General features: G+C 60.1%; 55 protein-coding genes and 1 other RNA gene (2 of these 56 cut by a window edge). 21 read left to right on the plus strand and 35 right to left on the minus strand.

Annotation, left to right across the window (positions count from 1 at the left end):
- From FMN63_RS05350 to FMN63_RS05360, 3 genes are all read right to left on the minus strand, one after another.
- Positions 1–1,032, minus strand: partial view of a hypothetical protein gene (locus FMN63_RS05350; protein WP_148582915.1) — the 5' portion only. The gene continues 708 nt to the left of window position 1, outside the view; 1,032 of the gene's 1,740 nt are visible here — the first part of the coding sequence; it begins with the start codon at positions 1,030–1,032; the stop codon falls past the left edge of the window.
- Between the two features lie 266 nt (positions 1,033–1,298).
- Positions 1,299–2,591 carry an adenylosuccinate synthase gene (locus FMN63_RS05355; RefSeq protein ID WP_148582916.1) on the minus strand — a complete coding sequence of 431 codons (1,293 nt, stop codon included), beginning with the start codon at positions 2,589–2,591 and terminating at the stop codon, positions 1,299–1,301.
- A 263-nt stretch (positions 2,592–2,854) separates the two neighbouring features.
- Entirely contained in the window at positions 2,855–4,123 is a 1,269-nt protein-coding gene (locus FMN63_RS05360) for an MFS transporter (protein ID WP_148582917.1), read from the minus strand.
- Positions 4,124–4,463: 340 nt separating this feature from the next.
- Here FMN63_RS05360 and FMN63_RS05365 point away from each other — a divergent pair, with 340 nt between their 5' ends.
- The gene (locus FMN63_RS05365) at positions 4,464–5,339 is read left to right on the plus strand and encodes a DMT family transporter (protein ID WP_148582918.1); all 876 of its coding nucleotides are present in this window, start codon (positions 4,464–4,466) and stop codon (positions 5,337–5,339) included.
- Positions 5,340–5,491: 152 nt separating this feature from the next.
- Here FMN63_RS05365 and serA read toward each other — a convergent pair whose 3' ends face one another.
- From serA to ruvC, 18 genes are all read right to left on the minus strand, one after another.
- Complete coding sequence (gene serA, locus FMN63_RS05370; RefSeq protein WP_148582919.1) at positions 5,492–7,078, minus strand: phosphoglycerate dehydrogenase; 1,587 nt, start codon at positions 7,076–7,078, stop codon at positions 5,492–5,494.
- 79 nt (positions 7,079–7,157) lie between these two features.
- Positions 7,158–8,336: a phosphoserine transaminase gene (locus FMN63_RS05375; RefSeq protein ID WP_148582920.1), complete on the minus strand. Its 1,179-nt coding sequence runs from the start codon at positions 8,334–8,336 to the stop codon at positions 7,158–7,160.
- A 162-nt stretch (positions 8,337–8,498) separates the two neighbouring features.
- The gene (locus FMN63_RS05380) at positions 8,499–9,320 is read right to left on the minus strand and encodes an outer membrane protein (RefSeq protein WP_148582921.1); all 822 of its coding nucleotides are present in this window, start codon (positions 9,318–9,320) and stop codon (positions 8,499–8,501) included.
- A 432-nt stretch (positions 9,321–9,752) separates the two neighbouring features.
- Positions 9,753–11,096: a phosphoglucosamine mutase gene (glmM, locus tag FMN63_RS05385; RefSeq protein ID WP_148582922.1), complete on the minus strand. Its 1,344-nt coding sequence runs from the start codon at positions 11,094–11,096 to the stop codon at positions 9,753–9,755.
- 184 nt (positions 11,097–11,280) lie between these two features.
- Positions 11,281–13,200 (minus strand): ATP-dependent zinc metalloprotease FtsH, encoded by a 1,920-nt coding sequence (gene ftsH, locus FMN63_RS05390; RefSeq protein ID WP_148582923.1) that lies wholly within the window; start codon positions 13,198–13,200, stop codon positions 11,281–11,283.
- Positions 13,201–13,369: 169 nt separating this feature from the next.
- Positions 13,370–14,755: a tRNA lysidine(34) synthetase TilS gene (gene tilS, locus FMN63_RS05395; RefSeq protein WP_148582924.1), complete on the minus strand. Its 1,386-nt coding sequence runs from the start codon at positions 14,753–14,755 to the stop codon at positions 13,370–13,372.
- Positions 14,727–15,674 carry a tol-pal system protein YbgF gene (gene ybgF / locus FMN63_RS05400; RefSeq protein WP_148582925.1) on the minus strand — a complete coding sequence of 316 codons (948 nt, stop codon included), beginning with the start codon at positions 15,672–15,674 and terminating at the stop codon, positions 14,727–14,729. Before ybgF ends, tilS begins: the two co-directional genes overlap by 29 nt.
- Before the next feature lie 244 nt (positions 15,675–15,918).
- On the minus strand, positions 15,919–16,404 hold the full coding sequence (pal, locus tag FMN63_RS05405; protein ID WP_148582926.1) for a peptidoglycan-associated lipoprotein Pal: 486 nt from the start codon (positions 16,402–16,404) through the stop codon (positions 15,919–15,921).
- Positions 16,405–16,555: 151 nt separating this feature from the next.
- On the minus strand, positions 16,556–17,905 hold the full coding sequence (gene tolB, locus FMN63_RS05410) for a Tol-Pal system beta propeller repeat protein TolB (protein ID WP_148582927.1): 1,350 nt from the start codon (positions 17,903–17,905) through the stop codon (positions 16,556–16,558).
- A 45-nt stretch (positions 17,906–17,950) separates the two neighbouring features.
- On the minus strand, positions 17,951–18,928 hold the full coding sequence (gene tolA / locus FMN63_RS05415; protein WP_148582928.1) for a cell envelope integrity protein TolA: 978 nt from the start codon (positions 18,926–18,928) through the stop codon (positions 17,951–17,953).
- 6 nt (positions 18,929–18,934) lie between these two features.
- Positions 18,935–19,387 (minus strand): protein TolR, encoded by a 453-nt coding sequence (tolR, locus tag FMN63_RS05420; RefSeq protein ID WP_148582929.1) that lies wholly within the window; start codon positions 19,385–19,387, stop codon positions 18,935–18,937.
- Positions 19,388–19,390: 3 nt separating this feature from the next.
- On the minus strand, positions 19,391–20,095 hold the full coding sequence (gene tolQ / locus FMN63_RS05425) for a protein TolQ (RefSeq protein WP_148582930.1): 705 nt from the start codon (positions 20,093–20,095) through the stop codon (positions 19,391–19,393).
- A gap of 276 nt (positions 20,096–20,371) precedes the next feature.
- Positions 20,372–20,839, minus strand: coding sequence for a tol-pal system-associated acyl-CoA thioesterase (gene ybgC / locus FMN63_RS05430; RefSeq protein ID WP_148582931.1), 468 nt, complete (start codon positions 20,837–20,839; stop codon positions 20,372–20,374).
- A 79-nt stretch (positions 20,840–20,918) separates the two neighbouring features.
- A complete protein-coding gene (locus FMN63_RS05435) occupies positions 20,919–22,973 on the minus strand; it encodes a methyl-accepting chemotaxis protein (RefSeq protein WP_209000951.1) in 2,055 nt (684 codons plus the stop codon).
- A 170-nt stretch (positions 22,974–23,143) separates the two neighbouring features.
- Positions 23,144–24,184, minus strand: coding sequence for a Holliday junction branch migration DNA helicase RuvB (ruvB, locus tag FMN63_RS05440; RefSeq protein ID WP_148582932.1), 1,041 nt, complete (start codon positions 24,182–24,184; stop codon positions 23,144–23,146).
- Entirely contained in the window at positions 24,174–24,419 is a 246-nt protein-coding gene (locus FMN63_RS05445; RefSeq protein ID WP_148582933.1) for an endonuclease, read from the minus strand. The genes ruvB and FMN63_RS05445 overlap by 11 nt, the downstream gene beginning before the upstream one ends.
- Positions 24,416–25,033 carry a Holliday junction branch migration protein RuvA gene (gene ruvA, locus FMN63_RS05450; protein ID WP_148582934.1) on the minus strand — a complete coding sequence of 206 codons (618 nt, stop codon included), beginning with the start codon at positions 25,031–25,033 and terminating at the stop codon, positions 24,416–24,418. Before ruvA ends, FMN63_RS05445 begins: the two co-directional genes overlap by 4 nt.
- Positions 25,030–25,545: a crossover junction endodeoxyribonuclease RuvC gene (gene ruvC, locus FMN63_RS05455; RefSeq protein ID WP_148582935.1), complete on the minus strand. Its 516-nt coding sequence runs from the start codon at positions 25,543–25,545 to the stop codon at positions 25,030–25,032. The genes ruvA and ruvC overlap by 4 nt, the downstream gene beginning before the upstream one ends.
- 188 nt (positions 25,546–25,733) lie before the next feature.
- Between ruvC and FMN63_RS05460 the strand changes: the two genes are divergently transcribed.
- On the plus strand, positions 25,734–26,495 hold the full coding sequence (locus FMN63_RS05460; RefSeq protein ID WP_148582936.1) for a sulfite exporter TauE/SafE family protein: 762 nt from the start codon (positions 25,734–25,736) through the stop codon (positions 26,493–26,495).
- Positions 26,496–26,700: 205 nt separating this feature from the next.
- Here FMN63_RS05460 and FMN63_RS05465 read toward each other — a convergent pair whose 3' ends face one another.
- From FMN63_RS05465 to FMN63_RS05495, 7 genes are all read right to left on the minus strand, one after another.
- A complete protein-coding gene (locus FMN63_RS05465) occupies positions 26,701–27,012 on the minus strand; it encodes a MazG-like family protein (RefSeq protein ID WP_148582937.1) in 312 nt (103 codons plus the stop codon).
- 273 nt (positions 27,013–27,285) lie between these two features.
- The gene (locus tag FMN63_RS05470) at positions 27,286–28,032 is read right to left on the minus strand and encodes a YebC/PmpR family DNA-binding transcriptional regulator (RefSeq protein WP_148582938.1); all 747 of its coding nucleotides are present in this window, start codon (positions 28,030–28,032) and stop codon (positions 27,286–27,288) included.
- Positions 28,033–28,131: 99 nt separating this feature from the next.
- Complete coding sequence (locus FMN63_RS05475; RefSeq protein WP_148582939.1) at positions 28,132–28,962, minus strand: TIGR00282 family metallophosphoesterase; 831 nt, start codon at positions 28,960–28,962, stop codon at positions 28,132–28,134.
- A 43-nt stretch (positions 28,963–29,005) separates the two neighbouring features.
- The gene (locus FMN63_RS05480; protein WP_148582940.1) at positions 29,006–29,584 is read right to left on the minus strand and encodes a 5-formyltetrahydrofolate cyclo-ligase; all 579 of its coding nucleotides are present in this window, start codon (positions 29,582–29,584) and stop codon (positions 29,006–29,008) included.
- Positions 29,585–29,627: 43 nt separating this feature from the next.
- A non-coding RNA gene (ssrS, locus tag FMN63_RS05485) (6S RNA) lies at positions 29,628–29,782 on the minus strand.
- Between the two features lie 130 nt (positions 29,783–29,912).
- On the minus strand, positions 29,913–30,293 hold the full coding sequence (locus tag FMN63_RS05490) for a cell division protein ZapA (RefSeq protein WP_148582941.1): 381 nt from the start codon (positions 30,291–30,293) through the stop codon (positions 29,913–29,915).
- A 6-nt stretch (positions 30,294–30,299) separates the two neighbouring features.
- Entirely contained in the window at positions 30,300–30,578 is a 279-nt protein-coding gene (locus FMN63_RS05495) for a DUF4164 domain-containing protein (protein ID WP_162854994.1), read from the minus strand.
- A 454-nt stretch (positions 30,579–31,032) separates the two neighbouring features.
- On the opposite strand from FMN63_RS05495, the gene tkt reads away from it, so the two are divergent.
- From tkt to FMN63_RS05570, 16 genes are all read left to right on the plus strand, one after another.
- Complete coding sequence (gene tkt / locus FMN63_RS05500; protein ID WP_148582943.1) at positions 31,033–33,021, plus strand: transketolase; 1,989 nt, start codon at positions 31,033–31,035, stop codon at positions 33,019–33,021.
- A 144-nt stretch (positions 33,022–33,165) separates the two neighbouring features.
- Positions 33,166–34,176, plus strand: a complete 1,011-nt coding sequence (gap, locus tag FMN63_RS05505) for a type I glyceraldehyde-3-phosphate dehydrogenase (protein WP_148582944.1) — start codon at positions 33,166–33,168, stop codon at positions 34,174–34,176.
- Between the two features lie 167 nt (positions 34,177–34,343).
- Complete coding sequence (locus FMN63_RS05510) at positions 34,344–34,541, plus strand: hypothetical protein (RefSeq protein ID WP_148582945.1); 198 nt, start codon at positions 34,344–34,346, stop codon at positions 34,539–34,541.
- Between the two features lie 12 nt (positions 34,542–34,553).
- Positions 34,554–34,727 carry a hypothetical protein gene (locus FMN63_RS29365; protein ID WP_153297093.1) on the plus strand — a complete coding sequence of 58 codons (174 nt, stop codon included), beginning with the start codon at positions 34,554–34,556 and terminating at the stop codon, positions 34,725–34,727.
- Between the two features lie 41 nt (positions 34,728–34,768).
- Positions 34,769–35,392 carry a LysE family translocator gene (locus FMN63_RS05515; protein WP_148582946.1) on the plus strand — a complete coding sequence of 208 codons (624 nt, stop codon included), beginning with the start codon at positions 34,769–34,771 and terminating at the stop codon, positions 35,390–35,392.
- 28 nt (positions 35,393–35,420) lie between these two features.
- The gene (locus FMN63_RS05520; RefSeq protein WP_148582947.1) at positions 35,421–36,614 is read left to right on the plus strand and encodes a phosphoglycerate kinase; all 1,194 of its coding nucleotides are present in this window, start codon (positions 35,421–35,423) and stop codon (positions 36,612–36,614) included.
- Positions 36,615–36,639: 25 nt separating this feature from the next.
- On the plus strand, positions 36,640–37,008 hold the full coding sequence (locus tag FMN63_RS05525) for a VOC family protein (RefSeq protein WP_148582948.1): 369 nt from the start codon (positions 36,640–36,642) through the stop codon (positions 37,006–37,008).
- Positions 37,009–37,243: 235 nt separating this feature from the next.
- Positions 37,244–38,311: a class II fructose-bisphosphate aldolase gene (gene fba / locus FMN63_RS05530; RefSeq protein WP_148582949.1), complete on the plus strand. Its 1,068-nt coding sequence runs from the start codon at positions 37,244–37,246 to the stop codon at positions 38,309–38,311.
- 116 nt (positions 38,312–38,427) lie between these two features.
- On the plus strand, positions 38,428–39,069 hold the full coding sequence (locus tag FMN63_RS05535) for a thiamine phosphate synthase (RefSeq protein ID WP_148582950.1): 642 nt from the start codon (positions 38,428–38,430) through the stop codon (positions 39,067–39,069).
- Between the two features lie 14 nt (positions 39,070–39,083).
- Positions 39,084–40,268: a tetratricopeptide repeat protein gene (locus FMN63_RS05540; protein ID WP_148582951.1), complete on the plus strand. Its 1,185-nt coding sequence runs from the start codon at positions 39,084–39,086 to the stop codon at positions 40,266–40,268.
- A 246-nt stretch (positions 40,269–40,514) separates the two neighbouring features.
- Positions 40,515–41,078, plus strand: coding sequence for an elongation factor P (efp, locus tag FMN63_RS05545; protein WP_148582952.1), 564 nt, complete (start codon positions 40,515–40,517; stop codon positions 41,076–41,078).
- Between the two features lie 73 nt (positions 41,079–41,151).
- A complete protein-coding gene (locus FMN63_RS05550; protein ID WP_148582953.1) occupies positions 41,152–41,958 on the plus strand; it encodes an inositol monophosphatase family protein in 807 nt (268 codons plus the stop codon).
- Between the two features lie 282 nt (positions 41,959–42,240).
- Positions 42,241–43,230 carry a flagellar motor protein MotA gene (locus FMN63_RS05555; RefSeq protein WP_148582954.1) on the plus strand — a complete coding sequence of 330 codons (990 nt, stop codon included), beginning with the start codon at positions 42,241–42,243 and terminating at the stop codon, positions 43,228–43,230.
- Between the two features lie 3 nt (positions 43,231–43,233).
- A complete protein-coding gene (locus FMN63_RS05560) occupies positions 43,234–44,274 on the plus strand; it encodes a peptidoglycan -binding protein (protein ID WP_148582955.1) in 1,041 nt (346 codons plus the stop codon).
- A gap of 102 nt (positions 44,275–44,376) precedes the next feature.
- On the plus strand, positions 44,377–45,066 hold the full coding sequence (locus tag FMN63_RS05565; RefSeq protein ID WP_148582956.1) for a M50 family metallopeptidase: 690 nt from the start codon (positions 44,377–44,379) through the stop codon (positions 45,064–45,066).
- Between the two features lie 72 nt (positions 45,067–45,138).
- The gene (locus FMN63_RS05570) at positions 45,139–45,387 is read left to right on the plus strand and encodes a DUF1272 domain-containing protein (RefSeq protein WP_148582957.1); all 249 of its coding nucleotides are present in this window, start codon (positions 45,139–45,141) and stop codon (positions 45,385–45,387) included.
- 10 nt (positions 45,388–45,397) lie between these two features.
- On the opposite strand, the gene FMN63_RS05575 is transcribed toward FMN63_RS05570, so the two are convergent.
- The 4 genes from FMN63_RS05575 to FMN63_RS05590 form a co-directional block, all read right to left on the minus strand.
- Positions 45,398–47,191: a TRAP transporter permease gene (locus FMN63_RS05575; RefSeq protein WP_286192546.1), complete on the minus strand. Its 1,794-nt coding sequence runs from the start codon at positions 47,189–47,191 to the stop codon at positions 45,398–45,400.
- A 233-nt stretch (positions 47,192–47,424) separates the two neighbouring features.
- On the minus strand, positions 47,425–48,381 hold the full coding sequence (locus tag FMN63_RS05580) for a TAXI family TRAP transporter solute-binding subunit (protein WP_148582958.1): 957 nt from the start codon (positions 48,379–48,381) through the stop codon (positions 47,425–47,427).
- Positions 48,382–48,587: 206 nt separating this feature from the next.
- Positions 48,588–49,355, minus strand: a complete 768-nt coding sequence (locus tag FMN63_RS05585) for a DUF1013 domain-containing protein (RefSeq protein ID WP_148582959.1) — start codon at positions 49,353–49,355, stop codon at positions 48,588–48,590.
- Between the two features lie 155 nt (positions 49,356–49,510).
- Entirely contained in the window at positions 49,511–50,515 is a 1,005-nt protein-coding gene (locus FMN63_RS05590) for an NAD(P)H-quinone oxidoreductase (RefSeq protein WP_148582960.1), read from the minus strand.
- Positions 50,516–50,696: 181 nt separating this feature from the next.
- Here FMN63_RS05590 and FMN63_RS05595 point away from each other — a divergent pair, with 181 nt between their 5' ends.
- Both FMN63_RS05595 and rcdA read left to right on the plus strand, forming a co-directional pair.
- Positions 50,697–50,894 carry a DUF1192 domain-containing protein gene (locus FMN63_RS05595; protein ID WP_148582961.1) on the plus strand — a complete coding sequence of 66 codons (198 nt, stop codon included), beginning with the start codon at positions 50,697–50,699 and terminating at the stop codon, positions 50,892–50,894.
- 415 nt (positions 50,895–51,309) lie between these two features.
- Complete coding sequence (gene rcdA / locus FMN63_RS05600; protein WP_148582962.1) at positions 51,310–51,849, plus strand: protease adaptor protein RcdA; 540 nt, start codon at positions 51,310–51,312, stop codon at positions 51,847–51,849.
- Positions 51,850–52,205: 356 nt separating this feature from the next.
- Here rcdA and rpmE read toward each other — a convergent pair whose 3' ends face one another.
- Positions 52,206–52,430, minus strand: coding sequence for a 50S ribosomal protein L31 (rpmE, locus tag FMN63_RS05605; protein WP_006932159.1), 225 nt, complete (start codon positions 52,428–52,430; stop codon positions 52,206–52,208).
- Positions 52,431–52,750: 320 nt separating this feature from the next.
- On the opposite strand from rpmE, the gene FMN63_RS05610 reads away from it, so the two are divergent.
- On the plus strand, positions 52,751–54,559 hold the full coding sequence (locus tag FMN63_RS05610) for an ABC transporter transmembrane domain-containing protein (RefSeq protein WP_148582963.1): 1,809 nt from the start codon (positions 52,751–52,753) through the stop codon (positions 54,557–54,559).
- A 64-nt stretch (positions 54,560–54,623) separates the two neighbouring features.
- Here the strand turns inward: FMN63_RS05610 and FMN63_RS05615 are convergent, their stop codons facing one another.
- Complete coding sequence (locus FMN63_RS05615) at positions 54,624–55,415, minus strand: SDR family NAD(P)-dependent oxidoreductase (protein WP_148582964.1); 792 nt, start codon at positions 55,413–55,415, stop codon at positions 54,624–54,626.
- Between the two features lie 136 nt (positions 55,416–55,551).
- Positions 55,552–57,432, minus strand: partial view of a propionyl-CoA synthetase gene (locus FMN63_RS05620; protein WP_148582965.1) — the 3' portion only. It continues 27 nt past the right edge of the window; only the last 1,881 of its 1,908 coding nucleotides appear in the window; the start codon falls outside the window, past its right edge — the gene reads right to left on this strand; the stop codon is at positions 55,552–55,554.

A 57,432-nucleotide genomic window follows, 5' to 3' on the forward strand; every position in this document is an offset into this window, starting at 1 on the left:
GTCGGCCTGAGAGGTATCGGACTGTCCGGTGATGGTCGTCGTGGTCACCGTACGGGCATCAGGCGCGACCACATCCGCCTCGCCTTCGTTCAACAGACGGTCGGTGTTCTTCGACGGCTCGTCGCCTTCGCCGGCAGTTGCCGAGACCGGCGGCTCCACATTCGAGACCGGTTGGCTGTCCGAAGCCGTTTGGGAAGACGATGTGGCAGGTACAGTGCCATTGTCTGCGCTTTGATCGCCTGCGGGTATCAGGAAGTAAGCCCCGCCCAGAAGGACCAACACCAGCAGAACGGCAGCAATCACAATCGGAACGGTTCGGCTGCCGGATGCATCGCCGCGCAGCGCATCGGACGCCTTCGGCTTGGACCGCTTGTTGCGGTCTTTCTTCGACGCCCGCTCTTGCTTGGGCTTGCCGGTCTCATCCGCTTGGTACGGCTGATCGACGGAAACGGATGCCGCTGCATCGTTTGTCGGTTCGAACAGGCCATCATCCGCCGGTTCCGCCTGCGCCGGTCCACCGAACGAAGGTTCCTGGCGCACGGGCGCCGCGCTCGGGTCGGAAGCTTCCTTTGCGCTGTGAACGGCCTGGCTGGCCGCCGTGCCAAGGGCTTCAGCCTGAGACAGGGTTTCCTTCAGGGGCGAAGGCGCTGGTGTTTCCACCGAAGGCGCAGCAGTTTCTTCCGGCTCCTGCGGGGCCGGCACTTCCGGTGCAGCCTCTGCGGCTGGCTCAACCTGCGGCGGTGTCACCGGCGGAGCGGCGACCTCCGGCTCGGGAGCAGGCGTTTCGACCTTGGGAACGGTTGGATTGAGACCCAGGCTTTCGCGTGCAGCCTCAGCCTCCACCTTGCGGATGGATTCTTCAAGACGCAGCTGCTCAGCCGTGATTTCAGACGGCGCCAAAGGCGGTTCATAGGCTTTGAGCTGATTGACGATGGCATTGCGCGCACGGCTGTAAACGCTTCTGCGTGCGGCGCCATTGTTTTCAGGTAAAGACGCGATCGTTTTCTTCAGAATTGAATAGTAATCAGCCATCTTCCTGCCTACCGGCCGACTGCAAGGATCTGTTCTGCGGGCCCGAGATTTCGTTTCTTTCTCAGGCTTATAGCAAGTTTTTTGAAAACAGGTGCTATTTCTTCAATATGTTCGCCGCGACAGAGAACCTTGCAGTACCCTTTTTCCTAACACAATTTTGTCTATTCGACACACACATGGAACGCCGAAAACGAAGGGCGGTTGCATGCAGTGATTCGCAGCACGCAACCTAAGTCCTTAATAATGTGCTTTTAGTGTCGCACATCTCAATCCTGGAACGGATTCTGCACAAGAATTGTGTCGTCCCGTTCCGGACTTGTCGATAGAAGAGCGACCGGAGCACCGATCAGTTCTTCGACATGTCGCACATATTTGATTGCCTGCGCCGGCAGATCGGCCCAGGTCCGTGCCCCTTCGGTCGATTCCTTCCAGCCCGGCAGGCTTTCGTAGATCGGCTTCACCCGCTCCTGGGCACCTTGCGACGCCGGCAGATAGTCGATCCGCTCGCCATCCAGTTCGTAACCGATACAGATCTTGATTTCATCAAGGCCGTCAAGAACGTCCAGCTTGGTCAGGGCGATGCCGTTGATGCCGGACGTACAGACGGTCTGGCGCACCAGAACCGCATCGAACCAGCCACAACGGCGGCGACGGCCGGTCACCGTTCCGAATTCGTGCCCGCGCGTACCCAGGAATTCGCCAATCTCGTCTTGAAGCTCCGTCGGGAACGGACCTTCACCAACACGGGTGGTGTAAGCCTTGGTGATGCCGAGCACATAGTTGATCGCCCCCGGGCCGAGGCCGCAGCCCGTCGCGGCCTGGCCGGCAACGGTGTTGGAAGACGTCACAAACGGATAGGTGCCATGGTCGATGTCCAGAAGAGCCCCCTGGGCACCTTCAAACAGGATCCGCTTTCCCTGGCGACGCAGGTCATCCAGCAGGTACCAGACCTTGTCCATGTAAGGCAGCACCTTGTCGGCCACGCTGGACAGTTCGTCATAGATCGCCTGTGCGGAAATTTCGTCCTGACCCAGACCACGGCGCAGCGCATTGTGGTGCGTCAGCAAACGGTCGATCTTGGCCGGCAGGGTTGCGAGGTTTTTCAGGTCCATCAGACGGATGGCGCGGCGGCCAACCTTGTCTTCATATGCCGGACCGATGCCGCGCTTGGTGGTGCCGATGCGCGTCCCTGTGTTGGAATTCTCGCGCAACGCATCGAGTTCGCGGTGCAGCGACAGAATCAGCGTCACGTTTTCGGCAACGCGCAGAGATTCGGGCGTTACGACGACACCCTGACCGCCCAGGCGTTCGACTTCCTCTGCAAGGGCATGCGGGTCCAGCACGACACCATTGCCGATCACCGAGAGCTTGCCTTCACGTGCAACCCCGGACGGCAGGAGAGACAGCTTGTAACTGACACCGTCGATGACAAGGGTATGCCCGGCATTGTGCCCGCCCTGGAACCTCACGATGACATCGGCTTGTTCCGACAACCAGTCGACAATCTTGCCTTTGCCTTCGTCACCCCATTGCGAACCGACAACAACCACATTCGCCATCTAGATTTTGCTCTCCTGAAGCAGCTTCCGCATTCTCCGAAACGTATCCGGGATGCCAACACGACAAGCCCCGGCAATCGGACCGGGGCAAACGGCGCGGACTATAGACACGTTTCCCAGCTCATGCGAGTCTCCGCGCCGAGATTGGGAAGGCAAAAGCAAGTTTTTTTGCCAACTCTCCCGGACGTCCCGTTCACCCTTGTGACAATTGACCGCTCACACCGCGCCTTAGACCGCATTTGCGGCAATGTCGCGACGGCGATTTATTTTGCCGGCGGCTCGCCTGCTTCCCGTTTGTCGTGACGGGCAAGCCTGAAGATCATCGGTGATGTGCGCAGCAGCCAGACGAAGCGATGGCGCTTGTTTGCCGGGACGGCATCCCGGCTCATGATGCGCGCGAAGACGAACACCACCAGCGACAGGTGCAATGTCGCGGTGTAGAGGAAGAAGGCCGAGGGGCCAAATTGCTCCATCACCAGCGACGCGATGAACGGTCCGGCCATCGCCCCCACTCCATAGGCCAGCGTAAGCCCGGCCACCACATCGATAAACTGACCCGGTTCGGCGTTGTCGTTGGCATGGGCCGCACAAAGTGAATAGAGCGGCAAGGCAAATCCACCGAACAGAAAGACACCGGCGAAAAGCTCCAGGCGGGTCGATGACCCGGAAATGAATAGACAGGCCAGCCCGGCGCCGACCGTGAAGACACCCAGCACGATACGCCGGTCCATCCGGTCAGACAGCCAGCCGGCAGGATACTGGAAGATAGCCCCGGCAAAGACCCAGATCGCGACGAACGCGGCGACCGTTTCCAGACCCAGTCCAACGCTTTCCGCATAGACCGGGCCAACCATGCGGAACGCACCATTGGTAAGGCCGATGGTGAACACGGCAACAAGCGCGACCGGCGACACCCGCCACAGCATGAGCGGATCGAAAAAGCGCGCTGGCGGTGCTGCGGGATTTTGCTCGCGGGTCAGGGAAATCGGCACCAGCGCAAAGCAGAACAGGATGGCCAGGATGATCAGAATCTCCGGACCCAGCGGCCCGAAGGCCGGCAGCATGAACTGGCTTCCCATGACGGCGATCATGTCGACGATCCGGTAAACGGAAAGAATCCGCCCTCGGGAGGCATTGGTCGCAATGGAGTTGAGCCAGCTTTCCAGAACCATGGTGGTGCCGCAAAACGCCGCCCCGCTCACCAGACGCACCACCATCCAGAGCCAGCCGGCGGGCGTGAAGGCAATCGCCAAAATGGCAATGGCGCTGATGGCTGCCAATGTGGAGAAGACACGAATATGCCCTGCCCGGGCGATCAGAAACGGTGTCAGCAGAACGCCGACAATCATGCCGGCAAAATAACACGAGCCGAGCAGCCCGATCAGTGTGTCCGACATGCCCTCCGATTTGCCGCGAACCGAGATCATGGTGACGGAAAGCCCGTTCGCGCCCAAAAGACAGGCGGCGGCAACCAGCAAAGGTGTCAAACGTCCGGCAAGCGATCTCGTGCCTGCCGCGGCAACTAGGGTCATGAATGAGAAACTCTTGCGAGCAGCCGGACCTAAACTCGGCGTTATCACTGTTGCTTGCGCGAATGAGCCGCGCAAGTCCGGGTCCGACGCTTTTACAGACAAAACGGACAGCCCGGCCTGAATTGCATATGGAACAACGGGAGACGCGCCCTGAAACACAGGATCGGCCTTCGCTCAAGCGACTGCAACACTGCTCAAGGCCCGCATCAATGAGGCTCGCCACTTAAAGAAAGGCAGCAATACATGCGCTCGCGTTTCGGGTGTTCTTCACACCGGGGCAGTGATACCTGAAAGACATCGCTCAAACGGAGGTTGCAAATTGCCACTTCGAAACTGGATCATGCTGACCGTACTTGGTGCCATCTGGGGCGGCTCCTTTTTGTTCGCAAAGGTGGCTGTCGCGGAAATCCCGCCCTTTGTTCTTGTCTTCCTGCGCGTTTCCATCGCCTGTGCCGTCTTGCTGGTCATCCTCTGGCATCGTGGCATGTTGAGCCGGCTGGAGAAAAAATACGCCTTGCCGTTTCTCGTCATGGGTCTGTTGAACAACGCCGTCCCCTTCTCGCTTCTGTTTCTCGGTCAGACTGCAATCGGTGCCGGTCTTGCATCGATTCTGAATGCGACCACACCCGTCTTCACGGTTGTCGTCGCAAGCCTGCTGACCAAACAGGAAACGCTTCAGGGCAACAGGATTGCCGGCGTCGTGCTGGGTGTGGCCGGTGTCGCCATCATGCTGTGGAGCAGCCTGTCGGGCCTTGTCAGCGATCCCTTGTGGGCTCAGCTCTGTTGCCTGGGTGCCGCCATTTCCTACGCCTGCGCAGCAACCTTCGCCCGCCGCTTCAAATCGCTGCCACCGCACGTGTCGGCGACGGGCCAGTTGATCGGCTCCAGCACGCTCATGCTGCCGGTCGCGCTTCTGACCGCCGGCAGCTGGTCCATTGCCGACCCCAGCCCAACGGCCTGGTTCAACGTGCTTGCGCTCGGTGTTCTGGCAACCGCCCTCGCCTACCTGATCTACTTCCAGATTCTCGCTGAAGCTGGCGCGACAAATGCGTCGCTCGTCACGCTGCTCGTGCCGGCAAGCGCGCTGTTCTTCGGCTGGCTGATCCTGGGCGAAAAACTGGGAGCGTTGCAACTCGGCGGATTTGCCGTGCTGCTGGTAGGCCTCGTCGTCCTGGATGGACGCATCCTGAAACGGCGCCGCGCGCCAGCGGTTTGACCAATGAAAAAAGGAGCCTTCTGCAAAAGGCAGAAGGCTCAAGCGTCAGGAACTTGGGCTGCACCTGACGAATATCCGGTAGGGGCGATTAGGGGCACGCCCCGTAGGACCGGACAGCGAATTGGCGGGCACTTGGGCAAACGCCCGCCGTTTCAGAAATTCAACGCCTTGACCTGCTTGACGTGAGAAACGGCCTCCAGCCGCGCCAGGACGTCGGGCGACACATCGCCGTCCACCTCCACGAGGCAGATCGCATCGTCACCAGGGGCCAGACGGCCGAGATGGAAAGTCGCGATGTTGACGCCGCTGTTGCCAAGTTCCATGCCGAGCTGCCCGATAAAGCCGGGCTTGTCCTCGTTGGTGATGTAAAGCATCTGCGGCCCCAGTTCGGCCTCCATGTTGATGCCCTTCACCTGGATGATCCGTGGCTTGCCATCGGCAAACACCGTGCCTGCGACCGACCGTTCCTGACGCTGGGTAATCACCGTCAGACGCATGTAGGTCTCATAGGCACCGTCTTTCTCGCGGCGGATTTCCTCGATCTTCATGCCGCGTTCCTTGGCCAGAATAGGCGCGGAGACCATGTTGACCGTCTGCAGAAGCGGTGTCAGCAAACCGGTCAGCACGGCTGCCGTCAGCGCCTGCACGTTCATTTCAGCGACGTTACCTGCATATTCCAGACGAACGCCCTCAATGCCGGATTCCGTCAGTTGGCCCGCGAAGGACCCGAGCTGTTCCGCCAGCCGCACGAAAGGCACAAGCTTGGGAGCCTCTTCGGCAGTGATGGACGGCATGTTGAGCGCGTTGCGCACAGCCCCCTGAAGCAGGTAGTCGCACATCTGTTCGGCCACTTGCAGCGCAACGTTTTCCTGGGCTTCCTTGGTGGATGCGCCCAGATGCGGCGTGGAAACGAAGTTGGGCGCACCGAACAGCACGTTTTCCTTCGCCGGTTCCTCGACAAAGACGTCAAACGCCGCCCCGCCAAGTTTGCCCTCGTCCAGAGCCGCACGCACTGCCGCTTCATCGGCCAGCCCGCCCCGGGCACAGTTGATCAGATAGGCGCCCTTGCGCATTTTCTCGATGGCCTTGGCATCGATGATGTTACGCGTCTTGTCGGTCAGCGGCGTATGCAGGGTGATGAAATCCGACCGGGACAGCAAACCGTCCAGTTCGACCTTTTCGACACCGAGCGCCACGGCCTTTTCCGGCGTCAGGAAGGGATCGAATGCGATCACCTTCATTTTCAGGCCGATGGCCCGGTCGGCCACGATCGAGCCGATGTTGCCGCAACCGATCAGACCGAGGGTCTTGCCGGTGAGTTCGCGGCCCATGAAGCGGGATTTCTCCCACTTGCCGGCCTGTGTGGACGCATCGGCCGCCGGGATCTGACGTGCGACGGCCATCATCATCGAAATGGCGTGTTCGGCGGTGGTGATCGCATTGCCGAAAGGCGTGTTCATGACAATGATGCCGCGCGCGGTCGCCTTGGGAATATCGACGTTGTCGACACCGATCCCAGCCCGGCCGATCACCTTCAGATTTTCAGCGGCACCAATGATCTTTTCCGTGACCTTGGTGGCCGAACGGATCGCCAGACCATCGTATTTGCCGATGATCTCCAGCAGTTTTTCCTTGTCCTTGCCGACCTCCGGCAGAAAGTCCACATCAACGCCGCGATCCTTGAAGATCTGTACGGCAGCATCCGACAGCTTGTCGGAAATCAGTACCTTGGGAGCCATTGAAGCCTCTCCTTGAATACGAGAAACGATCCGGGCAGCGCACCGCCCGGGACTGTTGTCGTTGAAGGATTGAACAGGCTCAGGCGGCCTGAGGAAGCTTCGCTTTTTCCGACTGGAACACCCAGTCAAGCCAATGGGTCAAGGCCTCAAGATCGCTCGCTTCCACGGTCGCCCCCGCCCAGATCCGGAGACCGGACGGTGCGTCGCGGTAAGCGCCGATGTCATAGGCGATGCCTTCGGCTTCAAGTGTGCCTGCGAGCGCCTTGGCAAAGGCGGCCTGCTGGTCGGCGGTGAGCGCCAGAATGCCAGGATCGGTCACCTTGAGGCAGACGGACGTGTTCGACCGCGTTGCCGGATCAACGGCCAGGAAGTCGACCCAGGAGGTCTTTTCCACCCAATCGGCAAGTACCTTGAGATTGGCATCGGCCCGCGCGCGCAAACCGGCAAACCCGCCGAGGCCGTCAGCCCATTTCAATGCGTCGATATAATCTTCGACGCAAAGCATGGACGGCGTGTTGATGGTTTCACCCTTGAAGATGCCCTCGATCAGCTTGCCGCCCTTGGTCATGCGGAAGATCTTCGGCATCGGCCAGGCCGGCGTATAGCTTTCCAGACGCTCGACGGCACGCGGGCTGAGGATAAGCACGCCGTGGGCGGCTTCCCCGCCCAGCACTTTCTGCCAAGAGAAGGTGACGACATCGAGCTTGTCGAACGCAAGATCCTGCGCGAAGGCTGCGGAGGTCGCATCGCAGATGGTCAGGCCTTCACGATCGTCCGGGATCCAGTCGCCGTTGGGAACACGCACGCCGGAGGTGGTGCCGTTCCAGGTGAAGACGACGTCCTTGGTAAAATCGACGGAGGCAAGATCCGGCAGTTCGCCGTAAGGCGCTTCCAGAACCCGGGCATCATCAAGCTTGAGCTGTTTGATCACATCGGTGACCCAGCCGGAGCCGAAGCTTTCCCAGGCGAGCATTTCGACGCCGCGGGCGCCGAGCAGCGACCAGAGCGCCATCTCGACCGCACCTGTATCGGATGCGGGAACGATGCCGATCCGGTACCCGTCCGGGACGTTCAGCACCTTGCGCGTCAGCTCGATAGCTTCGGCAAGTTTGGCCTTGCCGGGCTTGGCGCGGTGAGACCGCCCGAGCGGCGCATCGCCCAAGGCCTCCAGCGACCAGCCGGGACGCTTGGCACAGGGACCAGAAGAAAAATTGGGATTGGCCGGACGCACGTCCGGCTTGGCGGTAAGGTCTGTCATATCTGTCTACCCTCGCAGATAGTTGCCTCTCGTTGGGGAGAGGTGGCCCACCTATGGGGATAGGACCTTCCCGGCCTCCGGTCAATTCAAATCGCACGCACCTCGGCAAAACAAGAAAAGGCCGGTCGATTGACCGGCCTTTCGAAATCGCTGATCGGAAGATCAAAAGTTGCTGGTGATCGGGCCTTGCGGCTCGTAGTAAACCGGGCCGGCAGGGGCTGAGACCGTGTTGAAAGAGTAGCGCGCACCCAGACGGAATTCGTGGGCGGTGAGATCTTCCCATTTTTCTCGAGTTCCACCAGTGCCTACACCATCAAGTCGAACACTCTTTGCTTCGCCGAGGTTCTTGTACCGGTATCCGGCATCCAAGCTCCAGTTTGGAGTGAAGGCGTACTCAGCACCGGCCATCAAAGCCCACGCAAAGTTCCATTGACCGTTGTCCCCATCGTAAGTCGGGCTCGAGCCATCAGGATTAAACGACTTCTTGTTACTGGTGTTCACGTAAGCTGCACCAATACCAGCACCAACGTAAGGCGTAATCCTGTTCCAGGTGCCGATGTCAACGTAAGCGTTGAGCATCAGCGTCCAGACATCAATGTCTGCTTGCTCCTTTGAGAATTGGCCAGATGTAGAACATCCGACGCAATCTGCGTAACCAGTTGCAGTGGCCCGTGTCTCATAATCAAGTGTCAGGTCGGTGCGGAAGTAGTCGTTAAACTGGTAGCCGACGCCAACACCGAACATCCAGGCGTTGTCCATACTTGTGCGTTCATATCGCAGATCCCCAATGCTGGGGTCATTAAAGCTACCAGTCGGATCGCTGTATAATTTGTACCCGATATCACCACGCAGGTACCAACCACCAACGGCCGGAACCTCCGGGATGTGCTCAATGACCGGGGTTGGCAAATCCGCGGCATAGGCTGCAGTGGAAAGCGCAACAGCAAATCCGGTCAAAGACAAACGCTTAAAGAAATTGTTCATGTCCTCGTCCTTTTTCAGTGAGCGTCCGCTTTAACCAATGCCGGACACACCAAACTTGAAAGCATATTGACGGGGATTGATTAATTGTGACTTAACTCTGTTCTTTAACCGCGTTTTTTTACCTTAAGGAAACCTTAACAGCCGCAGAAACCTTCATGGATCAGGAACAGGAACGGAAAATCATCCGACAGGCTGGAGACATGGCTCTCAAAGCTTCCCGTCCCGACCTTGACTGGACAAAGCCGAAACCGGCTTCAGGAAGCACTCTAGCGCGGTATTTTCCCGACCTTGTTAGGACTTCTCGAAAAAATACTATTCTGCAGCCGGTAAAGTGACTTCGTTTTGGCGCATCCGGGGTGACCTGGCGGAAAGGATAGCAATAAAAAAGCCGCCTCAATCGGGCGGCTTTTTCGTCACGTGTTGTCCTGTCGATCAAGCTGCGGTAGTCGCCACCACGCCTGCGATATCGTTGACCACCTGCTTGACCAGCTCCGCATCGTCGCCTTCCGCCATCACGCGGATCAACGGTTCGGTGCCCGATGCTCGAATCACGAGGCGGCCGGAATTGCCGAGGCGAGCTTCGCCATCCTCGATAGCGGATTTGACAAGGTCCTGCTCCAGCGGCTGGCCGCCCTTGTAACGCACGTTCTTGAGAATTTGCGGCACTGGCTCGAACCGGTGGCAGACTTCCGAAACGGGCTTGTCCTGATCCTTGACACAGGCGAGAACCTGCAGAGCTGCAACGAGGCCATCCCCGGTCGTCGCGAAGTCGGACAACACAATGTGTCCGGACTGCTCCCCACCGACGTTGTAGCCGTTGGCACGCATGTGCTCGACAACGTAACGGTCGCCGACCTTCGTGCGGGCAAGACCGAGCCCGAGACTTTGAAGATACCGTTCCAACCCGAGGTTGGACATCACCGTCGCGACGATCCCGGGTGCGGACAGGCGATTGCTCGCCTGCCACGACTGCGCCACCAGGGCCATGAGCTGATCGCCATCAACCACCGCGCCGGTTTCATCAACGATGATCACCCGGTCGGCATCGCCATCGAGCGCAATGCCGATGTCAGCGCGGACCTCATGCACCTTGCGCGACAGGGCGTCAGTCGACGTCGAGCCACATTCCTTGTTGATGTTGAACCCATCCGGCGAGACACCCATGGTGATCACGTCCGCCCCGAGCTCCCACAACGCCTCCGGGGCAACCTTGTAGGCAGCACCGTTGGCGCAATCGATGACGACGCGCAGGCCTTCCAGGCTCATTTCCCGTGGCAGCGTCCGCTTGGCAGTTTCAATATAGCGCTGCTGCGCACCGTCGATCCGCTTGGCCCTGCCAAGCTCGCTTGCGCCCGGCAGGCGGGAAGTCAGATCGCTTTCCATCAGCTCTTCGATGGTTTTTTCAATCGCATCGCTGAGCTTGAACCCGTCAGGACCGAAGAACTTGATGCCGTTGTCCTGAAAAGGATTGTGGGACGCAGAGATCATCACACCGAGATCGCTCCGCAGCGAGCGCGTCAGCATGGCGACCGCGGGTGTCGGCATCGGCCCCAGCAGGAACACATCCATGCCGACCGAGGTAAAACCGGCGACGAGGGCGTATTCGAGCATGTAGCCGGACAGCCTTGTATCCTTGCCAATCACCACCCTATGGCGGTGTCCGCCGTTCTTGAAAGCCAACCCGGCGGCCATCCCGACTTTCAATGCCATTTCGGCGGTCATGGGATAGCTGTTCGCCTGACCGCGGATACCGTCGGTGCCGAAAAACTTGCGCATCTAATATGCCTTGCTGGTCTGTCTGTCTTGGTTGCGCCCTTTGTAACGCAATAAGGCGCACGCACGATTCAAAATATGTGAGCAATTGTTACCATTAATCGACGGCCAAGGAACCTTGTAAAGCCCAAAACGAAGATGCCCGGCAAGAAGCCGGGCATCTGACATGTCTTTGAATCGGGATCGATCAGGACTGCGGCTGCGGCTCCATGCCACCGCTGGCCTCGTCGCCGCCGCGCTTGGCACCGGCGGTCGGGACCGCGGACGACCGGCCAACCGGCTGGTCGTCATCCGTGTCACGCACCGGCGGCTTGCCGTCAAGCAGACCCTTGATCTCGTCACCGGACAAGGTTTCATATTCCAGAAGGCCCTTGGCAATCGTGTGCAGCTGGTCTTCGTGGTCACCCAGGATCTTCTTTGCGGTTTCATAGCCCTGATTGACAAAGGACTTGATTTCCGCATCGACGATCTTCTGGGTTTCGTCGGAAACGTGCTGGTTCTTTGCCACGGAATGCCCCAGGAACACTTCTTCCTGGTTCTCGCCGTAAAGCAGCGGACCGAGCTTGTCGGACATGCCGAACTGGGTCGCCATCGCACGAGACAGCTTGGTGGCCATCTGAATGTCGCCGGACGCACCCGAAGTGACCTTCTCGTAACCGAAGATCATTTCCTCGGCGACGCGGCCACCCATGGCCACGGCAAGGTCTGCCTTGCACTTGGCGCGGGTGAGCGACACCTGGTCCTTTTCCGGCAGACGCATGACCATGCCGAGCGCACGTCCGCGCGGAATGATGGTCGCCTTGTGGATCGGATCGGAAGCTTCCTGATGGAGAGCCACCAGCGCGTGACCGGCTTCGTGATAGGCGGTCAGCTTCTTTTCTTCCTCGGTCATCACCAGTGTGCGGCGCTCCGCACCCATCATGACCTTGTCCTTGGCGTCCTCGAATTCGGCCATGGTCACCAACCGCTTGGAGCGGCGGGCAGCCAGAAGCGCGGCTTCGTTGACGAGGTTCATCAGATCCGCACCGGAGAAGCCCGGGGTACCGCGTGCCAGCGTCTTGACGTCAACATCCGGTGCCAGCGGAACCTTGCGCATGTGCACTTTCAGGATCTTTTCGCGACCGGTGATGTCCGGGTTCGGCACCACGATCTGACGGTCGAAGCGGCCCGGGCGCAGCAGCGCCGGGTCGAGAACGTCCGGCCGGTTGGTCGCGGCGATGATGATGATGCCTTCATTCGGCTCAAAACCGTCCATCTCGACCAGCAACTGGTTGAGCGTCTGTTCGCGCTCGTCGTTACCGCCGCCGAGACCGGCGCCACGATGACGGCCGACCGCATCGATTTCGTCGATGAAGATGATGCACGGTGCATTCTTCTTGGCCTGTTCGAACATGTCGCGAACGCGGGACGCACCCACACCGACGAACATTTCCACAAAGTCCGAACCGGAAATGGTGAAGAACGGCACATTGGCTTCGCCGGCAACCGCACGCGCGGTCAGAGTCTTACCGGTACCCGGAGGACCAACAAGCAGAACGCCGCGCGGGATACGGCCACCAAGACGCTGGAACTTCTGCGGGTCGCGCAGGAATTCAACGATTTCCTGAAGGTCTTCCTTGGCTTCGTCGATGCCGGCAACGTCTTCAAAGGTTACCCGGCCATGTGCCTCGGTCAGCAGCTTCGCCTTGGACTTGCCGAAGCCCATGGCCTTGCCGCCGGATCCTTGCATCTGGCGCATGACGAAAATCCAGATACCGAGAATGATCAGCATCGGCAGCCAGGAGAACAAGGCGCTCAGCAGCGGAGAGCTTTCCGCAGGCGGGCGGGCATTGATCAGTACGCCCTTGCTGCGCAGCTCATCAACATATTGCGCGCCATCAGGAGCGTAGGTCTGGAAGGCGCTGCCGCTGCTATAGGTGCCGGTAATCTTCTGTTCCTGAATGACGACCGATCGGATCTCACCATTGTCGACCTGCTTCATGAAGTCCGAATAAGCAATGTCATTCGTCGCGCCATGCTGCGCGGGACTTTGAAATAGCTGGAACAATGCGATCAAAAGCAGGGCGATGATCACCCACAGAGCGAAGTTGCGAAAATGTGCGTTCATTTCGTTTCCTTAACCGCCCAACGCGACTAACTGCACGCGGTTACGTTTCTTTAAAGCGAAGATAGGTCGCCCAAAGCCCGCTGCCAAGGCGGTGCGCCATAGTTGCGCATTTGCGCTGACTATTTTCTTAAGAATGGACCTCTAACAGAAGTTCCAGATGGGGAAAACCTCAGATTTCCTCGTCTGTGCCCCCATTGTCCATAAAGTTATCCGTCAATTTACCTTGGATCGGCATTCGCTCCAATTCCAAATCAGCGCTGCTGCAGGAATTGCCAATGGTCAAAACGGCCGTAGCGGAAGCTGGCATCAGAATCTCACCTGCCCGCCACAGAACCGGCGCACAGTCGAACGCGGCTTTCGGCCAGCCCTTCGGCCAATCGATGTCCCGGCTGGACACTGGTGCGCTCATCAGTGGTCCCAGGCAAAGCGGCGCATCGCCCTCATCGGTCGCACGGTTGGGTGCCCGGAAAAGGTAACGGCCATCCCATGTCCCGGCCCCTGCAATGCCTGTGAGAATACCCGGAGGCGCCCGCCCGGCCTCTTTCCAGGCCCTGATTGTGTCTGCATCGGCGTCGAATACCGAGCCTTCAAGCGTCTGACGGTTCTGCTCGCCGGAGATCAGCACCCGGTCCAGGGCCTCAAGCTTGGCAAGCCTTGGACGGGATACCTTTCCGGACAGGCGTGACATCATATGAACGAGCAGCCGGAGCCGAAATTCTTCGGCAAGATCCCTGTAGGCCTGTCTCTCCAGACGGACCGGACCGGCCGGATGCTCGGTGACCAGCCGCGCTGCCAGATCTTCCACCGTCGACTCAAGGGCTTCCCGTGCCCGGCGGATGTTGGCAGCGGTCTGCGCGAGGCGCTCCGCACTCAATCCTTCCTCAGCCAGCAGCGACAAGATGGCGCGGAGCCGGCTGCGCTTGTATTTGGGGTTCTGGTTCGACGGATCCGTACACCAGGTTCGCCCGCGCCGTTCGAGAGCGGCTTTGAGATCGGATTTTGAAACACTGAGCAGCGGTCGCAGCAGGCGCAGGCCTTCCGGCCCGTTGCCCTCGTCGGCCGCCATGCCGCTCAGACCGGCAACGCCGCTGCCCCGGGTCAACCGGTCGAGAAAGGTTTCCGCCTGATCGTCCAGATGATGGCCAAGGACAAGCGCTTCCGCACCGGTGCGGCGCATGTGGTCAGCCATCAGCCGATAGCGGGCAAGGCGCGCTTCTTCCTGAAGATTTGTGGACGGTTTGCTGCCTGACCAGCGCAGCACCGTGCAGTCAAACCCGCATGCGCGCGCAGTTTCAGCAACAAATTCTGCCTCCTGGCCGCTTTCGGGCCGGAGCTGATGATCAACGCACAACACTTCGGCGGCCCCCTGCCAGCCGGTGCGTTTGCGCCACTCATCGAACAGAACGAGAAGACAGAGGGAATCCGGGCCTCCGGACACGGCCAGGGCCAGATTTGAAAAAGACTTTAGTGGGGAAAAAAGAGTATCGACGCGATTGGCCGGGAGCCTTTCGGGCTCAACCGGCCTGTCAGGAGCACTGGGCACGACGGCGTTCATCCCGCGCCTGGGACAAAACGGCTGGAGCAGCGTTCGGATATTTGCTCAGGAGTTCGGAAAAGGTTGCACAAGCAGCATCGCCTTCGCCAAGACCCCGCAGAGAAACACCCAGCTTGAGCAGGCTGTCCGGGCTTTTGGCGTTGCCGGGATGGTCGGTATAGGTTTTCAGGAAGGCATCGGCTGCCTCGCGGTAGTTCTGCTGCGCCAGCAGGCTTTCACCCAGCCAGTATTGGGCATCGGCGGCCTGCGCATCATCCGGATAGGTTTCCAGAAAGTTGCGGAAACCGCGTTCGGCGGCGGCATAATCGCCATTGACCGCAAAGGAATAGGCCTGATTGTAGTCGGAACTGGGATCTCCACTGCCGATGACATTGGCAATCTGGTCGTCATCGGTGGCAAGACCGGGATCAGGCGCGATGTCCTGACCGGTGCCCGGCAGGTTTTCAAGACCGTTGGCAAGCCGGGAAAGATCGATCGGACCATCGCTCGGCAAGCCACTCTCGTAGCCGCCGGACTGATCCCAGCTGCCGTCTCCCGAGCCGTCCGCAGGAAGGGTCGCAAAGCCGCCCCCCGGTGCAATCAGGCTGCCAGTCTGCGGAATACCGTCCGGGCTTAAGCCCGGAGCGGTTGATCCTGGAGCGGCGTCGGAACGTTTGCCCGGCGTGCCGCCTTCCAATTGCTGGAAGCGGTATTCATTGTCTTCCTGCATGCGGCGCATCTGATCCTGCATTTCCCGCATCTGGTAGGACAACTGTTCGATCTGGCCGGTCAAAACCCGGATCCGTTCCTCAAGCTGGCCGATGCGCACGCTGGAATCATCGTTCTTGCGTCCGAACAGCTGGGCTTGCGACGGTGTGGCAGCGGCGAAGGTGATGACCAACGCCATGATGAGACCTGCCAGTCCCTTTAGTTTCAGCATTCGCTCCTCCGGTTGGATGTGCTGTAACAGTGTCTGGCCGTGGTCCGACAAACGCCTATACTCAAGCAGATCCACGTACATGATGTCTTATCATGCCCGGCTCCTTACTCAAGTGCACAGAGCGCTTCGACTTCGGCCAAATTTTGACGTTTCCTCCTGAAATTGAAGTGATTTCGCCAATTCGGGCAGGGCCAACGAAAAAGGCCGGGCAACTTGCCCGGCCTTTTGTTCGACATTTGCGCGATCAGTTAGTCGCGTTGTTCAGCACGGTCACCGCGCGGCGGTTCTGCGACCAGCAGCTGTTGTCGTTACAGACAGCCACAGGCCGTTCCTTGCCGTAGGAAATCGTCTTGATACGCGAGGCGTTCACGCCCTGCGCAACCAGATAGTCCCGCGCGGCCTGGGCGCGACGAGCCCCCAGCGCGATGTTGTACTGGCGCGTGCCGCGCTCATCCGCATGTCCCTCGACCGTGATCGTGTACTGGGAATAGCGTTTCAGCCACTTGGCCTGATTGGCAAGAGTTGCCTGACCCTGCGCATTCAGCACCGACTGATCTTCCTCGAAGAAAACGCGGTCACCCACGTTCACGACAAAATCCTGACCCGTGCCGGGCTTCACATTGCTCGACAGCCCGTCCGGTTTGGTCTGGGCACATGCTGCTGCGAACAGAACCGCGAAACAGACTGCAATCCAGCGTGCGCTTCGTCCGGCGTTTAAACTCATGAACATTCCTGTCTCCTACACCCCAGCCCGCCAACCTGACACTTCATCCGTCCGGTTCTTGGTAAACGCTTTCTAGCCAAAACTGGTAAAAAACGCCTTTTCAAACATGGTTAGCGAAATCTTAACACGACCTGCCCTTGCAGGCCGAATGACTACGTCAGTCGATCAGCGGCGACCAGGAGGGGTCCGACGCAAAGGCCGGAGTCTCCACCCGCTGTTCGTTGTATCCGGTCAGGTCCACGGTCCACACCTGCGGTCCGCCGTTGGCACCCGGCGTATCACGGAAGAACACCAGAACACGGCCGTTCGGTGACCAGGCCGGGCCCTCGTTATGATAGCCCTCGGTCAGGATGCGCTCGCCCTTGCCGTCCGGCCGCATGACCCCGATCATGAAGCGGCCCTGATGCTGCTTGGTGAAGGCGATCAGGTCTCCGCGCGGTGACCATACCGGCGTGGAATACCGGCCGGGGCCGAAGGAAATACGCTGTGCTCCACCGCCACTGGCACTCATCACATAAAGTTGTTGCGTGCCGCCGCGGTCGGATTCGAACACGATCTGGCGTCCGTCCGGCGAGAACGACGGGCTTGTATCGATTGCCGCATCGTTGGTCAGCCGGGTCGTCTGGCGCGAGCGCAGGTCCATCTTGAAGATGTTGGCATTGCCGCCCTGCTGCAGGCTCATCACCACGCTCTGGCCATCGGGCGAGAAACGCGGAGCAAAGGTCATGCCCGGGAAGTTGCCGACGATTTCGCGCTGCCCCGTCTCGATGTTGAGCAGATAGACGCTCGGGTCCGCTCCACCGTAGGACATGTAGGTGATTTCCTGGCTTGTCGGCGAGAACCGCGGCGTCAGCACCAGATCGTCACCCCGTGTCAGGTAGCGTACATTCGCCCCGTCCTGGTCCATGATCGCCAGTCGTTTGACGCGTTTGTCCTTCGGCCCCGTCTCGTCGACGAAGACGATGCGGGTGTCGAAGTAGCCCTTCTCGCCGGTCAGGCGTTCATAGATCGCATCGGCGATGATATGCGCCAGCCGCCGCCAGTTGTCCGGCGTTGTGTAGAATTGCTGGCCAAGCATCTGCTCTGAGGCAAATACGTCCCACAGACGGAATTCCGCCCTGAGGCGCCCGTCTGGCTGCTTGATCACCGTACCGGTGACGAGCGCCTGGGCACTGATCTGGCGCCAGTCGCCGAAGCGCGGCGTCGAATTCACGCTCATGTTCTTCTGGATGAAGCTTGCCGGATCCAGCGGCCGGAACAGGCCGGACCGCTTCAGATCGGCCGCAATGACGTTGGTCATGTCAGCGGCCAGCTTGCCGTCGCCGCCCTCGGCGGAGAACGACGGCAGCGCAATCGGCAACGGTTCGATATTGCCCTGTGTAATATCGATTTCGACAAGCGCGGACGCCGGCAGCGGCGCAATCACGACAAAAGAAGCGAGAACAAATGCGAGTCCTCTGGCTTTCCGATTTGTAAAAACCGAAAGTTTTTTCAGTATTCCGCGCATGAGCACAACAGCTCCCTTATGGACTTTTGAACTGGCCGGGCCAGTCTATCCCCCGAGCATCTCTCTGGGGTCGAAATTGATGATGACTTCCTGCCAAGCTTCATACTTGGAAATTGGCAGATTATATGGCTGGCAGCGCATGATCGCACGAACGGCACTGCTGGAGGCTGCGCCGAAGGCCGGGTTGCCGCTGGAGTTGATGACTTCCGGCTGGCCCGAAACCTGACCATTCTGGGACAGGTTGAACCGGACACGGACCTTCAGATCTTCCGCGCCGACGGCTCCCACCGGCGGGTTCCAGCATTGCGCCACCATACCGCGCAGCGCATCCAGTTCTGACTGGCTCATGCGCACGTCCTGCTGCCCTCTCCTGGAGCCGAGAGACGCCTCATTCTGGCTGGTCTGACCAGTCTGTTTGGCGGGCTCAACCTTGTTCAGAAGCACGGCGATGTCCGTGCTGTTGAAATCTTCCTTCGGCGGCTCGGGCGCGTTTTTCGGCGGTGTCGGCTTGGAGCGCGGCGAAACCTTGGTCACGATTGGCTGAGGCGCTGGCGCGGCCTCCTGCTGCTGCGGCACAGGTTCCGGTGCGGGAGCGGTATCCGGTGTAGGCGCAGGCTCGACCACCGGGGCCGGTTCGGGCGCTGGCGCAGGGGTCGGTTCGGGCGCAGGTGCAGGGGCTGGCTCCGGATCCGACACGGGCTGCGGTTCCGGCGCCGGAGCAGGCGTCGGCGACGGGGAAGGTGTCGGCGGCGTCGGCTGTTCCACCCTGCTTTCACCGGGCTTTTCGATGGGTTCCGGCGGTTCCTCGGCTGGGGTCTCGCTCGGGGTTACCGCAGCCACATCCCGGACCTCGGCCGTTTTCTCGCCGACCCGAAGCCTGGTGATGTCCTCGATGGGAACCAGTTCGACAGGCAGCGACTCCACCTGAGGAACGGCAAAGCTCTCCGCGTCCGGAAAGGCGATCAAGCCCCAGAGCAGTAAAGCCGAGTGACCGGCCAGAGACGCGATGAGACCTGCGCGCATGACGCGTTACGAGTCCCGTTCTTCCAGAGTGACCAGACCGAGGCGTTTAAACCCGGCCGCGCTGATGCGACCCATCAGCTTCATCATTGTGCCGTAGTCGGCATCCTGATCGCCGCGTACGTAGATGCGTTCCTCATAGCCATTGGCGGCAATGGCTTCGAGCTTCGGTACGATCTCTTCGATGGTGATAGGGGTATCCTGAATGAAGATTTCACCGGCCGCGTTCACGGAGATGGTTATCGGCTCCGTGTCGCCTTCCAGGGCCTTGGCGCTGGTCTCCGGCAGATCGATCGGCACACCGACCGTCAGCAGCGGAGCGGCCACCATGAAGATGATCAGGAGCACCAGCATCACGTCGACCATCGGCGTGACGTTGATTTCGCTCATGGGGGCGTGGCGACGCCTGCGCCGTCCGCGCCGACTGCCTCCTGCCTGACCTGAACCGACCTGCATGGCCATGGATCAGCCCCTCTCGTCGATTTGACGGGACAGGATGGCGGAGAACTCGTCCGCAAAGCCTTCCATGCGCGAAACCGCCTTGCCGACATCTGCGGAGAACTTGTTGTAGGCGATAACCGCCGGAATGGCCGCCAGCAGACCAAGGGCCGTTGCAAACAGCGCCTCGGCAATACCAGGCGCAACGACGGCGAGGTTGGTGCTTTCGGACGCTGCAATGGCCTGGAAGGCGGTCATGATGCCCCAGACCGTTCCGAACAGGCCGATGAACGGCGCGGCGGATCCCACGGTCGCCAGGATCAACAACCGGCTTTCCAGCCGTTCGGCTTCGCGCTGGATGGTGACATCCATCACCCTGTCGATACGCTGCTGCAGGCTGCCGATGGCAGGCCGAGCGCCCTCGTGACTGCGCTTCCACTCGCGCATGGCCGCCACGAACAGCGCCGCCATGGAGTGATTCACACGATTATGAAGCGTATTATAGAGTTCTTCGAGCGACTGGCCGGACCAGAACACCGTTTCGAACCGGCTCATCTGGCGCCGTGTCCGGCCGACCAGCATGATCTTGTCGACGATGATCGCCCAGCACCAAACCGAAGCGCCCAGCAGACCGAGCATCACGATCTTGACGACGATATGCGCTTGCCAGAACAGCGCAAAAAACGAGATGCCGCTCTCTGGCGCCAATGTCGATTGGACAAGTGTTTCCATAAATTCAATGACCTCTTGGCCGTCTGACGCTGTCTTGCATTCAAGGTTTCGAAAACGACAGCGAGGAACCGGAATCAGCCGGCCGGCTCTTGTAACCTGCCGCCTCTCTGACGTTTGATTTTGTCAAAACTGGGACTTTTCCTATCAAAGGCAGCCCCTCTCTAAAGGAATCAATTAAGGTTACTGCAAGATTAACGCAGTAATATGTTTTGAAAGTATTTTACGTTGACCCGGCGCACTGCCGGTCCGGAAAGCGCCCAGCCAGCGCCAAGACGTTCAACCGCCAGTGTTTTCCGCAGGCACGAATTTTCGAAGTTTTTCCGCCAGGATTGGCGGCAGTCGGGCGGGACGGCCCTGCGAGGAGATGATCGCGACGGTCACGGCGGCTGAAACCAGAAGCTCGTCGCCCCGGAAAATAAGCTGATCGAGCCGCACCCGGGCGCCCTTGTACTCCGTAAGGCGTGTTTGCACCTTCAGAATGTCATCAATCCGGGCCGGCTTCTGGAAGTCGAGCGTCATTGTCTTGACCGCGAAGGCCAGGGACGCGCCATGCGTTCCCTCCGCCATCTCGATATGGTGGATGCCGATGAGACGAAGAAAGTCCGATCGGGCGCGCTCGAAAAAGCGCACATAAGCACCATGATAGACGATGCCGGAGAAATCCGTGTCCTCGTAATAGACCCGAATGGGAAGCACATGACCGCCGTCTTCCAGGCGGCCGGCGAGATCCGGCCAATCCGACACGTTTTATCCTCACAAACTCAAAGAAAAAGCCTCCCGGCCAGCCGGGAGGCTCTTGCGCGGCTCAAAGGTAAGCCCTGTCTTATGCGGCGGCAACCTCGGAGAGGAATTTCTCGACGGACCGGCGGATCTGTTCCGCCTGCTGTTTCATCTCGATGGTCGCGTTCAACATGTCACCGACCGCTTCGGAGTTTTCCGCAACCCCTTCGTTGAGTGATGCCACCGTGTCCGCCACACTGCGGGTGCCTTCTGCGGCCTCCGCAACGTTCCTGGAGATTTCGCCCGTGGCTGCACCCTGCTGCTGCACGGCGTCCGAAATCGTGGTGGTGTAGGAATTGACCTCCTCAACGGATTCCGACACCCGGGCAATCTCTTCCACCGCTTCCGTGGTCGATGCCTGGATGGCCGCGATCTGCGCCGAAATTTCCTCCGTTGCCTTGGCGGTCTGACCAGCAAGCGACTTCACTTCCGACGCAACAACGGCAAAGCCCTTTCCTGCATCACCCGCACGCGCGGCCTCGATGGTCGCGTTGAGCGCCAGAAGGTTGGTCTGCTCGGCAATCTCGGAAATCAGCGACACCACATCACCGATCTTGTTGGCCGCTTCCGCAAGCCCGGAGATCTTGGAATTGGAGCTCTGTGCCGCCGTCGTGGTCTGGGACACGATATGTGCCGTGGTTTCGACCTGACGGGAAATTTCAGAGATCGACGCGTTGAGTTCCTCCGTGGCGGACGCAACTGCCTGCACGTTGGAGGAGGCGTTGTCCGATGTCATCACGGCGGTCTTGCCCTGGTCGGATGCGGCAGCGGACCGCTCGCTGAGCGCGGAAGACACTTCCTCCACACGGGCAATGTTCGTTTCCACCAGTTCCAGAACAGCCTGGGATTCGGCCCGGAAGCCGGCAATGAGTGCGTCGATCGTTTTTTCGCGCTCTTCGCGGGCGATATGGCCAACCTTTTGTTCCGATGCCAGACGCTCGCGTTCGATCGAATTGTCCTTGAAAACCTCGATGCAGCGTGCCATGCGGCCGATTTCGTCCAGCCGTTCGGTCGCTTCGACGGCCACTTCCAGATCGCCGTCAGCAATCTGGCGGGCAGCGGCAGAGAGGCGTTCCATGGGGGCGAACATGCGCCGGGTCACCCACCAGATCAGACCGACGATCGGCACCAGGCAAAGGAACCCGGAAATGATCGCGCCATAGGTGATCCGGTCGGCCGCTGCTGAAAGTTCCGTCTGCTTGACGGCATCGATCACACCGAACGGCGATCCCACGAACATGTTGTTGGCTTGCGCAAAGCGGTAGTCGCCGTCGTCCAGGCGGATCAGTCGGTCATCAACCTTGATATCGGCAATCATGTGAACCGCGCTGGCGCGGCCACGCTCGTCGAGTTGAACCAGTTTGCCGTCTGAATCGGCGAGGTAGATGCGCTCGCTTTCGCCAAGGCCAGTCTTCTCGTTCAACAGCCCGGCCAGATGCTCCATGCTGGTCGTGAAGGCAATCGCGCCGAAAAACCGGTCAAGGTAGAATACCGGAACGGCAAGAACTTCCGAAACGGTGCCGTCATCTGTGGTGATAAACCCTGAGGAATAGATCTGCCCGGCTGCAAGCGTTTCGTTTTTCGATGCCTCGAACAGCTTGCCCATGGCGACCTGCACCGGAAGTCCCTGGATCTGCGGGTCTTCAACGTTGAGCGCGAATTCCGGCCCCTTGCGATAGGTGTAGGTGATAAATCCGTCCGGATTGGCCAGCGCCGCATCGGAGAACAGGCCCTGACTGACGAGCTCCTGATAGATCGGATGAATGGCCTGGTGATTCTTTACGTAGTAGTTGGTTTCTTCCGGCTCCACCAGAAGATGACGCTCGCCTTCCGGATACGGATTGTCTGTGACGAAAATCCTCCGGAGCGTTTCTTCCTGATCTTTCTTCAGGTTCTTCCACCCGACCATGGTTTTCATCAGGCTGTCCTTGGCGCCTTCCAGCGTCGAGAAGAACGCAGCACTGTCTCTCACCTGCCCTAGAGACAGTTCGATAACCTTCTGTTTTGCCCTGGTCGCACTTTGGAGACCGGCATCGGCCTGACCGTTTGCAACATCGCGCGAAATGGTCGATGTGACCGTGACAATTGCCACGCACATGGTCAACGCGCCAGCCAAGAACATTAGAGCCAGTTTAGATGAAAGCCGCTTACGCATGTATCCCCCCACGTGATTAACGTGAAGATACGACAGAAGTCGCAAATAAATGCTTAATCGCTATGCAGGGCCTGATATAAATGACGAGGTCGTATCTTATAAATACTACGTAACTATTCAGGATCGGAAAACAGACCCATTTGCGGGGCATCCGGTCTGGATGGCGCGGCAAGCCCAAGATGTTCGAACGCCATGGGTGTGAGGATACGGCCACGTGGTGTCCGTTGCAGGAATCCGTTTTGAATGAGATACGGTTCGACGATTTCCTCAATCGCATCGCGAGGTTCTGAAAGTGCAGCTGCGATGGTCTCGATGCCGACTGGCCCGCCGCCAAAGTTGACGGCAATCTGACTGAGATATCGCCGGTCGAGACTGTCGAGCCCGGCACTATCGACTTCCAGCTGTAAAAGGGCCCTGTCAGCCAGCTCCCTGTCGACCCGGCCGACACCGGCCACAATGGCAAAATCCCTCACGCGCCGTAGCAGACGCCCGGCAATGCGCGGCGTCCCGCGCGAGCGCTTGGCAATCTCGCGTGCGCCGTCTTCCACTATGCCGATGCCAAGGATGGACGCGCCGCGCTTGACGATATGTTCCAGCTCGGGGACGGTATAGAACTGCAACCGCACCGGAATGCCGAAACGGTCGCGCAGAGGGGTCGTCAGCAGGCCGAGCCGTGTGGTCGCCGCAACAAGAGTGAACTTCGCCAGGTCGATCTTGACCGAACGTGCCGCCGGTCCTTCGCCGATGATCAGGTCGAGCTGGAAATCCTCCATCGCCGGATAAAGCACTTCCTCGACCGCCGGATTGAGGCGGTGGATCTCATCGATGAAGAGCACATCGCGTTCTTCCAGATTGGTCAGAAGCGCGGCAAGGTCGCCCGCCTTGGCAATGACCGGTCCCGAAGTCGCCCGGAAATTGACACCAAGCTCACGCGCCATGATCTGGGCCAACGTCGTCTTGCCGAGGCCGGGGGGCCCGACGAACAACACATGGTCCAGCGCTTCTCCACGGGCCTTCGCCGCGCCGATGAACACCTTCAGATTGGCGCGCGCCTGGGCCTGACCGACAAAATCATCCAGCACCTGCGGGCGCATGGTTGAATCGATCTCGTCTCCCCGGATTTCCGGCGTCACGATGCGAGTGTCATCCGACATGGCTTACGACCACAAACAGCAACACCAGAAGAGCCAACGAATAGGCCACCCGGAGCGCATAGAACTTCTTGTACTGGCGCAGGACAAACGGATCGTCCGACTCCACACGGCGTCCGTTGACAGTAAACGGACGGTCTCCCACCGAGGCACTGAAGCGGTGATCGAGATACATGATACCGCCAATCGCGAGAACCACGAACACAACGGCAATGATGCCATAGGTCACGACGATCATCCCGCCAATTCCTTCAAGCCAAGGCGGATCAGCGTTTCGGTTGTGGCGTCCTCACCTGCGGACTGCATCGCCCTGGCGACCGCCCCGCTTGCCTGCGCCTGCGCGTAGCCCAGATTGGTCAGCGCTGAAACCGCCTCTGCCACCGGTCGCGAAGCCACGTTGTCCGCAACGGTCTGGGACACGGCGATGGTGCCCTGGTCCACCGTGGCAAGGCTGGGCGCCTTGTCCTTGAGTTCTGAAATGATGCGTTCGGCGACGCGCTTGCCAACACCGGGCGCCCGTGAGATCACCGCCTTGTCGCCAAGGGCAATCGCGTTGGCAACTTCACTTGCCTTCAGGATGCCCAGAATGCCGAGCGCCACCTTGGCACCGACACCTTGCACCGTCATCAGGATGCGAAACCATTCGCGCTCGGCCTCGACACCGAAACCATAGAGCCGGATCATGTCCTCGCGAACGATCGTCTCGATGAAAAGAACAGCCGCCTCGCCTGCCCGTGGCAGGCTCTGGAGGATGCGCGAGGGGCAATGGACCTGATAGCCCACTCCGTGGACGTCCAGGATCACGTGATCCTCGCCGTAGCTGTCGATTGTGCCCTTCAGCTTACCGATCATATCGCCCCCATGGCGGCAAGCCGCGCTGTGCTGTTGGACCGGTGCTGTGCGTGGCAGATGGCAATTGCCAGTGCATCGGCAGCGTCGTCCGTATTGAAGGTGGCCCGTGGCATCAGAATCTTGACCATGGCCCGGATCTGGTCCTTTTCCGCGTGACCGGTGCCGACCACGGTCTTCTTGACCAGGTTCGGCGCATATTCGGCGACCGGAAGCCCGGCAAGCGACGGCACCAGCAGCGCGATCCCGCGCGCCTGCCCCAGCTTCAGCGTGGCCCCAGCGTCCTTGTTGACGAACGTATGCTCGACCGCCGCTTCCGCCGGTTCGTGCTGGCGCACAACGTCGCTGAGGCCGTCATGCAGCTCCACCAGGCGCTCGGCCAGGCTCTTCTTGTTGTCGGAGGTCACCGTGCCGGAAGCTATGAAGGACAGGCGATTTCCCGTCGCCTCGATCATGCCCCAGCCGGTACGCCGCAGCCCCGGGTCGATGCCCAGCAAACGAATCGCGTGTATCATGGAACAAATCGGTAACAAAACTTCCCCGTTGACGCCAGCCAAAGCGCGGCTTACCACCGCAATGCCTGTCAAAAACACCTTTGAACGCGTGTTATCAGGCCTTGCAGTGCGCGGCAGGCCCCTCCCCGCACAGAACCACCATCTGCCGGGCCACACCGTTTCCGATCCCGTCCGACCAGCGAGACCCCATGGCCGACATCTTCAATTCCTTTCCGCCCGGCCTTCTGGCGTTTCTCGCTGCTGTCCTGTTCGTGGCCGGCTGCGTGCGCGGATTTGCCGGGTTTGGCGCTGGAATGATCTTCATGCCGGTGGCCGCCAGCGTCATGCTGCCGTCGACCGCAGCCGCCACATTTCTGTTCATCGACGGCATCGTCGCTCTGCCGCTGGTGGTTCGGGCGCTGAGACTGTGCAACTGGGCGACGGTGCTTCCTGCGGTTATTGGCGCGGTGGTTTTCGTGCAGGTCGGCGCGTGGCTGCTGGCCAATGCGGACGTGCTGGTTCTGCGCTGGACGATCTTCGCAATCGTCACGGGCCTGCTGCTGCTGCTGGTCTCCGGCTGGCGCTATGAACGCAAGCCCTCCAGACCGGTGTCCTTAGGTGTCGGTGCGATTGCCGGTGTGCTCGGCGGCATCTCGCAGGTCTCCGGCCCACCGGTCGTTGCCTTCTGGCTGTCCAGCGCCAAGGAACCGGCCATCGTGCGCGCCAACCTGATCGTCTTCTTTGCGCTGGCAAGCGTCGGCACCTTCATTGCCTATATCTTCAATGGCTTTTTCACACTGGAAGTGTTCCAGCTCCTGGTGATGGCGATCCCTGTTTATGCCCTTGCCATCTACCTGGGGTCCAACGGTTTCAAGCGCGCCAACCCCTCCCTCTACCGCAAGCTGGCCTACGGCCTGATCGCCCTCGCGGCTCTTTCAAGCATGCCCCTGCTCGACCCGCTGTTCCGCTAGAGCGCCCTGATCCGGAACATTGCCGGCCAAGCCCACCGCCTCATCCTGAGGAAGCGCGAAGCGCTGTCTCGAAGGATGGGTTGCACACTCCGGAACAAGAGGCCCATATTTCGAGACGCCGCTAACGCGGCTCCTCAAGATGAGGATGAGAAGAGTTGCACCGCTTCAGATATCGAAAAACAGTCAGCAAATCTCAGCGCTCTCCCTACTCGCCTGGGATCTTTTCCTGAAGCTTCTCCTGCCATTTGGCGCATTTTGCCGCCATCAGCCGGTTGAGCTCAGCCTCGAACTCTTCCTTGCTCGCAGATGCCTGGGCCAGAACACTTAGGGCAACAATGGCAGCATCGGCGGCCTCCTCACGCACGTCCGCCAATGTCTGCTTCTTGTATTCGCTGCCTGGCGCCTTCGTCGCCGAAAGCACTGCCTGCGCCAGCTCGCCGGCCTCTTCCGCCAACTTCAGCGCCCGCTCCTGCAAGGTTTTCGGGTCCTTCTGCGTCAGGTTGAAGATGTCGAACATCTGATCAGTTTCCTTTGCTCCACGATCGCCTGAGCCCTCCCTTCCCCACACCCGACGAGGGGCAGAGAGGCCAGGTCCCAGGCGCGGAAACGCCTATCCAGCTGATGCAGCAGACGGCAGCCTGCCAAATCGGTAAGGCGGCATTCCCCTCCCCGTTGTGGGGAGCCGTTAGGGGTGGAGGTACAGTTGGCACGGACCTGGCGAATGCCTTCCCGTTCTCCAAAAGAAAAACCCCGGCAAGACCGGGGTTTTCAAATCCATATCCTGAAGATCTCAGGATGCCAGCGAGGCCATGGTTTCTTCGTCGACATCGAAGTTGGAGTAGACGTTCTGAACGTCGTCGTCGTCTTCCAGCATGTCGATGAGTTTCATCATGGTCTGGGCCTTGTCCGCATTGACCGGTGTCAGGTTCTGCGGCCTCCAGATGATCTTGGTCGAATCCGCTTCGCCCAGAGCCTTTTCCAGCGCTGCGGAAACCTCGTTCAGATCTTCAAAGGCGGTGTAGATCGTGTGACCGCTTTCGTCGGACTGAACATCTTCCGCGCCGGCTTCGATCGCCGCCTCCAGAACCGCGTCGGGTTCACCAGCTTCCGGCTTGTAGATGATCTCGCCAACCCGGTCGAACATGAAGGACACCGATCCGGTTTCCCCCAAAGATCCACCGCATTTGGTGAAATAGGAGCGGATGTTGGACGCGGAGCGGTTGCGGTTGTCGGTCAGGGCCTCGACAACGACGGCAACGCCTGCCGGGCCGTAGCCTTCGTAGCGGACTTCTTCGTAGTTGTCGCCGTCACCGGACTGGGACTTGTTGATCGCCCGCTGGATGTTGTCCTTCGGCATCGATTGGGCCTTGGCGTTTTGAACGGCAAGGCGAAGACGCGGGTTCGCATCCGGATCCGGGTCGCCCATCTTCGCGGCGACGGTGATTTCCTTGGACAGTTTGGAGAACATCTTGGAGCGGGCCGCGTCCTGGCGTCCCTTGCGGTGCATGATGTTCTTGAATTTTGAATGGCCTGCCATGGCTCTTCTCGGTTCTTTACAGGTGATGTCGATGAAAACTGCGCCGCTTATAGGCAAGTTGACCCGGAAAATCCAGCGCAGAGAAAAACGCGCCGGTGGTCAGCCCCCATTCGGCCAGAAGGACGGGATCACGGGTTCCAGACGACCGCCTATTCTGATCGGCGCGATTTGCTCGGCAAGTCCCGTGCGGTCATCGGTCTCGATGGCAACCCCGCAGATCGTGGCATTACCGGTTGCCGGTGTGAACCGGGAGCTCGGAATCTTGCGCTGGAACCGGTTGACCGGTTCTTCCTTGTCCATGCCCAGCACGCTGTCATAGGCCCCGCACATGCCGGCGTCCGACATATAGGCTGTGCCGTTTTCCAGGATCTGGTGATCGGCCGTCGGCACATGGGTGTGCGTGCCGACAACAAGGCTGACCCGACCATCCAGAAAATGGCCCATGGCCTGTTTCTCGCTGGTGGCTTCTGCGTGCATGTCGATGATGATGGCATCGGCCACATCGCCAAGCGGACACCCGTTGACGACGTTGTCGATGGCGGCGAAGGGATCGTCGAGCGCGTCCATGTAGACCCGGCCCATCACGTTGGCGACCATCACCCGCGCGCCGTTTCTAGCGGTGAACAGATGCGCCCCGCGCCCTGGTGTTCCGGAGGGATAATTCACCGGCCGAAGCAGCCTGTCCTGCCGTTCGATATAGACCAGCGTGTCACGCTGGTCCCACACGTGATTGCCGGTGGTCACCACGTCGGCCCCGGCGTCCAGAACATCCTGCAGGATCGCCTCGGTAATGCCGAACCCGGACGCTGCGTTCTCACCGTTGACGATCACGAAATCGAGCTGGTTGCTTTCCACCAGCTCCGGCAATTGCTCAATGACGGCGGTGCGGCCCACACGGCCGACGAGATCGCCCAGAAACAGAATACGCATATCTCTTCACTGGGCGGCCTGCTTCCGGCTCTCAATTTCGCCGTCACCCGAACGCCCGGTACCCTTGTTCGGTCAGAATTCCATTCAACGGCTTGTCATGCTCCTCCGAAGGGACGTGGTCAACCTCCTGCAAGGAAAACGCAAGCCCGATGCACAAAAGGGGGCCGGACTGTTGCAACTGCGCAATTGTCGTGTCGTAAAAAGCCTTGCCGTAACCGATGCGCGTGCCTGCGCCGTCAAAGCCGGCAAGCGGCATCAGAAGAATGTCCGGCCGCACCTCTTCGGACGAGGGGCCCGGTTCCGACGTGCCGAACCCGGCGGAGACCAGCTCCGTATCCCGTTCCAAACGGCGGAAAATGAGGCTCGGGCCGGTCATCACGGGCAGACACAAGGGATGCCCAAGCTGGCGCAGGCGATCCATCAGCGGACGCGGATCGATTTCGTCCCGGATCGGCCAGAAGCCGGCCACCACCGCCCCCGCAGGCAACGACAGATCCTCGGCATGATCGGTAAGCTGGAGGCTGAGTTCGATCCGCTCGACCACCGGCATTGCCTTGCGGCGGGCCAGCACTTCCTTGCGGAGCTTGTCTTTTTCGCATGCGATGATGGAAAGGTCGGTCATGAGGCCTCGACTGAATGGTTCGGCCCGCGTCCTGAAAATGAAACGCGCAGCCGCCCGACCGTTGGATTTGCAATCCCGGGAAACCTACTATGTAGGTGGGCGCCGTATGCAACGGACCACGGCCCAGCGCAGGGACAGCTCCCGAGGGGATGCGTAAGGCCCCGGGGATAATGTTCCTGACGTATCGGGCAGCCGCAAGTACCGCATATAATCCGGTGCAGCCGCAATTACCAGTGCGGCATGAGATTCATCACAAACGAAGTTTCTTGAAATTGGCTGGTGTGAACATACGCAGCCTTTGCTGCAAGATGCCGATCCGGCGACCGCCTCAGGCGTTGTCCTGGGCGCGCAAACTCTTGGACAGGCCATCCGCAAGGCTTTCGATGCGCGCTGCGGCCGTGTTGACGGCCCGCGACAGCTCTTCCTCGTTATGGCTCATGTTGTCGAGCGCGGCCACCTGCTGTTTCCTGGCGTCTGCCAGTTGCTCTTCAAGCCCGGCAACCTTGCGCTCCAGCTCTGAAAGCTGGTCGGCCGCCATGATGCCTGCCATCACCGTCAGGCGCTGGTCGCCGATTTCGCCGAAGGCCCCTCTCAGGTCGTTGATCCAGCCGTCGAAGCGCGCGGCAAGGCCCATCAGGCGCTCTTCCTCGCCGTCGTCGCAGGCCATACGGAAGGATTTTCCGTTGATGGTAACCGTGATTTGAGCCATTTCCGCCTAGCCTCCGTGCGCGTCGAGCACGCTGCGAATGGTTTCCATCGCCGAGACGAGCCGCCGGGACACATCCCGGTTGGCTTCTTCCAGCCGCGAAGCCCGGGCTTCGCTTTCATCGAGTGAGGCTGCCAATTGGGAGCGGTCTTCGCCGAGTCGCTGCAGATCGTCCTGCAGGGCATTCAGTGACCTGTCTGCGTCAAGGCGCCGCTGGACGGCCGCTTCGAGACTACCGACGGCTTTGTCCAGACGCTTTACCGCATCGGCCAGGCTGGTCTTTTCCATGCAGTCGACATCCGCCATTAATTACGTCGTCCCAATCGTTCTTCTGCGGCGGTCCGCCCATTCCTTCCCAGGTCAGACTGGAGATTTTGCGCTTTCGACCTTGGAATTGCTGCTCAAATTACGGACATTTCGGGAAATGTGTGGCCAAGCACGTTTCACGGCGAAAAAGCAAATCTTCGTTAGAGCGCCGAGCTTAGGCGCCGCAACTTCTTCCAGTCAATGCCAGCATTGGCAGAATCCTCAACTCTATAACGTGTGATCGGAAAAATTATTCCCCGCCGGTGCGCGCAAGAGACCCAAAGCAGCTTTATTGACTCGGGTGCGGTTCCTGATATTTGTCTGGCGCTTGTTCGAAATTGACGAAAGTTAATTCTTGAGCATCGCACCTCAAAACAACCTTGCCGAGCGCCCTGCTGCGGCCAAGGGGGGCTCCAAAGCAAGCAACGGAACGACGATGACCGATCTTGACAAACACCAGCGCATGGCAAATGCGATCCGCTTTCTTGCCATCGATGCCGTGGAGAAGGCTAATTCCGGTCACCCAGGCCTGCCGATGGGCGCTGCGGATATCGCGACAGTTCTTTTCACCGAATTCCTGAAATTCGATCCGACCTCCCCGAACTGGGCCGACCGCGACCGCTTCGTTCTGTCCGCAGGTCACGGCTCCATGCTGCTTTACGGCCTGCTGTATCTGCTCGGCTATGAAGATTTCTCTCTCGACGAGCTGAAGAATTTCCGTCAGCTCGGCGCGCGCACTGCGGGCCACCCGGAATACGGCCACGGCGCCGGCATCGAGACCACCACCGGGCCGCTCGGCCAGGGTCTGGGCAACGCGGTCGGCATGGCGATCGCCGAACGCCTGCAGTCCAACCGTTTTGGTGAAAACCTTGTCGATCACTACACCTATGTGCTGGCCGGTGACGGCTGCCTCATGGAAGGCATCAGCCAGGAAGCCCTGTCGCTGGCGGGCCATCTGAAGCTCAACAAGCTGATCGTCATCTGGGACAACAACGGCATTTCCATCGACGGCAAGGTCGAGATCACCGATTCTACCGATCAGCAGGCCCGTTTTGCCGCCTCTGGCTGGAACACGCTCAGCGTCGACGGTCACGATCCGGTTGCCATCTCCGCAGCGATCCGCCAGGCCCAGGCCAGCGATCGCCCGACCCTGATTGCAGCCAAGACCACCATCGGCTTTGGCGCTCCGAACAAGTCCGGCACCGCGAAGGTCCATGGCTCGCCGCTTGGTGCCGAAGAGATTTCCCTCACCCGCGCCGCGCTTAACTGGCCGCACGAGGCGTTTGAAGTTCCGAGCGACATTCTGGATGCCTGGCGCATCGCCGGCCTGCGCTCTGCCCAGGCTCACAAGGATTGGCAGAAGCGGTTTGCCGAGGCCGATGCCGAGACCCGTGCGGAATTCGAGCGCCGCAACCGTGGCGATCTGCCGGCCGGCTTCAGCAAGGCCGTTCTGGACTACAAGAAAAAGCTCGCCGACGAACAGCCCACCATGGCGACCCGCAAGGCGTCCGAAGCTGTTCTGACCGTCATCAACGAAGTCGTGCCGGAAACCATCGGCGGCTCTGCCGACCTGACCGGGTCCAACAACACCAAGACCTCGCAGACCGAACCGGTCATACCGGACGATTTCTCCGGCCGGTACATTCACTACGGCATTCGCGAACACGGCATGGCGGCAGCCATGAACGGCATGGCTCTGCATGGCGGCCTGATCCCCTATTCCGGCGGCTTCCTGATCTTTTCCGATTACTGCCGTCCGTCGATCCGCCTTGCAGCGCTCATGGGCCAGCGGGTCATTCATGTCATGACCCACGACTCCATCGGTCTTGGCGAAGATGGTCCGACCCACCAGCCGGTGGAACATTTCGCCGCCCTGCGCGCGATTCCGAACCTGGCCTTCTTCCGCCCGGCCGACATCACCGAGACCCTCGAGTGCTGGCAGCTGTCGCTGGAAAACCGTGACGGACCGTCGGTCCTGGCCCTGACCCGCCAGAATCTGCCGTCACTGCGCAAGAGCTATGAGGAAGACAACCTCTGCGCCAAGGGCGCCTATGTGCTGATCGACAGCGACGACGACGCAGCCGTAACCATCTTCGCGACCGGTTCGGAAGTGGAGATCGCGGTTGATGCACATAAGGACCTGAGCGCAGCCGGCATTGCCGTGCGCGTGGTGTCTGTGCCATCGTTCGAACTGTTCGAAGCTCAATCCGACGACTACAAGGCCGCCGTTATCGGCAACAGCCCGGTCAAGATTGCCGTTGAAGCCGGCATCCGCATGGGTTGGGACCGTTTCATCGATTCCGACGGCATCTTTGTCGGCATGTCCGGCTTTGGCGCGAGTGGTCCTTACAAGGAACTCTACGAGCATTTCGGCATCACGGCGGACGCCGTCGTCGCAGCTGCCAAGGCAAAGCTCAGCGTTTAACCTAGATCAATTCCCGGCACCACGAATTCCCCCTATGGTGCCGGGCCTTTCGAGCACTAAGCTGCTCATCAAGTGACCACAGTGAGTGGTCTTTAAATCGGTTTAGCTCCGAATGGGGCCCACCGAAGATTGCGGGAGTGGATTATGGTAACCAAGATAGCAATCAATGGATTTGGACGCATCGGCCGCAACGTGCTGCGCGCCATCGTCGAATCCGGCCGCACCGACATTGAAGTCGTTGCAATCAACGACCTCGGCCCGGTCGAGACCAACGCGCACCTGCTGCGCTATGACAGCGTTCACGGCCGTTTCCCGGCAGAGGTCAAGGTCGACGGCGACACCATTTCCGTTGGCGGTGGCAAGCCGATCAAAGTGACAGCGATTCGCGATCCGAAGGAACTGCCCTGGGGCGAACTCGGTGTCGAAATCGCCATGGAATGCACCGGCATCTTCACCGCCAAGGAAAAGGCCTCCATGCATCTGGAAGCCGGCGCCAAGCGCGTTCTGGTCTCCGCTCCGGCCGACGGTGCCGACAAGACCATCGTCTACGGCGTCAACCACGATGCGCTGACCGCCAACGACCTGGTGGTTTCCAACGCGTCCTGCACCACCAACTGCCTGTCCCCGGTCGCCTATGTGCTGAACGAAGCCATCGGCATCGAAAAAGGCTTCATGACCACGATCCACTCCTATACGGGTGACCAGCCGACCCTGGACACCATGCACAAGGATCTCTACCGCGCCCGCGCCGCGGCCATGTCCATGATCCCGACCTCGACCGGCGCTGCAAAGGCCGTCGGCCTGGTGTTGCCGGAACTGGCCGGCAAGATGGATGGTGTCGCCATCCGCGTTCCGACCCCGAACGTTTCCGTGGTCGACCTGAACTTCATCGCCAAGCGCGACACCACCGTTGAGGAGATCAACGAAGCCATCAAGTCCGCCGCCAATGGCAAGCTGAAGGGCGTGCTCGGCTACACCGAAGACAAGCTGGTGTCCATGGACTTCAACCATGACAGCCACTCCTCGGTCTTCCATTGCGACCAGACCAAGGTCATGGACGGCACCTTCGTGCGCATCCTGACCTGGTACGACAACGAGTGGGGCTTCTCCAACCGCATGGCCGACACGGCCGTGGCAATGGCAAAGCTCATCTGATTGTTGCTTCCAAAAGACGCCGGATTATCCGGCGTCTTTTTTTGGTCGGCACGGACGCCAGGTCCGGCGAGACCACAATACGATTTTCATTTCAGGCATAGCTCCAGGGCAAAGGTCATGTAGACTGGAACTGCAGAAACGCGCAGTTCAGTCCTGGAGACGCCATCATGACTGCCTTGCTGGTCATAATTGGGTCATTGTTTACAGTTGGTTGCCTGGTAGGTTTCGGCTACTACTGGGTTGATTTGAAGAGGGACAAGGAACGCCCCCCTTCAGATCGGGACTCGGAGCCTGTCCTTGACAGCTACAATACCGACGTCTCCCAAAAGCCGAATTTCCGCCCGGAAATTCCTGACACCAATTGAAGGGTCCGGAAAATGACCACTCTGACATTTCTTTTCGGATTTATTGTGCTGATCGGCGTCGGCTTCTATTTCGTCGAACGGTCGAAGGAACGCTCCTCAGGAAACACAAAACGGAGCTGGCAGCCGGATGTGGATGGCCAGAAGACCGAAACGATGGCCAACCTTCAAACACCGCCTGATCACTAACCTTCCAAAACCACATTTTTCCCTTCCCGGAGTTTTCCTTTTTGATCGAACTGCTTACTGTCATTTCGCTGACCGTCGTGGTCGCAATCGTTCCCGGGCCAGATTTTGCCGTCGTCCTCCGCAACGCTCTCATCGGCGGACGTCTCGCCGGTATCATGACTGCGCTCGGCATCGCGCTCGCGCTCGGCGTTCATGTCACTTACGCGCTGGCGGGCATCGGCCTGATCGTTTCCCAGTCGATCCTGCTCTTCAACGCGTTGAAGCTGATCGGCGCGGCCTACCTCGTTTTCCTGGGCGTCACCATGTACCGCACGGCATCGAAGGAGATGCCGGCCGACGGTGCCCTGTCCGGAATGTCCCCCTTCCGCGCGCTCCGCTGGGGGTTCTTCACAAATGTGACCAATCCGAAGGCAACCATGTTCGCCCTGTCGGTTTTCCTGCAGGTGACCTCTCCCGCAACGCCGCTCTGGACCCAGATCGGCTACGGCGTGATCATGGCCGGCGGCGTGTTCCTGTGGTTCGTCCTGGTAACCTTCTTCTTCACCCTGCCTGCCGTGCGCCTCAAGTTCATGCATGCCAAGCTCTGGATGGAGCGCTCTTTCGGCATTCTGCTGACCTTGTTCGGTATCGGTATCGCCGTTTCCACAAACTCCAGCCGTCCTTGATGACAGGTGCTTCCCAATAGGTAATTCAATGGCTTTCAAAACTCTCGATGATCTGACTGACATTGCCGGCAAACGTGTTCTGGTCCGTGTCGACCTCAACGTGCCGATGGATGGCAGCAAGGTGACGGATACGACCCGTATCGAACGCGTTCTGCCGACCATCCGCGAGCTGTCCGACAAGAAGGCCAAGGTCATTTTGCTGGCCCACTTCGGTCGACCAAAAGGGGAGCGCGTTGCCGACATGTCGCTCGGCCCGGTCGCATCGGCGGTCGCCGGCCTGCTCGGCAAACCCGTGGCCTTTGCAGACGACTGCATCGGCGAGGCCGCGAAGGATGCTGTCGACGTCATGGCCGACGGCAATGTCCTGCTCCTGGAAAACACCCGCTACCATGCAGGCGAGGAAAAGAACGACCCGGACTTTGCCAAGGCTCTTGCCGCCAATGGCGATATCTACGTCAACGACGCCTTTTCGGCCGCACACCGGGCCCACGGCTCCACCGAAGGCATTGCCCGGCTGCTGCCCGCCTATGCCGGACGCACCATGCAGGCCGAACTGGAAGCCCTCGGCTCCGCACTCGGTAATCCGGTCCGTCCGGTTCTCGCCGTGGTGGGGGGTGCGAAGGTTTCTTCCAAGATCGATCTCCTGGAAAACCTTGTGACCAGGGTCGACATGCTGGTGATCGGCGGCGGCATGGCCAACACCTTCCTTGCCGCAAAGGGAACGGATGTCGGCAAGTCTCTGTGCGAGCATGATCTTGCGGAAACGGCGAAACGCATCATGACCGCAGCCGACAAGGCCGGTTGCGAGATCGTCCTTCCGGCCGATGCCGTCGTGGCGAAGGAATTCAAGGCCGGTGCGGAAAACGAAACCGTCGCGCTCGACGCCATTCCGGCAGACGGCATGATTCTGGACGTGGGTGCGGCCTCCATCGAGACCGTGAAATCCAAGATCGATGCTGCCAAGACCCTCGTCTGGAACGGCCCGCTGGGCGCCTTCGAGATCGCACCCTTCGATACCGCAACCGTTGCGGCAGCCAAGCATGCCGCGGCCAACACAAAGGCAGGCAAGCTGAACTCCGTGGCTGGAGGCGGCGACACCGTTGCAGCGCTCAATCATGCTGGCGCGGCGGACGACTTCTCCTATGTGTCCACCGCCGGCGGTGCTTTCCTGGAATGGCTGGAAGGCAAGGAACTTCCGGGCGTAAAGGCACTCGAAGGCTGACGGCTTCAAGGGACAGGGAATCGCAATGCAGCGCTGTTTCACCAATATTCTGACCGAGGAGGTCGCCGCAACGGCGGCCTTTTACCAGGATCTGTTGGCCATGAAGCCGCAATTCGAGTCCGACTGGTTCGTCAGTCTGGCAGATGCGGAAAACCCTTCCCTCGAACTCGGCATCCTGAAACAGACAAGCGAGATTGTCCCGGCCCGTGCGCAGCGAGCCACCGCCGGAGTGATCCTCACATTTGTCGTCAACGATTGCGCTGAGGTCTACGAACGCGCCCAGGCGCTTGGTGTGAATGTGGTCGAGGCACCGCGTGAAATGCCCTATGGCCAGATGCGGATGATTGTCAGGGATCCGGCCGGAACGTTTGTCGATATCAGTTCGCCGGTTTAAGCTGTCACGGGCCGGGCAGTTTGAACGCCTCAATTTAATTCGATCCGCGAATTAAATCTGACAGCGCGTTTTCCGGCAGGCCCTTGTGTTTTAATTGATTTAGGCGGCCGCGACCCTCTGTTCATGGCTGAAAATCTTGCTAGAACGACCGGGACTTGACGCACCGCAAAATAGGTGTCGAGATTTTTCGCAAGCCTTGTCGGCTAAACGGAACCGCTTCCTCAGGAGATTTTTGATGGCACGTATCACCCTCCGCCAGCTTCTTGATCATGCCGCTGAACACGACTACGGCGCTCCGGCATTCAACATCAACAACATGGAGCAGGCGCTGGCGATCATGGCAGCGGCCGACCAGACCGATGCGCCGGTCATCATCCAGGCCTCCCGCGGTGCAAGGTCCTATGCTCACGACGTGATGCTGAAGCACATGATGGACGCGGTCGTGGAAATCTTTCCGCACATTCCGGTCTGCGTGCATCTGGACCACGGCAACGCACCGCAGACCTGCATGACCGCCATCCAGGCCGGTTTCACCTCGGTGATGATGGATGGCTCGCTGGAAGCCGACGGCAAGACCCCGGCAAACTGGGATTACAACGTCGGCGTCACCAAGACCGTGACCGACATGTCCCATCTGGGCGGCATCTCCGTCGAGGGCGAACTCGGCGTTCTGGGATCTCTGGAAACCGGCATGGGCGACAAGGAAGACGGCCACGGCGCGGAAGGCAAGCTCAGCCAGGAGCAGCTGCTGACTGACCCTGAGGAAGCCGTCAAGTTCGTCCAGGAAACCAAGGTCGACGCACTGGCCATCGCCATGGGCACCAGCCACGGCGCCTACAAGTTCACCCGCAAGCCGGACGGCGACATCCTCGCCATGCATGTGATCGAGGAAATTCACCGCCGTCTGCCGGAAACCCACCTTGTCATGCATGGGTCGTCCTCCGTGCCGCAGGACCTGCAGGACATCATCAACCAGTACGGTGGCGAGATGCCGCAGACCTGGGGTGTGCCGGTGGAAGAAATCCAGCGCGGCATCAAGAATGGCGTGCGCAAGGTCAACATCGACACCGACAACCGCATGGCGATGACCGGCCAGATCCGCAAGATCCTGAGCGAAAACCCGGGCGAATTCGATCCGCGCAAATATCTGAAGCCTGCCCGCGATGCCATGCAGAAGCTGTGCGTCGAGCGACTGGAAGCCTTCAACACCGCAGGTCAGGCGTCCAAGATCAAGAAAACCATTACGCTTGCCGATATGGCCAAACGCTATCAGAGTGGCGAACTGGATCCGAAGATCGCGTGATTTTCGGCCGGACCGGCACAGAAATTCTTTCACTTTCTTGAAAGAGGGGCCTTGCGTCCCTCTTTCGCCGTCTTTAGGGACAAAATCCCGATCAGACATCAATCAGGACCGCACAAGTGAACCGTCCCCGCCTCTTTCTCGTGACGCCGCCGGAATTTGACACCGCCGATATGGCGGCCAAGCTCAAACAGGCCTTCACCGGCGGTGACATCGCTTGCGTGATGGTTTACCGGCCCAGCGCCAGCACCAAAGATCTGCAGGCCGCTGCAAGCGAGCTTGTTCCGATCATTCAGGAAGGCGGCGCGGCGGCCATCATCTACCGCGACACCCAGGCGGCCGGCCGCAGCGGAGCCGACGGCGTTCATGTCGACACATCGCTGGAAGACCTGAAGCTGGCAGTGGAAAGCTTCAAACCCGATCGTATCGTCGGCACCGGTGGCACCAAGCTGAAACACGATTCCATGGAATGGGCCGAAACCGGGGTCGATTACATCTTGTTCGGCAAGCTTGATCTGCCTGAAAAGGCGCAGGCCCACGACAGGACCCTGGCCAGCGCGTCGTGGTGGGCGGAACTGTTCGAAACACCCTGTGTTGCGCTTGCCGGCAACACGCTCGACACGCTGGCAGAGGTTGCCGCGACCGGAGCGGATTTCGTCGCCGTGAAGGATGCCGTCTGGCAAAGCACCGAAGAGATTTCTACTGTTATCGCCGAAGCAAACCGTATTCTGGACGCCCATCCCTTTCCTGAAGCCGAATAGCCCGAGCTGGATGCATGCCGACACCTGAAACGAGCCTACGCCGGAAACTTATCGCCCCATCTCTGATGGCCGCAGGGCTGTTGGCAGCCGGGGTGTTCTCATTCGCGCCGTCGTCTCCCGCTCAGGCCCAGGCGCAGGCCCAGGCTAAGCCACAGGAAAATGCCGGTACCAGCGAAACGACGAAAGACGATGGCGCGGCCCCCAAGGTGGAAACGCCGACAGATGCGGACGGCAAGCCGTTACCGGTCCTGATCGACGTCACGACCAAGGACAAGACGCTTCTGAGCATCGTTGACGCGGGCCCGCCAAAACTGGACGAAGGGACTGTCGCCACCGCTGAAACCGCTTATGCCGCGTTCCAGCGTGGCTGGTTCCTGACCGCGCTCGGTCTGGCGACCCCGCTTGCGGAAGAAGGCGACAAGGCGGCCCAGGCCCTGCTGGGTGTGCTGCACGAAGCCGGGCTTGGCATTCACCAGGACAGGGCCAAGGCTGCCGACTGGTACAGCCTGGCCGCCGCACAGGGCGACACCGGCTCCGCCATGCAGTTGGCTCAGCTCTATTTGCTGGGCACCGGAGTCGAGGTCGACAAGAAGAAGGCGGCCGATCTTTTCGAAGAAGCGGCCGACGCTGGTAATGCGTCCGCGCTCTACAATCTCGCCCTGCTCTACCAGGAAGGCGAAGGCCGTCCCTTCAATGAGGAGAAATCGCGCGAGCTTCTGGAACAAGCGGCCAAGCTCAACGATCCCGAGGCCCAATATGCGCTTGGCCTGTCTTATCTGGAAGCGCAGACCGGCCTGAACGACCCCGGGCTTGGCGCGTTCTGGCTGGGGCGCGCGGCCCGCCGCGGGCACACGTCCGCACAGGTCTATTACGGCATCCTGAGGTTCCAGGGCAAAGGCGTGGATCCGAACGAGGCGGAAGCCGCGGACTGGTTCGAGCGTGCCGCCACAGCAGGCAACCCGGTCGCGATGAACCGGCTGGCGCGGGTCTATGCCTATGGCCGCGGACGGGAGCAGGATTTCGCCGCCGCCGCAGGCTGGCACCTGATTGCCAGAACACTCGGCGTTTCGGATTTCTCGCTCGACAGGATTGTCGAGAGCCTGGACGAGACCACGATGGACGAAGCGCGCAAGCTTGCCGAACAATATTCGGCCACATTGATGGCTCCGTCACAGGAGCCCGGGACGGAATCTCCGTAAACCTTGCGCCGAAGCCCGCAATCGTAAGGCTGTTTGCCTTTTTTCCTTGAACTCCACCGGCTTTTGTGGTGGACAGGCGCGAGCAAAATTCAGGCGCACCGGCGTCCCGCCGGTCACCGCCCTGCTACAGGTTCTGTTGAGTTTTGGAGTTTTGTCGTGGTTTGGGTGGTAACCCCATCGAACGCGGCAGATTTCCAATGGTCAACAGATCTTGCGATCCAAACAAATCAAACAGTCGGTCGTTCCATGAAAATCAACGGAAACGAAATTAAGCCCGGTAACGTGCTTCAGCACCAGGACACGCTTTGGGCGGTTGTCAAAGTCCAACACGTCAAGCCAGGCAAAGGCGGCGCCTTCGCACAGGTTGAAATGAAAAACCTGCTCGATGGCCGCAAGCTCAACGAGCGTTTCCGCTCCGAAGACAAGGTCGAGCGCGTCCGCCTGGAACAAAAAGACTTCCAGTATCTCTACACCCAGGAAGACATGCTGATCTTCATGGACACGGAAACCTACGAGCAGCTGGAACTTCAGGCTGATTTCGTCGGCGACCGTGCCGCCTTCCTGCAGGACGGCATGATGGTGACCGTAGAGCTGCATGAAGAGCGTCCGATCGGCATCACCCTGCCGCAGTTCGTCACCCTGGAAATCCGGGAAGCCGACGCGGTGGTGAAGGGCCAGACCCAGTCGTCGTCCTACAAGCCCGCACTGATGGAAAACGGTGTGCGCGTCATGGTTCCGCCGTTCATCACGGCTGGCGAAAAGATCATCGTCGACACCGGCTCTCTGGAATACGTCCGCCGCGCGGACTGATCTCCGACCGGCAAGACTTCAAACTGGCGCGCCCGGATTTCGCCGGGCGGCGCCCAACAACAAGTGACGAAAAATGGCCCGCACAGCTCTCCTCAACGTGATGGTTCAAGCCGCAACGAAAGCCGGACGCTCTCTGGTTCGCGATTTCGGTGAAGTTGAAAACCTTCAGGTGTCCCGCAAGGGACCCGGCGATTTCGTCTCGGCTGCAGACCGCCGCGCCGAGGACATCGTGCGTGCCGAGCTGACCAAGGCCCGCCCGACATTCGGGCTGGTGATGGAAGAAAGCGGCGAAGTCGAGGGAACGGACGGACAGCACCGCTGGCATGTCGACCCGCTCGACGGCACCACCAACTTCCTGCACGGCATTCCGATCTTTGCCACCTCCATCGCCCTGGAACGGGCTGGCGAGATCGTTGCCGGCGTCATTTACAACCCGGTGATGGACGAGCTCTACACCGCGGAGCGTGGCCGCGGCGCCTTCCTCAACGATCGCCGTCTGCGCGTTGCCGGCCGCTCGGAACTGCATGAGATGGTGTTCGGCACCGGCCTTCCCTTCATCGGGATGGGTGACCATGGCCGCACCCTGCGCGAACTGCGCCACATCATGCCGGAAGTGGCAGGCGTCCGCCGCTGCGGCGCTGCCGCCCTCGATCTTGCCTGGACCGCATCCGGCCGCCTCGACGGCTTCTGGGAGCGCAATCTCAATTCCTGGGACATCGCGGCCGGCCTTCTGATGGTGCGCGAAGCTGGCGGCTTCGTCAGCGATCTTCAGGGCAAGCACAAGATGCTGGACAGCGGCGATGTGGTTGCTGGCAACGAAGTTGCTCACAAATACCTGCTGCAGCTTCTGAAAAAGGCGGCTGCCCCGGCTCAAGGCTGATCGCTTCGAGCATTCGCCCTAAGCCCCACGCCCCGGAATACCCACTCCGGAGGTCGTCACAGCTCCGATTCATGGCATGGCGGCCACAGCTCTTGCTGGTGGCCCGACTTTCCGTATGGGCCGTTTAGGCTTCTTCGAGACCAAAGTGCCCTTTGGATAAAACCCGCTGATTTCGGGCTTTCCAGACTTTATTCGGCCCTCTTCCGCAATTCGAGGTTTCCAAGCCGTTAAAAATCACGCTATCAATCAGTTACGTCCAATTCAGGTGATTGATAACGCAATATGGCCCGTGAATTCGACCCCTACAGCCTGTCCAGTCCGCGGGCCTATCTGACCTTCATGATCATCTTTCTGGTGATCGTTGCCTTCATTGCCTTCATCCTGTTCCCGCAGATATCGACGGCTTTCATGAGCAACCCGGGTCTGAATGGCCTGATCGTGTTTGTCGGCGCGTTCGGGATACTGCTGCTGTTTGGCCGTGTGATCCGCCTGTTCCCGGAAATCTCCTGGGTCAACAGTTTCCGGATCGGCGACCCGGGCCTCGACACACGCTCGCCGGTGCTCCTGGCACCGATGGCCGCTTTGCTCGGCAACAAGTCCGGCGACATGGCCCTGACGCCAACCACCGCCCGCTCGATCCTCGATTCCATCGGCATGCGCCTTGAGGAAAGCCGCGAGATGTCGCGCTACCTCACCGGCCTTCTGGTGTTCCTCGGCCTGCTCGGCACCTTCTGGGGCCTGCTCCAGACCGTCAGTTCGGTTGGGGCCACCATCCAGTCGCTCGACGTCGGCTCGGGCGATGCCAACGTCATCTTTGAAGACCTGAAAGCAGGCCTGGAAGCGCCCCTCTCCGGCATGGGCACAGCCTTCTCGTCCTCGCTCTTCGGCCTGACGGGCTCGCTGGTACTGGGCTTCCTGGATCTGCAGGCCGGACAGGCGCAGAACCGGTTCTACAACGAACTGGAAGACTGGCTGTCCACGGTCACCGACATCGACCCGGAAGAAAGCCTGTTCAACGCGCCGGATTCGCCGGGTGTCGAACAGATACAGGCCTCGATCTCCGCGTTGCAGAAAAGCGTCGAGGACGGTGGCAGCAAGAACGCCAATCAGGCCATGGCCAATCTGGCGGAAGGCATCCAGGGCCTCGTCAAACACGTTCGCTCCGAACAGCAGATGATGCGCGACTGGGCCGAAGCCCAGGGCGAACAACAAAAACGCATCGAGGGGCTCCTGTCCTCCATTTCTGCTGCTTTCGACCGCGCGAAGGAGTAGACAATGGCCGGACTGGCAGCATTGCGCGCCCGCCGCAGGGCTCAGTCGACCGACTATTGGCCCGGTTTCGTCGACGCCATGGCGACGCTGCTGCTCGTCATCATCTTTCTGCTGTCCATTTTCATGATCGCCCAGTTCTTCCTGTCGCAGCAGCTTTCGGGGCGCGACACGGTGCTGAACAGGCTCAATGCCCAGATCAGCGAATTGACCGAGCTTCTGGCGCTGGAGCGCGCCAACTCCGGAGAGCTTGAGGACACCATCCTTGGCCTGCAGGCCAGCCTTTCCGACGCACAGGCCGAACAGACCCGCCTGACCGGCCTTCTGGAAAACAGTTCAGGTGCCGCTGATGCCGCCGGTGGACGGGCCTCGCAGCTTGAAAACCTGCTGGACGACGAACGCCAGATCAGCCAGGAGGCCCTTGCCCAGGTCGAGCTGCTCAACCAGCAGATCGCGGCACTGCGCCGCCAGATAGCTGCCGCCAACGCTGCCCTTGAAGCCTCCGAGGCGAAGGAAGCCGATAGCCAGGCCAAGATCGCGAGCCTCGGCAAGAGGCTGAACGCCGCGCTGGTGCAGCGCGTGCAGGAGCTGTCGCGCTATCGCTCGGACTTCTTCGGCCGTCTGCGCGAGATCCTGTCCCAACGCTCCGACATCTCCGTTGTCGGCGACCGCTTCGTGTTCCAGTCAGAAGTACTGTTCGACAGCGGCCAGGAAGACATCAATCCGGAAGGCCGGCAGGAGCTCGACAAGCTCGCCGACGCCATCCAGGAACTCAGCGCCCAGATCCCGGACGAGATCAACTGGGTGCTGCGCGTCGACGGCCACACCGACGCCCGCCCCCTGTCAGGCACCGGACGCCTTCGCAACAACTGGGAGCTTTCCGCCGCCCGCGCCATTTCCGTGGTCCGCTATCTGATCGAACGCGGCGTCGACCCCAAGCGGCTCGTGGCCGCCGGCTTTGGTGAATTCCAGCCGCTGCAAGAAGGCGATACGCCGGAGGCTCTGGCCAAGAACCGCCGGATCGAGCTGAAGCTGACGGAACGCTGAGCCTCGCCTTGCGTCTGGATTACCGAACCAAGTGGCACGTCCTGTCCGGTTGATCTGACAAGCTGCTTGACTTTTCCGCCCCCAGACAGACTTTTCAAGCACATGCAGATCCTCAAAGGCCATTGGCAGCTCATTCTGATCACAGCGGTTATGTTCCTCTTCTGGAACACGTTCCTCGTCGTGCCTCTGAAGATCCTGATCGTCTATCTGCATGAACTTTCCCACGCCCTGGCTGCACTGCTGACCGGCGGTTCGGTGGAGGAGATCTCGCTCTCCCCCTGGCAGGGCGGCCACGCGATCACGCGTGGCGGCAGCCGTTTCCTGACGTTGACTGCCGGATATCTCGGCTCCCTTGCCATCGGCATGGCGCTGCTGATGATTGCGCTGAAGACCGACGCGGACCGCATTGTGCTCGGACTGCTCGGAGCCTTCACCTTGCTGGTCGCCCTGCTCTATGTCCGCGACCTCTTCGCCCTGGCCTTCTGCATTGGCACTGGCGTCGCCATGCTGGCGGCGGCGCGGTATCTCAGTGTCACGGTCAACGACCTGATCCTGCGCGTCATCGGCCTGAGCAGCATCCTCTACGTGCCCTTTGACATCTTCGATGACACCATCCGCCGCTCGGGCGCCCGTTCCGACGCCTATATGCTGGCGGAAGAGTTCGGCGGGCCAACCATTTTCTGGGGCGGGCTCTGGCTGCTGGCAAGCCTTGCGATCATCTACCTGTGTCTCAGGCACGGGCTCGGGAACAGCAGCAATGTGGATTTCAGCAACCGCACCCGAAAGAGCTAGCCTGCGACTGCTGCTTGACCTGACAGTTCGCAAGGGCTGACCTATTGCGGACAATCCTTACCGGAGACCGCCATGCTGGACCTGCGCCCAAACTGTGAATGCCGCAACAAGGACCTTCCGCCGGACTCTGAAGAGGCCTTCATCTGCACATTCGAATGCACGTTTTGTGCGGACTGCGCCACGAACGTGCTGCAGGGCACCTGCCCAAATTGCGGCGGCAATTTTCAGCAGCGCCCAATCCGGCCGACCGCAGCCCTGCTGCGCCATCCCGCCTCCACGCAGCGGATCTTCAAACCGGAAGGCTGTGGCCAGGGCTCCTAGGGTTCATCCCCTAAAGCAGATTGCCGCCAACGAAGATCACCAGAAGGCCAGCACCGCCTGCAGCCAGTTTCTGCAAGGGCTTCCTGAACCCGATGACCGCGTAGGAGACAAGGCCCAGACCAAGGCCGATCTTGACCGCAGCGAGCAGCGCCGGCAGCGGACGGGCCGCAAGCTCCAGCACCGCCGGATTGGCCACCATGGCCAGCGGGATGATGTAAAGACCGATGCCCAGCGCCATCGCCGAAAGCGCGACCTTCAGCCAGTTTTCGCCGATCATGCCGGCGGCAATGAAAACCGCGCCGCAGACAGGCGGCGTGATGGTCGACAGCAGCGCGAACCAGAAGACGAAAAGATGCGCCTGCAGGGGCTCCAGCCCCTGCTGCATGAGGGCCGGTCCGGCAACGGAAACGCAGATCACATAGGCAGCGGTCGTCGGCACTTCCATGCCCAGGATCAGACAGGCGAGCGCAGTCAGGAAGAGAGACGGCCACAAATAGCCGCCGGATCCAGACAGGATCAGTGACGTGATCTTGACGCCGAGACCAGTGATCGCCAGCACGCCGATGATGATCGACGCGCAAACGATGATCGCGGCGATGACCGACACCTGACGGGCGGCGTTGACAACGGCACTCTCCAGCCGCAGCAGAATGTCCTTGATTACAAAAGTGCCACGGGCATTGAAGAACAGCAGCACAAATCCGGCCAGAATGGCGATGCAGGCGGCATATTGCGGGGTGTAGCGCGCAACGAACATGCCCCACAAAAGAACCGTAAACGGCACCAGAAAGAAGGCGGAGGTGATGGCCACCTGGCGCATCTGCGGCTGGTCTTCCCGGTCGATGCCGGCAAGGTCATACCGCTTTGCGTAGGCATTGATGCCCACCCAGACCGCAAAGAAATAGAGGATTGCGGGCAGCAGTGCCGCTGCCATGATCTGGGTATAGGGCACCCGCGTGAGTTCCACCATGACGAAGGCCCCTGCCCCCATCAGAGGTGGCATGATCTGGCCACCGGAAGAGGCCACGGCCTCGACGGCTGCCGCCAGTTTCTTCGGATAGCCGAGCCGCGTCATGGCCGGCAGGGTGATTGCGCCCGTGGAGGCCACATTGGCGGACGCCGACCCTGAAATGGACCCGAACAACGCGGAGGACAGCACGGACACCTTGGCCGCGCCGCCTTTCAACCGCCCGGCCGCGGCAGCGGCGACATTCATGAACCCCTGCCCGGCTTCCCCGGCATTGAGAACGGCACCGAAGATCACGAAAATGGCGACCACGCCCACAGAGACACCGGTCAGGCTTCCCCAGACACCGCCTTCGGCAATCGTCAGCGTGCCGAGAAAACTGGCAAGCGGTGTGCCGGAATGGCCGAACTCGCCCGGAATGTACTGACCGAACATGCCATAGGCCAGAGCCAGCGCCGCCACCACAGGCAAGGGCCAGCCGATTGCGCGGCGCGCACCTTCAAGCACAACAAGCAGCAGAATGCCCGCCAGCCAGAACTGAAAGTCGCCTTCCAGAAAGCCGTATTGATCGGAGAGCGCGGACTGATTTGCCGCGATCCAAAGGCAGACAGCCACCCCCGCAACGCACAGGACTGCACCGCTGGCACGCGTGATGAAGCCGCCTTTGGCAAAGATGAAGATCCACGGCAGGGCGAACGCAAGATGAAGCGGGCGGCTGACGAGGTTCGGCACCAGGCCGGAAAAGATCAGCCCGAGATGAAAGACCACAAGCGCCGCTGCAAGAAGAAGCATGGCCATTCGCTGGAAGGGCGATGTCTCGATATCACCACTGATCATGGGCAGGTATTCTATCTGTCTCTGCAGCCGCTCGGCCGATGGGTGCACGAGCCGCTTGCACGGTTTCAATCTGTCGGAGAGGCACCTGCCCCCGGCTGGAACAAGTGACCTTTGAAAGGTCCAGGCAACGCCCGGCGCACACTCTCGCCGGGCCGATGCCTTGCGACACGAACAGCAAGGGGCGCCACTTTCCGGCAGATCCTGCCATGGCGCCCCGCACTCGTTCCTGCAACTTATTTCTGGGCGTCGGTCAACTCGATGCCCGCTTCTTCATAGTAGCGCGCGGCGCCCGGATGGATCTTGCCGGTGATGTTGGCCATCAGCGCCTGATCGACACCGTTCCACCACGGAGCCTCTTCTCCCATCTTGGCTTTCTCTTCCCAGAAGGTCTTGGTCAAAGCATAGGCCGTATCGTCGTCCATCGCGGTGGTCGTAAAGGCGACGACCGGCAGCGACGTGGTGGCAATGTCTTCGGCCTGACCGGCATAGGTCCCGGCCGGGATGACCAGCTTGGACCGCTTGGTTTCAGCAATCTGATCGTCGCTGAGCGAAAGCACCGTCACGTCCGTGGAAGCGGCAGCCTCGATGACATTCGGCGCAGGCCAGGAACCGGCGGTTACGAAACCGTCGATCTGACCATTCTTGAGCGCGGCAACGGCGTTGGAAAGTTCGGCGTCGGCTATATTCACCTTGCCGTCCAGACCGAACATCTTGAGATATTTCTCGCCTTCCTTTGCCCCGAAAGAGCCTTTGCCGAGCAGGATCGTCTTGCCTTCCATTCCGGCAAAGTCGGTCACGCCACTGTCGCCCGACATGACGAAATGCATGGTCAGCGAAGGGATCGGGAACAGAGCGCGGATTTCGTCGAATTTCGGATCGCTCTTGCCCTCGAACATGGCCTTGCCGCCCTGGGCAAGGGACACGAGCACAGGCGGCGTCGTGAACACATAGTCTCCACCGCGCGCCTTGGCTTCCATCACGTTCTGAACGGAGCCCTGGCTTTCTTCCACGGTGACAATCATGTCACCGTTGCTGCCGGCCTTGATGGCTTCCGCGATCTGGACGCCCATCTGGTAATAGGAGGATCCGGTTTTCGCGGACTTGTAGGTGATCCGCGTTTCGGCGTGGGCCTGGAATGTGCCAAACGCGAGGGTCAGGCCAAAGGCAAGTTTCAAAAGTCTGTGTGTCATGAGCGTCTCCCGAATTTTTCAGGCAGACTATTGTGTGATCCGCACCGTGGCAACGCGTTTCACATCATCTGGGTACGCCTCACTACGAAAGTTCGGCACTCTGCACGCTAGGCGCGCAAGCTGGAAATCCACGCCCGACGGGTCAAATAAAAACCGCCGGCTGATCCCAGCCGGCGGCTTTGAAATCTGCTGAAAACAGGAAACGATCAGCGGTTTTCTTCGGTTTCCTCGGTTTCGCCGTTTCCGTCGTCTTCCTCGCCTTCGTCCTGAGCTTCGCTTTTCAGCGAGTTCAGTTTGGCGAACACGGCGTCGGCATCGATTTCTTCTTCTTCCTCACGCTGGATCGGCTTGGAAGCATCAAGCGCGAAAGCGGCCGCAATAGCGTCTTCGCTGGTGCTGTCGTCGACGGACATCAGGGTCTCGTTAGCTTCGCCGGCAGCCGGCAACGGAGCGTTCTTCGCCGCCTTTTCGACTTCCATGTCCAGCTCAAGCTGGCTGCACAGACCCAGGGTGACCGGGTCGGACGGCGTCAGGTTGGCGGAGTTCCAGTGGGTCCGGTCGCGGATTGCGGCAATGGTCGGCTTGGTGGTGCCGACAAGACGCATGATCTGCGCGTCCTTCAGTTCCGGGTGGTTGCGCACCAGCCACAGAATCGCATTCGGACGGTCCTGACGACGGGACACAGGCGTATAACGCGGTCCCTTGCGCTTGGATTCCGGCACAACAACCTTCGACCCCTGCAGCTTCAGCTGATAGTTCGGGTCTCGCTGAGCCTTTTCGACTTCTTCACGGGAAAGCTGGCCGGTCAGGATCGGGTCAAGGCCCTTGATGCCTTGCGCGGCTTCGCCATCGGCAATGGCCTTCACTTCAAGCGGATGCAGTTTGCAGAAGGAGGCGATCTGAGTGAAACTCAGCGCGGTGTTGTCCACGAGCCAGACGGCGGTTGCCTTCGGCATAAGCGGCGTGTTCGCCATCAGATAAATTCCTCTCGTCTGCTCCCTCGCCTGGCAGGGCGAAAAAGCGGTGTTCCTTGATCAATTTCCTGGAAAGTGGCGGGAATATATGTCGAAACACACGGAAACGCAAATACTCGCGCAACAATCGCATCCACAGGGGTATCCCTGCGGCATCAGACATCTACCGTCAGGACGATTTTACCAATATGGCCAGAGCCTTCCATGCGCCGATGGGCTTCCGCAGCCTCGGTCAACGGATAGGTGGAATCCATCACCGGGGCGACTTTGCCCGATTCGAGAAGAGGCAGGACCTTCTCCGTCAGGCTTTCCGCGATCGCTGTCTTGAAGGCATCGCTGCGCGGGCGCAAGGTCGATCCGGTATGGATGAGGCGCTTGACCATCAGCCGGGAGAAATTGACGTTCTCCCCAATGCCGTTCAGCGTTGCAATCTGGCAGATACGCCCTTCGACGGCCGCCGCCTTCCAGTTCCGCTCGACATAATCTCCGCCGACCATATCCAGGATGACGTTGATGCCTTCCCCACCGGTGATCTCGTGAATTTCCTCTTCGAACTTTGCCTCACGATAGTTGATGGCATGGTCCGCACCCAGCTTTCGCGCCGCCTCGGCCTTTTCAGCTGAGCCAACGGTGGTAAACACCTCCGCGCCGAAAGCCTTTGCAAGCTGGATCGCCGTCGTGCCAATACCAGACGTGCCGCCATGCACCAGGAAGCGCTCGCCGCTCGTCAGGCCGCAGCGGTCGAATACATTGGTCCAGACGGTGAAAAAGGTTTCCGGAACGGCTGCCGCCTCCACCATGGAGAGCCCCTTGGGAACCGGCAGGGCATGACCTTCCGGAGCCTTGCAGTAAGTCGCATAACCGCCACCGGGCGTCAGCGCCATCACCTTGTCGCCGATCTTGTGACGCACGGCCCCCTCTCCAAGAGCGACCACTTCGCCCGAAACCTCGAGCCCCGGAAGGTCGGATGCCCCCTTGGGCGGCGGATAGGCACCCTTGCGCTGCAGGACATCCGGACGGTTGACGCCGGCAGCTGCCACCTTGATCAGGATCTCCCCCTGTCCCAATTCGGGAATGGGACGCTCTTCAGCACGCAGAACGTCCGGCTCCCCCGGCTCTGAAATGGCAACCGCGGTCATACGATCCGGCAGATTCTGCATGGGGAGGTTTCCTTTTTGGTTCATATTGGGACTGGCTGGGCCAATTGTGACCAGCATATGGTAAACTCGGTGTCAGTCTATTTGCAGGAAAACGGCCCGGAGTGGCAACCGCCCGATCGCACTGAAAAACATGGCAGGAAACGCGGCCAGCCCTTTCCTGGCGCCGCAATGGAGCAAACCGATGAGCCTTTTTGACGAAGATGTCCCCAAAAAATCCACTCCCGGCACCGTTGCCGTAGGGGAAGACCTGTCGCGTCTTTCAGAGGTGGAACTTGAAGAACGGATCGATGCTTTGAAGGCTGAAATTAACCGTACCCAGAAGGAGCTTGAGCAACGCGGCACTATTCGCGATGCCGCCAACTCAATCTTCCAGAAGTGACCCTGTAAATTATTACAGTTCTTGAGCTTATGCTCTTTTTTGGCGCGCACTTACAGTAAAGCAGGTAGGTAAAAATTTACTCGTTTACCTGTTATTAATCTTTCCAAATTATAAACATAGCTATCCAGTCATCTGGATGTGAGTGGCTCCTGTCCACTCTGTTTGACGCCTCCCTGTTAAAGACTTCAGAGCCGCAACACAGCGGCTCTTTTTTTTGCCGCCGCCTCATAGTATCTTGTCAATGTTCTGGTTAATGGCCGTTTATTTTTCTGATTGGCACGCGCTTTGCTGGATACAGGCCATAAAGACCTGCATCGTTTCAAAAAGGAACATCTGAAAAGGGATGTCATATCCCGGGACAGACCAGGAAGAGATGCCAGGATAACCGGAAGAGTAATTGAGGCTTAGCAATCCTATGACGGACGACATCAAGAAAGCCGGTGAAACAGGCAGCGCAGTTCATATCGCACATCATCTTGCGAGCTCCGACAGTTTCCAGAACCTGTTTCAGGAAGGCATGTCGCTGGTCGAGGAAACCGCGATGTACCTGGACGGTAGCGGCCGCGAAGAAGCCAAGCAGCTTCCCCGCCCAGCGTCCCTGGCCTATGCGACTGAATCCATGCGCCTGACCACCCGGCTTATGCAGCTTGCCTCCTGGCTGCTGTTGCAGCGTGCGGTCAATGAAGGCGAAATGTCCCGCGAGCAGGCCGGCAGCGAGAAGAACAAGGTTCGTCTCGACAAGCTGTCCACCGCCGCAGGCGGCCCGACCTGGAACGATCTGCCGGAAACGCTGCGTGAACTGGTCGAGCGCTCATCCCGCCTGCAGGAACGCGTCGTGCATCTCGACAAGATGCTCTACCGCAAGGAAGCCGAGCAGGTCGAAGAAGCCACCAACGACAATCCGGTCGCTTCCCAGATCGACAAGCTGCACGCCGCATTCGGCAAGTTCGCCTGAAGCCGCTAAAACACTTTCAAATCCGGAAAGCCGCCGCAGGGCGGCTTTTTTGTTTTGAGTGAGAGCCTGCGCCGGGTGCCGGTGCAGCCCCGGGGCATCACCCAGGATAGGCAAAGCGCAGATCCTGGGCCTATTCACCGCGCCGCTCGCCGGAGCAGGCAACGCTATCCTTCCCGCGAACGTCCATCCAGTCCGGAGCTCTGGCCAGCTCTCTGAAAACGAGTAGCCCCCGGGGTCTCGCGGTGCTCGCCCTCGGAGCCCCCGTCGTGAACTTGCTGTACGTTCTGCAGTCGCTCCAAACACAAAAAACCCGGCCACTGGCCGGGTTTTTCGTTTGAAGCTGTCGTGGCTGAGGCTTAGGAGCCCAGGAAACCAGCGAACTTGTTCTTGAAGCGAGACACGCGGCCGCCACGGTCCATCAGCTGACGGTCGCCGCCGGTCCATGCCGGGTGAGACGTCGGGTCGATGTCGAGCGTCAGTGTGTCGCCTTCCGCACCATAGGTGGAGCGGGTGGTGTATTCGGTGCCATCGGTCATGACGACCTTGATGGTGTGGTAGTCGGGATGAATATCCGCTTTCATGGCCGGTCCTTTCAAGCGCCCTGCGACAACCTTCAGGGAAAGCCGCCAAGCAAACGCAAAACGAAGTGAGGGGCCGCCGATCCGGTTGCGGACGCCGCCCTCAGAAACATGAGGCGGGGATATACCTCATGGCGGGGGTCAAGACAAGGGGCAAATTCCCGCAATTTCCCGCTCTGTCCAGCAAAGGATTTCCGCCCCTTGCAGTCCTGCCCTGCTTTCGTCCGACAAAGGTGTTTCAAAGCCCTTCAACAGCTTTGTCCAAAGTCATTGTCCGCCGGGCGGAACATGTTAAGACGGGGGGAAAGAACAAGGAGACCCCAGTGGCCGACGCCCCTGCCAATGAAACCCAGTCCCCATCCGGAAAATCCCGCAGATCGCTTCGCCCGCTCACCCGCCTGCTGCCCTATCTCTTCCGATACAAGGGCATGGTCGCGGCAGCGATTGCAGCTCTGTTCTCCGCAGCGGTCATCACGCTGATTCTGCCAGCGGCCGTCCGCCGGATGATCGACTTCGGTTTCGGTGCCGACGATCCCGCGCTGGTCAATTCCTATTTTGCCGTTCTGATCGGCGTGGTCTGTGCGCTCGCAACGGCCAGTTCCGTCCGCTATTTCCTGGTTATGTGGATTGGCGAACGTGTCGTGACCGATGTGCGCGCCGACGTTTTTTCCCACATGACCCGGCTCAGCCCGGTTTTTTACGACAGCGCCAAATCAGGCGAAATCCTTTCGCGCCTGACAGCCGACACCACCCAGATCAAGGCTGCCTTCGGCTCCAGCGCATCACTCGCCATGCGCAACCTGATCATGTTCCTGGGCGCTGCAGTGATGATGGTGGTCACCAGTCCACGTCTGTCCGTCATCGTGCTGGCGGCAATTCCGGTCATTCTCGTTCCCATCCTCGGCTTTGGCCGTCAAGTGCGCAAACGCTCCCGCTTCGCCCAGGATACGCTGGCTGACGCGTCAGCCTATGCCAGCGAGATGCTGGGCTCTGTCCGCACCTTGCAGGCCTTCACCCATGAAAGCCTCAGTGCAGGCCGCTACTCGGACGCAGTCAACCAGGCCTTCCAGGCTGCCCGTCAGGCAATCGTCGCCCGCGCTGCGCTTACCGGCTTTGCCATCATGGTGATTGGAGCCAGCATTGTCGCCGTTCTGTGGATCGGTGCGAGCGATGTCTTCGCCGGCAGGATCACCGGCGGTGAACTCAGCCAGTTCCTGCTCTATTCCATTCTGGCTGCCGGGTCCCTGGCAGCCCTTTCAGAGGTCTGGGGCGAACTATCGCAGGCGGCCGGCGCGGCCGAACGCCTGTCGGAGCTTCTGGAAATCGAGCCAGAAATTGCTGCGCCCGCGAACCCCGTCCAACTGCCCGCGACACCGCGCGGCGAGATCGTCTTTGAGGACGTGTCCTTCGCCTATCGCAACGCGGAAAAGATGCCTGTCGTTCGCGACCTCAGCCTCACTGTTTCACCGGGTGAGACCGTCGCAGTTGTCGGGCCGTCCGGCGCAGGCAAGTCGACCCTGTTCAGCCTGTTGATGCGGTTCTACGATCCGGTTTCGGGTGTCATCCGCCTCAACAGCGCTGCCTTGCCCGACCTAGATCCGGAAGACCTGCGCCGCCATATCGCACTGGTGCCTCAGGACACGGCCATCTTTGGCGCCAGCATTGCGGAAAACATCGCCTACGGGCGGCCCGAGGCCAGCCGCGACGATGTGATCGCGGCAGCGGAAGCCGCACTGGCCGCGCCCTTCATCGAAAAGATGACGGATGGTTACGACACGATGGTCGGCGAGCGCGGCATCACCCTGTCCGGTGGCCAGCGCCAACGCATAGCCATCGCCCGCGCCGTCCTGAAGCATGCCCCTGTACTGCTGCTCGACGAAGCGACCAGCGCTCTGGACGCGGAAAGCGAAAACCTGGTTCAGCAAGCCCTCGACCGGCTGATGGAAAACCGGACCACGCTGGTGATCGCCCACCGGCTGGCAACGGTCCTCAAGGCAGACCGGATCGTTGTGATGGAAAACGGCCGGATCGTCGAAACCGGGACGCACAGCGAACTGACGGCGGCCGGAGGCCTCTATGCCAAGCTTGCCCGGCTGCAGTTTGGCGCCGAGCTGGATGCGGAAAACGCATAGCCCTTCAAACGTAAAAAGGGCGGCATGATCGCCGCCCTGTCTCAATCACGAAATTCGATCTCGATCACGCGTCGTCGGGAACCGCAACCGTGTAGTTGAGCGGCATACGGCCACCGTCGGCGAAGATGGTCTGGCCGGTGACGTAACTTGCATCGCTGGAGGCCAGGAAGGCCGCAACGCTTGCAATTTCGGACGGTTCGCCAACACGCAGCATCGGCGTCCGCGACAGGATGCGGTTCTTGGCAGCCGGATCGCTGTTCACCGACGCCAGCATCTCGGTCATGATCGAGCCCGGCCCGATGGCGTTGACGCGGATGCCGTATTGGGCGAGCGACAGGGCCGTCGTCTTGGTCAACTGCGACATGCCACCCTTGGAAACGCAATAGGGGATCTGATTCGGGATTGCGAGCACCGAATTGACCGACGACATGTTGACGATACAGCCCGGCTCACCGCCGTTCTGCACCTTTTCAACCATGTGGCGGGCAACGGCCTGCGAGCACAGGAAAGCCCCTTTCAGGTTGATCGAAAGGACGCGCTCGAAATCCTCTTCTTCCAGGTCGAGGAAATCCGCTCCGACCACGATGCCGGCATTGTTGACCAGCACATCGATATCGCCATAGGCATTCAGAGTCTCGGCAACCAGATTGCGGACATCCAGACGTTCGGCGACGTTGCAATGGATATACATCGCCTCGCCTAGCGATTTCAGATCTTCTGCCGCAGCTTCACCTGTCTCGTCATCCACATCGGCTATCACGACTTTCGCGCCATCGGCGACAAAGCGCTTGGCAACTGCAAATCCGATCCCCCGGGCTGCCCCGGTGATGATGGCGACCTTATTTTCCAAAGACACGGAAACCTCACGGCTGCTTGAGTTTAAATCTGACACGCAAAAAAACGCGGGCCGCTTCGCGGCGGCCCGACCTTAAGTGTCAAAAACGGCTATGTCGATGGCCGTTCTCGTCCTCCAGCTGCGTCACCTGGTCAATTCAAACGGAAATTCCGTGTGTTTTGAGCGCTTCGGTGATCTCGTCCAGAATGGCCGGATCGTCGATCGTCGCCGGCATTTTCCAGGTTTCGCCATCGGCAATCTGCCGCATCGTGCCACGCAGGATCTTGCCGGAGCGCGTTTTTGGCAGCCGGTCGACCGTGATTGCGATCTTGAAGGCCGCCACCGGGCCGATCTTTTCACGCACCAGCTTCACGAGTTCCTTCTCGATCTCCTCATGGGTCCGGTCGACACCGGCCTTCAGCACCACGAAGCCGCAGGGAAGCTGCCCTTTCAGCTTGTCCGCGATGCCGATGACGGCGCATTCGGCAACATCGGGGTGCGTTGCCAGCACCTCTTCCATCCCCCCTGTCGACAGACGGTGACCGGCGACGTTGATGATGTCGTCCGTCCGCGCCATGATCGACAGATAGCCGTCATCGTCGATTATGCCCGCGTCCGCGGTCTTGTAGTAGCCGGGGAACTCGGCGAGATAGGCATCGAAGAACCGCTTGTCGGCGTTCCAGAGCGTCGGCAAGGCCCCAGGCGGCAACGGCAACTGCACAACGATGTTACCGAGCGTATTTGCCCCCAGCGGATGGCCAGCATCGTCAAGCACCTGAACGTCGTAACCGGGCATGGGCACGGTCGGCGACCCCGGCTTGACCGGCAACTGGCCGAGGCCCACAGGGTTGCCGACGATGCACCAGCCGGTTTCCGTCTGCCACCAGTGATCGATCACCGGCACCCGCAACTGGTCGATGGCCCAGTTGACCGTTTCCGGGTCCGCACGCTCACCGGCAAGAAACAGCGACCGGAACTGCGACAGATCGTATTGTTGAATGAACGTGCCGTTCGGATCTTCCTTGCGAATCGCCCTGAAGGCAGTTGGCGCCGTGAACAGTGACACGACGTTGTGGTCGGAAATGACCCGCCAGAACGTGCCCGCGTCCGGCGTCCCCACCGGCTTGCCTTCGAAGACGATGGTGGTGCAGCCGTGCAGCAGCGGCGCATAACAGATGTAGGAATGACCGACGACCCAGCCGACGTCGGACGCCGCCCAGAACACTTCACCCGGCTGAATGTCGTAAAGGTTCTTCATCGACCACTTCAGCGCCACCATGTGGCCGCCGTTGTCGCGCACGACGCCCTTCGGCTGGCCGGTCGTACCGGAAGTGTAAAGGATATAGAGCGGGTCGGTTGCCTTGACCGGAACCGGCGCGATCCTGCGCCCCGCCGCGATGGCTTCCGCCTGAAGCGCGCCGAGGTCGTGGTCCCTCCCCGGATTGACATCGGCTGCCAGTTCCTCACGCTGGAAAACGAAACAGCTTTCCGGCTTGTGTCCGGCAATATCGATGGCCTGATCGATCAGCGGCTTGTAGGCAATCACCCTGCCCGGCTCGAGGCCGCAGGACGCTGCGATGATCGCCTTCGGGGTCGCATCGTCGATCCGTGTTGCCAATTCGTTGGCGGCAAACCCGCCGAAGACGACGGAATGGATGACACCGAGACGTGCGCAGGCCAGCATCGCCATCACCGCCTGGGGGATCATCGGCATATAGATGATGGCCCGATCACCCTTGACGAGTCCGCGGTCGGCCAGCACGCAGGCCATGGCTTCCACTTCCTCCAGCAGCTCTGCATAGGTGTAGGAGGCCGTGCGGCCGGTAATCGGGCTGTCGTAGACAAGCGCCGGCTGGCCGGGACGGCCGCGCTCCACATGCCTGTCCAGGCAATTGTAGCAGGTGTTGCACTCCCAGTCCGGATACCAGCGGCCATATTGCCCCTGATCCGGATCGAACACCTTCTCCCCCGTCGAGACCCAGTCGATTTCCTCTGCGGCGTCCTTCCAGAACCCGAGCGGGTCCTGTTTCCAGCCCTG

The organism is Stappia sp. BW2, assembly GCF_008107695.1.
Lineage (GTDB): Bacteria > Pseudomonadota > Alphaproteobacteria > Rhizobiales > Stappiaceae > Roseibium.

Coding starts and splice junctions, on each gene's coding strand:
- FMN63_RS05355 (WP_148582916.1), bottom strand. CDS start 2,591: ATGGCGAATGTGGTTGTTGTCGGTTCGCAATGGGGTGACGAAGGCAAA.
- FMN63_RS05360 (WP_148582917.1), bottom strand. CDS start 4,123: ATGACCCTAGTTGCCGCGGCAGGCACGAGATCGCTTGCCGGACGTTTG.
- FMN63_RS05365 (WP_148582918.1), top strand. CDS start 4,464: ATGCTGACCGTACTTGGTGCCATCTGGGGCGGCTCCTTTTTGTTCGCA.
- serA (WP_148582919.1), bottom strand. CDS start 7,078: ATGGCTCCCAAGGTACTGATTTCCGACAAGCTGTCGGATGCTGCCGTA.
- FMN63_RS05375 (WP_148582920.1), bottom strand. CDS start 8,336: ATGACAGACCTTACCGCCAAGCCGGACGTGCGTCCGGCCAATCCCAAT.
- FMN63_RS05380 (WP_148582921.1), bottom strand. CDS start 9,320: ATGAACAATTTCTTTAAGCGTTTGTCTTTGACCGGATTTGCTGTTGCG.
- glmM (WP_148582922.1), bottom strand. CDS start 11,096: ATGCGCAAGTTTTTCGGCACCGACGGTATCCGCGGTCAGGCGAACAGC.
- ftsH (WP_148582923.1), bottom strand. CDS start 13,200: ATGAACGCACATTTTCGCAACTTCGCTCTGTGGGTGATCATCGCCCTG.
- tilS (WP_148582924.1), bottom strand. CDS start 14,755: ATGAACGCCGTCGTGCCCAGTGCTCCTGACAGGCCGGTTGAGCCCGAA.
- ybgF (WP_148582925.1), bottom strand. CDS start 15,674: ATGCTGAAACTAAAGGGACTGGCAGGTCTCATCATGGCGTTGGTCATC.
- pal (WP_148582926.1), bottom strand. CDS start 16,404: ATGTTCATGAGTTTAAACGCCGGACGAAGCGCACGCTGGATTGCAGTC.
- tolB (WP_148582927.1), bottom strand. CDS start 17,905: ATGCGCGGAATACTGAAAAAACTTTCGGTTTTTACAAATCGGAAAGCC.
- tolA (WP_148582928.1), bottom strand. CDS start 18,928: ATGCGCGCAGGTCTCATCGCGTCTCTGGCCGGTCACTCGGCTTTACTG.
- tolR (WP_148582929.1), bottom strand. CDS start 19,387: ATGGCCATGCAGGTCGGTTCAGGTCAGGCAGGAGGCAGTCGGCGCGGA.
- tolQ (WP_148582930.1), bottom strand. CDS start 20,095: ATGGAAACACTTGTCCAATCGACATTGGCGCCAGAGAGCGGCATCTCG.
- FMN63_RS05435 (WP_209000951.1), bottom strand. CDS start 22,973: ATGTGCGTGGCAATTGTCACGGTCACATCGACCATTTCGCGCGATGTT.
- ruvB (WP_148582932.1), bottom strand. CDS start 24,184: ATGTCGGATGACACTCGCATCGTGACGCCGGAAATCCGGGGAGACGAG.
- FMN63_RS05445 (WP_148582933.1), bottom strand. CDS start 24,419: ATGATCGTCGTGACCTATGGCATCATTGCCGTTGTGTTCGTGGTTCTC.
- ruvA (WP_148582934.1), bottom strand. CDS start 25,033: ATGATCGGTAAGCTGAAGGGCACAATCGACAGCTACGGCGAGGATCAC.
- ruvC (WP_148582935.1), bottom strand. CDS start 25,545: ATGATACACGCGATTCGTTTGCTGGGCATCGACCCGGGGCTGCGGCGT.
- FMN63_RS05460 (WP_148582936.1), top strand. CDS start 25,734: ATGGCCGACATCTTCAATTCCTTTCCGCCCGGCCTTCTGGCGTTTCTC.
- FMN63_RS05465 (WP_148582937.1), bottom strand. CDS start 27,012: ATGTTCGACATCTTCAACCTGACGCAGAAGGACCCGAAAACCTTGCAG.
- FMN63_RS05470 (WP_148582938.1), bottom strand. CDS start 28,032: ATGGCAGGCCATTCAAAATTCAAGAACATCATGCACCGCAAGGGACGC.
- FMN63_RS05475 (WP_148582939.1), bottom strand. CDS start 28,962: ATGCGTATTCTGTTTCTGGGCGATCTCGTCGGCCGTGTGGGCCGCACC.
- FMN63_RS05480 (WP_148582940.1), bottom strand. CDS start 29,584: ATGACCGACCTTTCCATCATCGCATGCGAAAAAGACAAGCTCCGCAAG.
- FMN63_RS05490 (WP_148582941.1), bottom strand. CDS start 30,293: ATGGCTCAAATCACGGTTACCATCAACGGAAAATCCTTCCGTATGGCC.
- FMN63_RS05495 (WP_162854994.1), bottom strand. CDS start 30,578: ATGGAAAAGACCAGCCTGGCCGATGCGGTAAAGCGTCTGGACAAAGCC.
- tkt (WP_148582943.1), top strand. CDS start 31,033: ATGACCGATCTTGACAAACACCAGCGCATGGCAAATGCGATCCGCTTT.
- gap (WP_148582944.1), top strand. CDS start 33,166: ATGGTAACCAAGATAGCAATCAATGGATTTGGACGCATCGGCCGCAAC.
- FMN63_RS05510 (WP_148582945.1), top strand. CDS start 34,344: ATGACTGCCTTGCTGGTCATAATTGGGTCATTGTTTACAGTTGGTTGC.
- FMN63_RS29365 (WP_153297093.1), top strand. CDS start 34,554: ATGACCACTCTGACATTTCTTTTCGGATTTATTGTGCTGATCGGCGTC.
- FMN63_RS05520 (WP_148582947.1), top strand. CDS start 35,421: ATGGCTTTCAAAACTCTCGATGATCTGACTGACATTGCCGGCAAACGT.
- FMN63_RS05525 (WP_148582948.1), top strand. CDS start 36,640: ATGCAGCGCTGTTTCACCAATATTCTGACCGAGGAGGTCGCCGCAACG.
- fba (WP_148582949.1), top strand. CDS start 37,244: ATGGCACGTATCACCCTCCGCCAGCTTCTTGATCATGCCGCTGAACAC.
- FMN63_RS05540 (WP_148582951.1), top strand. CDS start 39,084: ATGCCGACACCTGAAACGAGCCTACGCCGGAAACTTATCGCCCCATCT.
- efp (WP_148582952.1), top strand. CDS start 40,515: ATGAAAATCAACGGAAACGAAATTAAGCCCGGTAACGTGCTTCAGCAC.
- FMN63_RS05550 (WP_148582953.1), top strand. CDS start 41,152: ATGGCCCGCACAGCTCTCCTCAACGTGATGGTTCAAGCCGCAACGAAA.
- FMN63_RS05555 (WP_148582954.1), top strand. CDS start 42,241: ATGGCCCGTGAATTCGACCCCTACAGCCTGTCCAGTCCGCGGGCCTAT.
- FMN63_RS05560 (WP_148582955.1), top strand. CDS start 43,234: ATGGCCGGACTGGCAGCATTGCGCGCCCGCCGCAGGGCTCAGTCGACC.
- FMN63_RS05565 (WP_148582956.1), top strand. CDS start 44,377: ATGCAGATCCTCAAAGGCCATTGGCAGCTCATTCTGATCACAGCGGTT.
- FMN63_RS05570 (WP_148582957.1), top strand. CDS start 45,139: ATGCTGGACCTGCGCCCAAACTGTGAATGCCGCAACAAGGACCTTCCG.
- FMN63_RS05575 (WP_286192546.1), bottom strand. CDS start 47,191: ATGATCAGTGGTGATATCGAGACATCGCCCTTCCAGCGAATGGCCATG.
- FMN63_RS05580 (WP_148582958.1), bottom strand. CDS start 48,381: ATGACACACAGACTTTTGAAACTTGCCTTTGGCCTGACCCTCGCGTTT.
- FMN63_RS05585 (WP_148582959.1), bottom strand. CDS start 49,355: ATGGCGAACACGCCGCTTATGCCGAAGGCAACCGCCGTCTGGCTCGTG.
- FMN63_RS05590 (WP_148582960.1), bottom strand. CDS start 50,515: ATGCAGAATCTGCCGGATCGTATGACCGCGGTTGCCATTTCAGAGCCG.
- FMN63_RS05595 (WP_148582961.1), top strand. CDS start 50,697: ATGAGCCTTTTTGACGAAGATGTCCCCAAAAAATCCACTCCCGGCACC.
- rcdA (WP_148582962.1), top strand. CDS start 51,310: ATGACGGACGACATCAAGAAAGCCGGTGAAACAGGCAGCGCAGTTCAT.
- rpmE (WP_006932159.1), bottom strand. CDS start 52,430: ATGAAAGCGGATATTCATCCCGACTACCACACCATCAAGGTCGTCATG.